Raw genomic sequence first — 49445 nt, 5'->3', positions numbered from 1 at the left:
CGCAGGTAGAGCGTTTCGTAATTTTTTCGTATTTTGATCGGCAAATTACGAAACGAGGTCAAAACTACGAAACGAGCGCGCTACAGACGTGTCACAGGTCATAAAAAGGCGCGCCCCTTGCGTGTCACCGTGACGCAGCATCCCGGCCGTGTCACATAGCTACAACCCCTGCAGCGTGCCCTCAATGAGGACGGTCTATGTCGTAGACATGTGCCCGTAATGTGTGTCTGTGTCTCTCCCTTAAAAGGTTTGGGTCGAAATGCCGCAAAATTACGAAACATCCCCGAAATGTGACGTGTCTGTGCAGGCCACAGCGTTATCGCGTGTTTCGTAATTTGGTTTTCCGATTTTCGTAGTTCTACGAAACCGCAGGTAGAGCGTTTCGTAATTTTTTCGTATTTTGATCGGCAAATTACGAAACGAGGTCAAAACTACGAAACGAGCACACTATAGACGTGTCACAGGTCACAAAAAGGCGCGCCCCTTGCGTGTCACCATGCCGCCACACAACAGCTGCCCCACCACAACACCCCAGCCGTGCCACGTGGCGTGTAGAAACGTGCTCGGTTCGATTCGTAAAGATTAGGTCGCAGGCTATTGTGCGCGACGCATAAGTTCCGTACGATGGCCCCCAGACCGTATGTGGCGTTTTAATTCGTTTTTGGTTTAGCCAGCCGCATACGGGGGATAACCCCGAGGATAATTCATAAAGAGACAGCCTCTCGACCGTGATAGGCGCGGTTCCTCCGACGAGATAGACCGGTCGGCAACGGCATTGCCAACCACAAAAGCGGTCAGGTAGGGAGTAAGCGCTCCCGTAAAGCGATGGGACGGCAGACCACCGTTCTAGCGAGTTGAGCACGGCACTCCAAGCCGCCTGAATAGCAAGCCGGTAAAGCACCCCGCTCCGGGACAGATCAATCTGCCCAGGAGCGTTTTTCTATGTCCGAAAAGGACACGACTACCGCCGTCGCGCCACGCTTTTACACGCTGCAGGAACTCGCCGATCTCGGCGTCGGCTCCGAGTCCACGTTGCGAAAAGCTATTAAAGAGGGCCGTCTTTCATTCCACCGTTTCGGCACCGCCTATCGGATTCGCCAAGACGATCTCGACGCCTACCTCGCGGCCGCACGCCGCCCTGCCCCGCAGCTATTCGACGGCTTCGTCGATGCCGTCGTGAATGCAGCGCCCCAACTGACAGATGAGCAGCGCCAGCAGCTCGTCACGGTGCTGGGCGGTGTGAAGCACTAATGCGGACAAACCCGCCTACGACGAGATCCCGCCGCTTAGCTCAGCTAGTCAGGCTGGGTCTTGAACTGAGTGCGAGGGCTGATGGGTGATGGCCGTGCTACTACACACGCGCGCTCCACCGTCGTGCCCCGAGTCCAAATAAACAGTTCGTTCAACCAAGGAGAACAAACCATGTCTTTCAGAGACGATTACGCAGCAGCGCTGCGCGATGAGCAGCAAGCAAAAGATACCGTGAACGAGGCGCGCCGTGCACACAAAGCGACAAAGGAGCGCCTTGCGCAGTTGCGCAAGTATGCCGAAGAGTTCGAGGTGAATCTCGACGGTGACAAGTCCGCCAGCACCGAAGGGGACGGTGACAAGTCCGCCAGCACCGAAGGGGACAGCGATACACCTGAGAACGGTGACGGCGACACGCCTGAGAGCACCGAGGGCAGTAAGCCGAAGCGGCATCTAGAAGTTGTACCCGACTAACCCTTTAGCCGTACACGCAATCACCTCATGTGTGTACGGCCACGCGGCGTGACGACGTACAGCCGTCACGTTTGATGTCGCCACACACCCCGCTCGCAAGGGCGGGGTTTTCGCGTGTGTGCGGGTGGCTGCGGCACCGCTACACGTGACACTGTCACGATGCTTGCGCCGGTATCGGCGACGGGGCATATACACGTCTGCCCCGTCGCCTGGATCATCCGCCACATGGCTGGCGGTATGTCGCGCTGCTGTTATGCGCGGTTCTGGCCGGCATAGTCTTGTGTGGACTTGAAATATGCCGAAGACGGGGCCGTGGGTGCAGCAAAGACAGCAGCGTGGACAGGACGAATTTCAGCAGCAGTCATGCTGCTGAAGGTGTGACCGCGACGGCAGATGGTATGCGGCGGACGCCGCATTATGGACGCGTCGTGAGATACGCCAATATCCATCTCGGCAGGCTTGCCGTGATGGAGCGTTTCGTGATGACCCAAACACGACACATCGATGCTGGCATATCCGAATACATATCGACGGGATATATCGGATTGCCAGCAGTGTCGTGATGCAGAGCATGGGTCATCACACAAGGTGCAGCGTCAGCTGCACTATTGGGCATCTTGACCGGAGCGCAAGCGGAGGGCAAGACAGCACCAGCCAGACCGAGCGAGCGAGGTCTGAGACTGGGGCTGTAGGGGGCGGCGCGCCAGCGCCGGGCACCGGGTTATGCGAGCGCCAGCGAGTAGTAATACCCGGTGCAGTGCCTCGGCTATGCCGAGCGCCGGAGCGCAGCGGAGGCGTCGCACCCCCTTATGCCCTTTTCCCCCTTCTACCCCTATAACGACAAACATATAGGGGTTTTGACACAGAAGGGGGCTGCGACCTGCGTGTTTCGGGTTGTAACGTGGTCTTCGACCCTTACCCGAAACGGCCCGTTGATGCGCGAAGCGCACATGGTGCCTACGCAAAACCTGCAGGTCGCCACGCTGTGCGCACCACATACGGCGTCAGTCGTTGTATGTCGGTCTTAAAGTAAGGGCCGATGACGGGTGGAAACGCCGCTTGCGGCGTCTTCCCGCGTCATCGCGCACGCCGTGTGCAACGTGAGCTTGCGAACGTGCCACGGCGTCGAACCGAACGGCAAGACCGACATCGTTTACGTGGTGCGCACAGCCACACCCTGCACTCTGGCACCGCCGCCAGGCGGTTATTGCAGGGTGTTCCAAATCCCGCAGCGAGCCATCCGCCGCAAGGCGGTGTTGATGCTGCTGCGGGTGATAACAACACGGGTCGAATAACACACTCCATATCGGCCCGTGCCATAAGCACAGTATCTGTGCAGACGCATCACGTTCGCGGCGGCCATATGCGCGCAAGCGCATGTAACGAGCACCGCCAGCGACGTGTGTTTCGCAGCGCGTCGCGCTGCAGCAGATCCAGCGGCAGCTGTTGATGCAAATGTGTAGCGCCGCGACTCGATTGGTTCATCTTTGTGGGCCACGGCTGTACGGCCCTGTGGCGGCCGTAGACGCCTCGGATGGACGGAGTGCGCGTGCAGAAGAACAGTTTCAAGACGTCGCTGTTCGTCGTGTATCTGCCGAAGTCGATGTGCAAGGAGATCCCCGACTACTACACCAGTGAGGTGGACGGGCGCGAAGTGAAACGTCCGCGCTATGTCGCCCGCGACTACGAGGAAGCAAAGCAGTACCTCGAAGAGTCAATGCGCTGGCTTGCAGAAAACTTCATCCCCGGCGGTATCGACGCAGTCGCTGGCGGTGATATGAACTTTGACGAATCAACGCCACACATCCAGTTCCAGGCGGATACGTTCTCACCGAAGCCCGAAGATCCCGACAAGCTCCGTTGCCGCCCCGGCATCGCGTACAACACTGACACCTCAGTGCGGTACACATCCGGCCCGAAGAAGGGCAAGCAGATCTCGGGTAACCAGAAGTTCATCGACGCGCAACGGGGCCTGCGCGAACACATGCACTCGCTCGGCTATCCGGTGGAACTAGAAGTCTCCGAACGTCATGACGAGTCACTCAACCTCGACCGCTACACCGAGCAACAAGACCGGGAGCGCGATCTCGCCAAGCGCGAGGATGATGTGGAAGTCAAGAAGCGATCCGTGCAGCGCGACATGGACGCAATTGATCGTGACCGCGAGCAGGCTGCTAAGGAACTTGAACAGGCGCAAGAAGCCCGCGAAGCAGCCCAGCGCGTACAGGAGAATGCTGAAGCACAGGCTCGCGAGGTTGCCGAGCGTGTGCTCAAGGAAGCACGCGAGAAGGCCGAGCAAGAAGCCGAAGAGATCCGCAGCGAAGCACGCAAGGATGCTGAGCAGGAGTTGGGCCTGGCCGAAGCGCAAGCAGACGAGCTGCTCGAACGAGCCGAAGAGACTGCGCGGGCCAAGGCGGGCGATATTACAGCCGCAGCTCGCAGCGAAGCAGAGACGATCACTCGCAAGACCGACGAGGCCCGTAAGCAGGCTGAGCGCGACGCCGAGACGATCCGCAGCAAAGCACGAGATGAGGCCACGAGCATCCGCGACGAGGCCACACGCGACGCTGCAGTAACGCGCAAGGATGCCCGCGATGAGGCTGATCAGATCCGCCGCAACGCGCACACGGACGCCGAAGATGAAGCCGCCATCATCATCGAAGAAGCGGTGAAGTCAGGACAACAGTTGGAGCACTTGGATAAGAAGTTCCTGGTGCAAGAACTGCATCGCAGCCCAGAGTTGCTTGAGCGTTACACGCTGTTCAGGCAGTCGCAGACCTCAGGCAAGAAGGGCGGGGCGCAGCAGCGTGCACGCGAGCGCATCGAGAAGCGCCGCCAGCAGCAACAGCAGCGTGATCGTGATGGCGGTATGGAGTTGTAGCACTGCTCTCCCCTGCCCTGTACGGCCTTCTGCGGGCCTAACAGGGGGCCGTCGGCGTCGTAGGTCATTGGCGGCGGGTAAACGGCTGATATTCAGCGAAAATCGAAGAAATCTCGGCTAGGCGGGGCCGGTGTCACTACGTTGCGCAGTGAATTGGCCTGTTGAGTGGCGGAGATAGTGCGCAGCACGTCGGTGTGTACGACGGGGCATGTGCTGCGCAGAAGAGATGTCCGTAGAAGGGCCGACAGAATGTCGTTGTCATTCTGTTGCGTAGTAAAGGTGTCAATAGGATGACAAACCACTTCACTGCCCAATTCACATGTCATTAAAGTGACAGGGCATTTGATTGCGCAGTAAACGTGTCGATGAAATGGGTGCCCAATACACAGTGCAACCTACGTGTTAATGAAATGTCACAGACACTACATAGTGCAGTGAGTTGCGCAGCAGAAACGCCAGTAAAAGCACCGCACCACTGCACCGTAAAACTGCACAAGTGATTCGCAGCAAATTGGCGTGTGAAATGGTTGAAAAAATAACCCCGCAGGTTTCCCTGCGGGGTTTCGTAGTTAGAACGGTACTTCTTCGCCCTCAGCGCCAGCCAGGGCGGCGGTCGCCGCCTCGCCTCCGCGACGGGCAGCGCGAGCAGCGGACTCCTTCTTGGAATCGATCAGCTGCACCGTGTCGATGCGCGCCACCAGCGGGTACTGCTTCACACCGTCCTTGTCGGTGTAGACGTCGGTCTTGAGCGAGTAGCTCACCGCAACGCGATCGCCGGAGCCGATGCAGCCGAACACACCGGGGTTCGCGGCGTCCTGGACGTAGCCGGTCAGCTCCACGATCTCGCTTTCCACCTTGCCGGTGGACTTGTTCTTGAAGGTGTTGCGCGCATAGACGCTGAGCTTCACCGTCGCGCCGCCGTTTGCGTGCTCGAACAGCTTGGGTGCGCGAGCTGCGTTGCCGACGATGGTGCCGTTGTTGAAGGGGTTGGACATGATGGTTCTCCTTACGTGAGTGGGTGTGATTTGCCGTGCAATTTGGGTACTTAAGCAGCGGCTTTGCCGCTGCGGGGGTTGAGCTGTCGTTACAGCACTGCCCAGGGCAGCGGTGTGCCTGCCGCCTCTAGGTCGCGCAGTTCTTGTGCTGCGCCCGGATCGGCGTCCTCGCCGTCGATGCCGTCGGCAAGCTGGTAGAGCAGTTCCAGGTCGGTGTGGGTGATGTCGCGCATCAGGTGCCTCCTTGTTCGGATGGATGGTCAATCCGTCTGTTGGAGACAGCTCTGCTGTCTAGGGGGTTCTCCCCCGCCCCGCTAGGTGTGCATCTCTGCAGGCCACGGCCCCGCGAGAAAAAGAAACCCCGTTGCATCGCTGCAACGGGGTGTGTGGTGTTACTCGGTGAACAAGATCGTGCGGGTCTTCTCAGCGCCCTCGCGGACGAGTTCGACCATCCGCTCGCCCTGGCCAATGTCGGTCAGCTTGGCCACCAGAGACGGGAAATTCTCGTCTGGTCCGATCTCGGTGGCTCGCTGCGCAGCCACGCCAGCTAGTCCCGGCTGGCCTGTGGCGTGAGCGAGCACGGCAACAGTGGCGGTGAGCTGCGCCCGCATCCCCGGCCAGCTGGTCGGGACAGCGCGCATAACCTGCTCTATGAACGCAAGGCCAGCCTGCGGCTCATCGAGCAGCGCTGCGAGCAGCGTGTCTCGCAAGCGCGGCGTGGTGAAGCATTTCAGCGCAGACCGAACAGCACGAGTGCTCGGCTGGGTGATCCCTGCCGCCGCCTGCTCGTATTCACGCTGCAGCACGTCCGCGAACATGGGCGGGATATACGCCAGCGCGTCTTCGATGATGTCGGTGTGCTCGGCAGCGTCGATGCCGTGATCGGTGCTGTTCAACCGTGCTTCGATGTCGTCTTTGCTCGGCTCCGGCAGCTCTCCGGTGTGCTCTAGCATCTGCTGAAGCGCCGCCGATGCGGCGACCTCGCCGACAACGCCGTGGCGTGGCTCGTCGATGAACGGATGCTGGTACACCGACCACCAGGCAGCCCCGGTGACGATCTCGGGCACTTGCACCACCCCGAGCAGCGGCGGTAGGTGCACTGCCCCGCTGGTGAGGTACGTGGCCGTCTCGTCGAAGACCGGCTGTGCAATGTCATCGCTGATCATGTACGCGATAACAGCGTCGAGTTCGAGGTGGTGGACCCACGCTGCGAACCGCTCGCGGCTCTCGGTGAGCTTCTCCACGGCCTCGTCCAGGTCGAACCGTGCGACCGGGCCGAGGCGGACGGTGTCGACGCCCTCGTCGTCGACGAAGAACGCGAGGATCAGCGAGTTGTTCGGGTAAAACCCGAGGATGCCGGGGAGGTTCGCGAGGATCTCGCCGTGGGATGCAAGCGTGTGGGAATGAGTGGACATGGCAGTGCTCCTTTACACGAATACGGGGTGTACGTGGTCAATCCCGAATTCGGCCCGGCCCTGCCGGTCGCAGGCGTATCCCAGCAGTGCAGTGCCTATGTGCGCTGGGCGTCGCTAGCGCAGCCTGATGCTTGGCTTACCGGGTGCGAGCGCTAGCGGCGCAGCCTGTGCTTAAGCGTCGGTGTCAATGCGCTTGAGAGCGCGATAGATTGTTGGCCGCGAGACGTTGAATGTCCTGGCTACTGCGCTGACAGACTTGCCGCCCTCGATAAGCTCCTTGGCGATCTGCGCCTGCTCCTTATCGAGCTTCGGCTTGGGGCCGGCGACCCTGCCCTGTGCGCGGGCGTGCGCCACGCCTTCACGGGTGCGCTGGACAAGCAGGTCACGCTCCCACTCGGCAAGACTCGCCATGACGTTGATAACCACCTTGTCGGTGGGCTTCGACGTGTCCAGCGCTGGCTCCAACACCTTGACGTTGATGTCACGCTCCGCCAGGTCGGCGATGGTGTTCACGGTGTCAGCGAGGCTGCGGCCGAGCCTGTCGAGGCGTGTGACGACGAGGGTGTCGTCGGGGCGCATATACGCCAGCGCGTCATCGAGGCCGGGCCGCTGCCAGTTGGTGCCGGAGATGGTGTCTGAGTAGATGTGGTTCGGGTCGCAGCCAGAGCCTGAACGCTCAGATGACTTCGAGCCTGACTTCTAGCCTGGAACCGCTGGTAGAAGTAGCTGTATCTGAGGCAATGTCGAAAGAGTCCGAAAGCCTGCACAAGGCAGCAGAAGCATCTAAGAAGGCTCGCAGCGCCCTGCTCCAGGAGAAGGAGTCCAACGAAAAGCTGCTGGAGAAGATACGTGCAGAGCGCAAAAAGTACAACGACGACATGGAAAAGTCGAACACGAACTTTATTAAGGCCTGCATGTCTGCCTCGTAGATTGCAGCCAGTGTTCTCTTCGTTGCTATCGCACTCGTTGCTGTCGGAGCCTTGGGGAACGGGCTGCTAAGTATGCTCGGCATACCCGACGGCGTGTCTGCCTTGTGGGGTCACGTCCAGGAGGCCAACGGCATCGGCCCAACACTGGGCTGGTTGGCGTTAACACTTATCGTCATAGCGGTTCTTATAGCGCTTATGACCTGGATGTTGTCCCAGGCTGCGCCGGGTATTGCTCACTTAGTCGAGGAATACCGTCGCAATCACCCGAGGAAAGAAACGAACCACTAACTAGAACACGTGCACCGTAAAAAGTAAAAATCCCCACAACACAGCGTAGCGGTTAACCGCTACGCTTCTTTTATGCTCTTCCTATGCCCCAACTTTGCAACAGCACCAATAAACTGGCGCCCCGGTTATAAGTTGGGGCGCCAAGTCGATGTGCTCGAGTCGGGGGATGTTAGTGGCCGGTGCCAAGCCGGCCAGACAGGCGGTTCAGCCGGTCCTGACTGGGACCGTCGAGCCCGATAATGGACACGGTTTTGCCTCTGTCCTGGAACTTCTGCGTAATCGCGTCAAAGGTCGCGACCGTGGAGGCATCCCAGATCTCCGCCTCAGTGAGATCAATAGTGATATGACGGGCAGAATCGGTGTAATCAAAGCGATAAACCAGGTCATTGCTTGATGCCCAAAACAACTGGCCATGCACCCGGTAGGTACGAGTATCAATCTCTCCATCGCCGTCGCCGTCGATCTCGGAGACCTTTTCAATGGAAGCGATATGTGCCATCCGACGGGCGAACATGATCATCGCGGTGACCACACCCAACACCACACCAATGGCCAGGTTGCTGGTGGCTAGGGTGGCAATAATCGTCACGGCCATAACAATGGTCTCAGAGACCGGCATGAGTTTAAGGGTGCGTGGATGCACCGAGTGCCAGTCGATGGTGCCGACCGAGACCATGATCATGATTGCCACCAGCGCAGCCATCGGGATCATGCCAACGATGTCGCCCAGTGCCAGGACCAGGACCAGCAGGAACACACCGGCTAACAGGGTGGATAGGCGGGTACGTGCCCCGGATTCGCGGACGTTGATCATGGTTTGACCGATCATCGCGCAGCCACCCATGCCGCCGAAGAAACCGGAGGCAATATTAGCCACCCCCTGTCCCCAGGATTCACGAGTTTTATCGGAATGAGTGTCGGTGATGTCATCGACGAGCTTGGCGGTCATCAACGATTCCATGAGACCGACCACGGCCATGGCCAGGGCATAAGGCGCGATGATCTGCAGGGTCTCCAACGTCCACGGCACGTTCGGAATAAACAGGGACGGTAAGGTTTCCGGCATCTTGCCCATGTCCGAGACCGTCGGGACAGTCAAACCGGCGGCAATGACCAAACCGGTGAGCACGATAATCGTGACCAGCGGGGCGGGGATCACACTGGTGAGCTTCGGGAAGAAAATCATGATCACCACACCCAAGCCGACGAGTGGGTAGACTATCCAAGGCACATCAATGAGGTGTTCGAGTTGGGCGGTGAAAATCATAATGCCCAGTGCATTGACGAAACCCAGCATCACCGATCGGGGGATAAAACGCTGAAGTTTCGCCACACCGAGGGCGCCGAGCACGATTTGTAGGACACCGCCCAACAGGACGGTGGCGATGAAATAATCCATCCCGTAACCACGCGCCACAGGAGCAATGACTAGGGCAATAGCCCCGGTGGCGCCGGTGATCATTGCCGGGCGGCCACCGGTAAAGGCGATCGCAATGGCCATGACTACCGAGGAAAACAGACCCATGGCTGGGTCAACACCGGCAAGGATGGAAAAGGCAATGGCCTCAGGGATCAGCGCCAGGGATACCGCCAGTCCGGCCAGAATCTCTATACGGATACGGGCGGGGGAAGAAAATGCGTAACGGAAGGATGCGATGATCCCGGTAGGGGCATCAGCGCCGTCTGGACTCAGGAGGGGGCGGGGGGCCGCCGTGCTAGTTTCAGTCATAGATGTCCAATCTTTGAGGGGATAGGTAACTGGGCGAACGCCCGAAAGGAATCCAACCCTCTAGTAACTTTAGGTTTGGTGATGGTGGTCATGGTAGCGGGAGTTTTACTCAACCGCCAACCCAGGCACAGGAACCCGTGGGCAACATCACCGTGAAGGAGAACAGGCAATGCAAAACAGTAATTTCAAGATCGGCGAGGTCGTTGACCAGACGGGGTTGTCGATTCCCACCTTGCGTTATTATGACAACGTTGGCCTGATTACCCCATCGGGGCGTAGCCCTGGTGGGTTCAGGCTTTATAGTGAGGCTGATGTACGTCGTGTTTTGCTGGTGCGACGGATGAAACCGCTGGGGTTTACTCTGGATCAGATGCGGGAATTCCTGGAAGCTGCGGAGATTCTTCATAGTTCAGATGGCGGGCAGGACAGTGATACCGCACAGCAGGCACGGAGTAATGCCAAGGCCACCCTTGCCGACATTCGTGAGGAGACGCGCACCCGCTACGAAAAGCTACGCAAGCAAATTGCCTACGCTGAGGAATTCCTCGATCTGGTCAACACCCTGGCACCCTAAACTGCCCCCATCCTTCGCAGGGAGAAAAAGACCATCGTATTGAATGCGCTCTGTCGAATCGCGTTCCAGATGAAGTGGACGAACGCCCGCGGCCTCTCCGGAGTGGATGGCGATAGTACAGAGGACTTCTGAAATCCGTGCAGACGACTCCTCAAAACGACACAGTCATCCAAGGTCACAAAATCGAAAATTGTCACTTAACCCCATCACTTCCAAACCGGCTTAAGTGACAAAATGCCATCGCTAAAGTCCCGATTTGAGTCCCAGGACGTGCGCCTTAAGAGAAATAACTAAAGCCCCTACCAGTGTTTCTCCTGGTAGGGGCTTGGAAGTTGGTAGCGGGGGCAGGATTCGAACCTACGACCTCTGGGGTAACAAGAGCCGTGTCATACTTTCCCCGAACGCCACGGTTGAGCAGTGTCACCCCCGATACACGAAGGCAGATCTCCCCCGAACTGCCGGCTCCGTGGCGTTCCTTCGTAGGAGCGTCGCGCGTCGCAGCACATGCGCGCGATTGTTGACGTGTCACACACTGCAACCTAGTTCCACACGATCTGGACTGATTCGGGGTTAAAGGTCTTGCTTCCGCGCACGCCACGGCGCAGGCGCACCTGGCACAGGGTGTTGATGACACGGCGCTGCACGGCAAGCTCTGCGTTGTCGAAGGCGTCCACGGGCGAGGCGTAGCCGGTTGTGTCGAGCAGCGCCGATGCGCCAGCAAGGCGGGCACGGCGCGTTTCGAGTTTCTCGATCTGCGGCTCATAACGGTTTCGCGCGCGCTTGAGGTCACGGGCCTCGATAAGCTCCTCGTCGTAGTCAGCCTGGACGCGGGCGAGCTTTGCGCGAAGCTCAGCGAGTTCGTCGTCGATGGCGTCGACCTCGTCGTCATCCGCAGTCGGCAACAGGTCTGCTAGGTCGTCACGACCAAGGCGGGCGCGGATCACGGCGAGCACAAAATCATCGACGCTATGCGTGCGCACTAAGCCACAGGCGGCGCAGCGGTAGCGGTCGGCATGCGTGCGCACGGGATTGCCACACTCGTCGCAGACATACAGACCCGAGCCAAGATGGCGGCGAGTATTACGCCGCTCCTTGTTGGTCAGCCGGTCGGGATCATCGAGCACGTTCTGCACGCGCCACCACAGATCGGGTGTGACGATCGGCTCCCACTGCCCTTTCACCGGCTCGCCGGTATCGGGGTCGCGGACGATATGCGTGACACGGCGGTATTTGTTCTTCACGCCTTTGCGCTTGGCCTTCTTATAAGTGGAGTAACCCGCATACACGGGGTTGCGCAGGATCGAGTGCAACGACGTGTAGGCCCACGGCTGCGCGTCGGGAACCGGCTTTTCTTCCTGGCCTTCAGCGCGGCGTCGAGCGTTGCGCTCTGTGACCACGGTGTACATATGGCGCGGCGTGGTCGGGATATCCGGCAAGCCCGGTTGATCGACCCCAGATAAGGCGCGCGCAATGTCGCGCATGGAGTTGCCCCTCTCGACAGCGCGGAACATACCGAGCACGGCGGCGGCTTCGGATGGAATGATCTCGCCGGTGGAGGTGTAGCCGATAGGGCGCACACCGCCGGAGTACCAGCGGCCCTGCTCGGCGCGTTGCTGTTGCGCACGAGACTGGCGCATGCTCTTTCGCTCGATCTCGCCGCGTGCCACGGCTGCTTTGATGCGCGCGTACATTCTGCCGCCGTCGGTGGCAAGGTCAGCATCACCGTTCGCAGTGACGAGTTTCAGCCCCTGCTCCTCTGCCCTGTCGATCCACTCTTCGAGCTGCCAGGGCTGCCGTGTGAGGCGGTCGAGGTCCCAGCAAATGATCGCGTCGATCTCGCCGCGCTCAAAGGACGCCACCATCGCGTCGTAGTCGGGGCGGTCCACGTCCTTCTTCGACGCGGAGATCGACTGATCGACGTAGGTATGCACGACGTCCCAGCCGCGTTGCTCGGCAAGGGCTTCGCAGTCCTGGCGCTGCCGGTCGATGGCGAGGCCGTCCATGGCAGCATCGAGCGAGATACGGAGGTAAATAGCAGCACGTGTTGTCATGCCGCTAACACTAGCGCGCCTCAGGTTACATTGAAACGAAACTCCACCACGTCACCGTCCTGCATGACGTAGTCTTTGCCTTCCATACGCACCCGCCCGTGAGCGCGCGCCTCCGCCATCGAGCCCAGTTCAACCAGCTCGTCGTAGCTAACGACCTCGGCTTTAATGAAACCTTTCTGGAAGTCGGTGTGGATGACGCCGGCAGCTTCGGGGGCGGTATCTCCCTGGTGAATCGTCCATGCCCGTGATTCCTTGTCACCAGCGGTGAGGAATGTTTGCAGTCCGAGGGTGCTAAATCCCACGCGCGCCAGCTGATCCAAGCCAGATTCTGCTTGCCCTGACTCTTCGAGCATTTCGCGGGCGTCATCCTCGTCAAGTTCAATGAGTTCGGACTCGAATTGGGCGTCCAGGAAAATGGCGTCAGCGGGTGCGACGAGGGCGCGCAGTTCATCCTGCTTGGCGCGATCTGCCATCCCCTCGGAATCCATATTGAAGACATAGATGAACGGTTTCGCCGTCATCAGCTGGAACGATTTAAGGGCATCCTGGTCGAGCGCTGCTCCCTCGGGCCCGGATAGTACGGTGCCTTGTTCAAGAAGTTCGAGGGCGGCTTTCGCCGTCGCCAGAACTGCCGGATCTGTTTTCTTACCCTTGACCTCTTTGTCGAGGCGAGGGATTTGCTTTTCAAGGGTCTGAATATCAGCAAGGATCAGTTCTGTTGAGATGGTCTCAATGTCACTGGCCGGATCAACTTTGCCTTCGACGTGGACAACGTCGGGGTCGTCGAATGCGCGTGTGACCTGGCAGATTGCGTCTGCCTCGCGAATGTTGGCAAGAAACTGGTTGCCCAGGCCTTCGCCTTCAGAGGCGCCACGCACGATGCCCGCAATATCAACGAATGAGACGGTGGCGTGAATGATCTTTTCTGAGTTGAACATTTTTGCTAGAACGTCCAGACGAGGATCAGGCAGCGGTACCACTCCCACGTTTGGTTCGATCGTGGCGAAGGGGTAGTTCGCTGCGAGCGCTGATGCGCGCGTCAGGGCGTTAAAGAGGGTCGACTTGCCGACGTTGGGCAGTCCCGCAATTCCAATAGTCAAAGACACGTGCCCTATTGTAGGCATTCCTGTGCGCGTATGCGGAAAGCCGTGTCCTGCGCCTCATTCATGTGTGTGCCGAGTGGTCGCGTGCAAGCGACCACTCGGCACACACCAGAAAATTCGCGCAGATATCTTGTGGTGAGTCAGCAGCGTCTCGCGCCTTCGTTGCACCGGGCGTCACCGTCAATGCGTGTGGTTCGCACCTGACTGCCGCGGTGCGTGCGGGCGCGCATCGATCAGCCCCGACTTCTTGAGCTCCATACGCAAATTACGCGGCAATGCAAACGTTGTCGTCTCGGTTTCGGTGCGCACTTGCTCAACGTGCGTCAAACCGCGTTCTTTCAGCCACGCGATGACGTCTCGCACCAACACTTCCGGCACGGACGCACCCGATGTGACACCAACCGTCTGAGCACCTTCAAACCATTCTTCGCGCAGCTCACTTGCTCGGTCAACACGATGAGCCGAACCGGCACCGGCATCCAGCGCAACTTCCAGCAGCCGCACAGAATTCGACGAATTCGCCGATCCCACCACGATCATGACATCAACGTCAGGCGCAATCGACTTCACTGCAACTTGCCGGTTTTGCGTCGCATAGCAAATATCGTCACTGGGAGGATCCGTCAGCTCCGGGAATCGTTCACGCAGCCGGTCAACCGTCTGCCGCGTCTCGTCAACAGAGAGCGTGGTCTGCGAAATCCATACCACGCGCGAGGGGTCACGCACCGTCACCGAGTCAACCTCGTCAGGCGATCCAACGACCTGAATATGGTCGGGAGCCTCACCAAACGTCCCCTCGACTTCCTCGTGCCCCTGATGGCCCACCAGGATAATGTCATAGTCTTCGCGCGCAAAACGCACCGCTTCGCGATGCACTTTCGTCACGAGCGGGCACGTCGCATCGATAGTGGCGAGGTGACGCTCCTGCGCTGCGGCCACCACCTGCGGTGACACTCCGTGCGCGGAAAACACGACCCGAGCTCCCTCGGGAACTTCGTCGACTTCCTGCACGAAAATCGCGCCGCGCTCAGACAGAGTTTCCACCACGTATTTATTGTGAACGATCTCTTTGCGCACGTAGATAGGCGGCCCGTACAGTTCGAGCGCTTTCTCCACGACGTCGACCGCTCTGTCCACGCCCGCACAGTACCCACGCGGCGCAGCGACGAGCACGCGCCCGCCTTCAGGCGTCTGGTCCTGGCCTGATCCGGCCCCACCATCATCTTGCGGCGGCCGTGGGAACGAGGGCGACGGAAGCGACACGGGAGATGCGCGATGCGCAGCGGCGTCCTGATTCATACGTCCAATCTAACGTCTATGACACCTATTGACATCCTCAGCGTAATGAATCCCACGTCACGGCAGCGCTCCACCGTCCGCATCGTCGTGTGATGTGACATCCTTGGATCGTGTCATTTTCACAGTCTCCGCATATGCCAGATGGCCGCCAGCCCGGAAGCGGCCGGCCACCCTCGTCAATGAACGCGGGCCAGCCCGGTGCGCGCACGCTCGCCCCCAAGGCAGCGATGACGACGAGGGAGAACCCATGGCCTCTGCGACTGCTTACTGAGAACATCAAGACCTATGTCGAAAAGATGTCGACACTGTGGGTTGAAGGCCAGATCGTCGAATACAAGCCGCGACCTGGCACTCGTATGGCGTTTTTCGTGCTGCGTGACGTGCAAGCGGATACATCCATGACTGTGACCGCGTTCCCTTCGGTACTGGACCGCACCGGCCCGGGCTTTGAAGAAGGGGCGCGCGTGGTGATTCGTGCGACTCCTGTGTTTTGGGAGAAGCGCGGGACGCTCAATCTGCGGGCTGAGGAGATCCATCTGCAGGGACTGGGCGATTTGCTCGCGCAGATTGAGATGCTGCGCCGCAAGCTTTCGGCCGAGGGCCTGTTTGCTCCCGAACGCAAAGTCCCGCTGCCGTTCGCCCCGAAGGTGATTGGTTTGGTGTGTGGCCGCAACGCCAAGGCAAAAGATGACGTCGTGGTCAACGCGAGCGCGCGCTGGCCTGCGATCGGCTTTGAGATTCGCGAAGTTGCTGTTCAGGGCGTGCACGCGGTGCGGGAGGTGTGCGCGGCGATGACTGAGCTGGACGGGCTGAGCCATGTTGATGTCATCGTAGTGGCCCGTGGTGGCGGCTCGGTCGAGGACCTTTTGCCGTTTTCTGATGAGACGATGGTGCGTACTGCGGCAACGATTCGTAAACCGCTTGTTTCAGCCATTGGGCACGAGGCCGACGCTCCTCTGCTGGATCTGGTTGCTGATTTTCGTGCGTCCACGCCGACGGATGCGGCCCGCCGTGTCGTGCCGGATTTGGCGCAGGAGACTGCTGGGCTGACTCAGGCCGCCTCGCGCATGCGTTCTGCGGTTGCGCGCGTGGTGGGCAGGGAGCGCGAGCGTCTCTCGTTGGTCACGTCGCGTCCAGTGATGGTCGAGCCAAGGGCGATTGTCGAGCGCCACGTGCAGGTTGTGGACGGTTTGCGCGGCCGTCTGTCAGTGGCGCTGTCGCGAATGCTGTCCCGCGAGCAAACGGGGTTGGCTCGAGCGATCGGCACGTTGAGGGCTCTGTCCCCTCAGGCAACGTTGGATCGCGGGTATGCCCTGTTGCGCACGCCGGGTGGAGATCTGATTCGCTCCACTGATCAGATAGCGAAAGGCGATTTACTTGAGGGCGTCTTAGCGTCGGGCCGACTGGTCGCTCAAGTGTTCGGCTTCACTCCTGCTACCTCGGATACCTCCGCATCAGAAGATGATCCCCTCGCCAACTAATGCGCAAAGCTTTGTTCATTGTGCCGAGTGGTCGCGTGCACGCGACCACTCGGCACACACAAGAAAACTGGGAAGGAAAAGTTTATGAGCCAGAATGGCACCTCACCTGTGGAGAACCGGCCGGATGCCTCCACTATGGGATACGAGCAGGCACGCGATGAACTCGTTGAGATCGTCGGTGTTCTTGAATCAGGCAAGGCTCCCCTCGAAGCAACCCTTCAGCTGTGGGAGCGAGGTGAAGCTCTCGCCACGCGCTGCCGCACGATCCTGGACCAGGCTCAATCCCGCCTTGAACAGGCAGACGCCTCAGACCAGCCACACGACGATGCGAGCGGCTCATCTGAACAAGCAGACGGCGCTCTCAGGTAGGCGACCACTCGCGGTCACGTCGCCTCTAGCACCGCCCGAGCGCACACCGTCCCTAGCACCACTCGGGCGCACGCCGCCCCTGGCGCCACATGACCGCACTCCGCCCCGTTCTCCTCGACCATGGAGTCTGCAGGCGTTGCCAATTTCCGCTGCATACCCACATTCGATAGGCTAAGCACAGAACGCACTCGTGCGCTCTTCCCCACCAGTTCGGGCGCACCCGCACAGAAGCGTGTACGTCACCAGTCAGGAAGTTTCAATGGATATCTTGTCTGCCCCGCATATCCTCGCCATCGGCGAGTCCCTCGTGGATATTCTGCACCGCCCCGACCGCCCCGATGATGTTGTGGAGACACCCGGCGGCTCTCCCGCAAACACGGCGATGACACTGGGTCGCCTGGGTCGTCCGATTGTGCTGGAAACGTGGCTGGGCCGCGATGAACGAGGGCGGACAGTGGCTGAACACTTCCGCGACTCCCACGTCTATATTCCACCGGAATCTTTCGGCGCAACACGCACAACGACGGCGACCGCCACATTGAATGAGCGAGGTGCCGCGACCTACACCTTCGATATTGAGTGGGCTCCGCGCACGCCTATCCCTGTTTCTCCCAATGCCCGCATCGTGCATGCCGGGTCGATTTCCGCTGTTATTCAGCCAGGTGGTCCCGCCATTCTTGACGCGCTGCACCGCGCACACGATCAGGCCATCGTCACCTACGACCCGAATATCCGCCCCGACATTATGGGCTCACCGGAAGAATCGATCGACACGATCCTCGACTTCGTGCGTGCAGCTGACATCGTGAAGGTCTCAGATGAAGACATCGCATGGCTGACGAATGATGCACCACTGGACGAGGTCGTGTCTGATTGGCTCGGACTTGGCCCGTCGCTTGTCATCGTCACCCGCGGAAGCAAGGGTGCCATGGCTCGTTCAGTGAGTGGCATGCAGTGCGCGGCCACCCCTGCTGATATCCCAGTGGTTGATACTGTCGGCGCGGGTGATTCGTTCACCGGCGGTATCATTGACGCGCTGTGGGGTCTTGGCCTCGTAGGGGCTGACGCGCGCGAAGCGTTGCGGACCCTTGACGAGGCGACCGCAATGAAGATTTTGACGCGAGCCTCACGAATTTCAGATATCACTGTTTCGCGTGCCGGCGCCAACCCACCGTGGCTGTCGGAGCTGAGCGAATCGGAGCTGAACGACTAGCTCGCCTGCGCGCAATCAGCGCCCCATACGCCGTTCACGTTGCGCATAGGAGCGTAGCGCGCGCAGAAAATCGACGCGTCGGAAGTCAGGCCAGTACGCCTCACAGAAGTACAACTCGGTGTGAACACTCTGCCAGATCATAAAGCCGGATAGCCGCTGCTCACCCGAGGTGCGAATCACAAGGTCCGGATCAGGCTGCCCCTTGGTGTACAGATGATTCGTGATGTCTTCGTCAGTGAGCGAATCAGCAACTTCTTCCAGCGTGCGCCCCTGCGCAGCCGCATCTCGCAGCAAAGAGCGCACCGCATCAGCAATCTCATGACGCCCGCCGTAGCCAACCGCGATGTTGACGCTCAGGCCATCCATATCTTTCGTTGCGTCCTGGGCGCTGCGCAACTCGTCGGCAAGATCCTCGCTGAGCAGTGACAAATCACCGACAACACCGATTTTCCAGCGACGCTGAGCGGCCAAGGCGCGCACGGCCTGTCCAATAATGTCAAAAAGCTCGTCGATCTCATGCTGATCGCGCTCCAGATTGTCGGTAGAGAGCATCCATAGCGTGACGATCTCAACTCCGACCTCTTCGGCCCACTCCAAAAATTCTGCAATTTTCCCGGCACCGGCGCGGTGACCGTGAGACGCTGTGGTTCCAATGGAACGCGCCCAGCGGCGGTTTCCATCCAAGATGACCCCGACGTGACGGGGAATCGACCCATGAGCGATTTCAGAGCGTACTCGCCGTTCATACAGGTCGTAGAGCAAATTCCATTGCGCCATCGGGACCTCCCATATGTTCTTGCACCAACTGTATACCTCACGCCTCGAACTCAGAGGGCGAAGGATTGCCCCGTGGATTTCGCCTGTGGAGATTGTGGCGGTCCCGCTACCTAACTTACGGTATCGTAGGGAAGAGGGCGGGGTGGTCATCACGGCCCCATCACAGCGCCACCGCGGCGCCCCGCGGCCCCCACCAACGCGTCACTGTCCCTGCGAGAATGCGAGTTCGGTAAGGAGAGATGTCAGACATGAAGATTGCATCTATTCACCCCACCCAGTGGGTTCCAGAACAGCTCATTAGCGTCAAGCCGCACTTTCGCGGATGGCTCCATCTGGTCGCCACTCCCCTGTCACTGGCCGCCTCGATCGTTCTCGTGTGCCTGGCACCTACCACAGCGACTACATGGGCCTCGGCTGTCTACCTTGCCGCATCGCTCATCCTGTTCGGCATCTCGGCGCTTTACCACCGTTTCTACTGGGCTCCCAAATGGGAGACGCTATGGCGCAGACTCGACCATTCAAACATTTTCCTGCTGATCGCCGGCACCTACACACCGCTGGCTGTCGCCCTCCTGTCCCCGCATGATCAGGTTGTTCTGCTCTCGATCGTGTGGACAGGTGCCATCGCAGGCATTCTCATTAACCTGTTGTGGCCGGCAGCGCCCCGCTGGCTGGCAACGCTGCTGTACGTTGTGTTGGGCTGGACCGCCATATGGTATCTGCCTGCTCTGTGGTCTGGTGGTGGCCCCGCCGTCGTGTGGCTCGTCATTGCAGGTGGTTTGCTGTATACACTGGGTGCCCTCGTCTATGCGACGAAATGGCCGAATCCCTCGTCCAAGTGGTTTGGGTTCCATGAGATCTTCCACTCGTTCACGATCCTGGCGTGGGCGTGTCAATGCGTCGCCGTGTACATCGCGGTCCTGACTGCTTAAGCGTGTGCCACCAGCGGCGTTGGTTGTTTTGTCGTCATTGACGAGGGTGACCCATGCGCCGTTTCGTCCGGAGATGAAAACGAGACTTTCGCCGCTTTGAATATGGCTTTAGTCGCTCTTATTGTTACACTGACCCCAGTTCATCGTTTTGTCGCTCCGGCACCACACCACGGTGCCGGACTTTTTCATTGAAAGGAAGGAACCATGGCGGACACTCAGTGGCTGACACGAGCCCAATATGATGCCCTCAAGGCAGAGCTGACTGAGAGAATCGAGCAGCGTCGCCCGGAGATCGCCAAACTGATCGATGCGGCTCGCCAGGAAGGCGATTTGAGGGAGAACGGCGGCTACCATGCTGCCCGAAATGAGCAGTCCATGAACGAGACACGAATCCTCGCACTTCAGGAGATGCTCGAGCATGCGGAGGTGGGAGAAACTCCCGCCAACGATGGCGTGGTGGAGCCTGGAATGGTCGTCACTGCAACGGTGGCTGGCCGTGAGCAGAAGTTCCTGCTCGGCTCACGCGATGCCGGCGGCGATCTGGGTATCCAGGTGTTCTCCGCTCGCGCACCGCTGGGTGCAGCGGTGATGGGACATAAGCCTGGCGACAAGCTGACCTATGAGGCGCCCAACGGTAAGACCATCGAGGTTGAAATTCTCGAGTGTGTGCCTTACGGACAAGAAGGATAATTACTCTCCAGACGGGTGCTCCCCGAAAGAGCGGCTGACTGTGTTCAACCGTCTCTTTCGGGGAGTTTGCTATATGAAGGGCCCACGCGCATGCACCTGCCAGCCTACGAGTGAACGTTTAATTAGAGTTTTGGCTCACCGCGTCGATGCCGGCTCAGCGTGATCGCCGAGCGCATCAACGCTTGCTCTCGAGGCGTCAGCTCACCGCGTTGAGGAGGATGAGCCTGCTGGGTCGCCCTCGTCGCTGGATGATCCACCCCGGGCTGCAGCAATTTCGTTGCTGTCACCCTGCGCTCGATCATCGTCAGCGTGAGAATCATGAGCGTCAGCGTGGCTGCCGCTATGGGAAGTATCCTCGTCTGAATCTGACGTGACGGCTTCGTTCTTGTTGTCCTTGATGCCGTCACCGTCTTCGTCATCATCAGAGGCATAGGACTGCGCGACCATCTCATCCAACATTCCTGGCGGGCCTCCAGGTCTGTTCTCCTGATCGCGAAGGGCGGGTATGGGGTCATATCCGTGCAGGTAAAGGAACGTTGAGTTCAGGAATGCTGCGATCGGCACGCCGAAAAGAGCGCCGGGAATGCCGGCGACCGCGCCGGCACCTGCCACAACCAGCAGGACGGCGACTGGGTGCAGGGATACTGCAGAGGACATGAGCCAGGGCTGCAGAATATTACCTTCGATCTGCTGGACGGCGAGGATGATCAGCAGCATGAACAGTGCGCGCGCCACGCCCTGATCCACCAATGCAACGAGGACGGCAATGGTTCCAGACACCAGGGCGCCAACGATCGGGATGAACGAGCCGAAAAAGACAAGCACGGTGATGGGGATCGCCATCGGCACGCCCAGTGCCCACGCACCGATACCGATACCGATTGCATCAATTGCGGCAACTTTGATCTGCGTGCGCACGTATGCCGACAGGGTGACCCATCCGCGGATCGCTGATTCGTGGACCGGGCGGCGCGCTGGCGCCGGGAACAGGCGTACCACCCATAGCCAGATCCGCCTGCCTTCGCGCATGAAGAAGAACAGGCAGAACAACATAATGAGGGATCCGGTCAGAACTGACGCAAGAGAGCTCGTCAGGCTCAGTGCGCCTGTTGCGAGGGCCGAGGAGTGTGCGCTCAAGAACTGGGTGACTTCTGTGCGGATTGTCTCGATGCCCTGTTCAATGGTGGCCGTCTCAAGTCCGAACGGGCCGTTAGAGACCCATTCGACCGCTTTATCGAGACCTTGGGAGGCTTTGGAGACTAGGGATGGGACCTGCCGGATGAGTTGTCCGGCGGCTCCAGCGATGATTGTCACGACGACGAGGAGGGCGACGACCAATCCGGTGGCAGCTGCGGCTGTCTGCGGAAGGCGAACCTTGACGTGCAGGAAACGCACCAGCGGCTCCAGCAGGACTGTCAGAAGGACGGCAATCGCAACCGGAAAGACAATCAGGGACAGTTGGACCGCTCCCCACGCCACGACGGCAACGGCAGCGATAATGATCAGGAGGCGCCACGACCATGCTGCAGCCACACGCACAGACCATGTCACGCCCTCATTTGCGTCACGAGACCGAGGCGAGACAGCAGGCTCGTGGAAGCTCACGACTTCGTCGTGGTCGCGAGACGATGAATGGGAGCGGCGTCGTGGCCATTTGCCCATCCAGTTATTCAGCCGTTCCGTATACGGCGTGTCGTGGCTTTGCGCCATGGTGATCCTCACTTTCAGTGGAGCGTCAACAGTCAACCTGCATCTGGCTGGCGCAGTTCGCGTCGCGGGCTCGCGCGCCCGACCTCGTCAATAATGCACGGTGTCTCTGATCTGAGGCGGCACGTGCCAGCTCGAGACAGTTCTCATCGTGGGATGTGTGCGAGGAGAGCTTGAGGCACAGGTTAAATGTCGCACGATAGTCTACGTGACATTCATGCTCTCAGCGCAATTAAGGGGAAGCGGGTGGGCATTTGCGTACGGCAATGAGACAATATCGGCACCAAGAGAAAGCGAGCCACAATGTTTGAGTTCCACGACGCCATCAATGTGCATGATGATCCGAACCGTCACGTTGTCCTGGGAACTCCGCTGGATATGGAACCTGGAGAGGGCCAGGAGCTGATCTATTTCGCTGCTGGCTGCTACTGGGGAGTCGAAAAGATTTTCTGGGAAACACCGGGGGTTGTGGCCACTGCCGTCGGCTTCATGGGCGGGCATGCTGATCATCCAACTTACAGGCAGGTGTGTGCCGGCGGAACCGGGCATCTCGAGACTGTGCGCGTCGTGTATGACACGTCGAAGATTTCCACCGGCCAGATCATTGCCACGTTTTTTGAAATTCACGATCCCACGCAGGGTGATCGACAGGGCGGCGATATTGGCCATCAGTACCATTCGGCGATCTGGACGACCACTGATGAGCAGTACGACCTTGCCGTGCGCACGCGCGAGGCCTACCACGACGCAATCAGTGAGCATGGCTTCGGAGCCATTACCACCCATATTGCGACGGCGGCCGATGGCGGGCAGTTCTGGTTCGCAGAGGATTCCCACCAGGGCTATCTGTTTAAGAACCCTGATGGTTATCAGTGCCATTCACGCACGGGCTATGCGTGCCCCGTTCTGAAGTCCCGTTCCTGAAGCTGGCGCTGCTGCTCGGGTCGCTCTGATCTCAGCCGAGGTCTCAGTCTTTTAAATCAAAAGGGTCCTTGCGGATGTGTCCGCAAGGACCCAGTGAATTGAGACGTATCGATGATGCCTCAAGGTGGTGCTAGTGCACTCCCAGAATGTCAGTCACGAAGACCAGGGTGTCTCCACCTTGGATACCTGCCTGCGGTACCCCGTGGTCGCCGTACCCGTATTCTGCCGGAATTGACAGCAAGACGCGTGAGCCAACACGCTGTCCCACCAGGCCATCATCCCAGCCGCGGATCACCATTCCCACACCGATCTGGAAGCTCAGTGCCTGGCCTCGGTCATAGGAGTTGTCAAAAACCTGTCCGTTCCACACCTGGCCCAGGTAATGGCACTGAATCGTGTCGCCCGGCTCCACTTCCTGGCCATCACCCGCGCGCAGCACTTCAATCAGCAGCTCATCGGAGGGCTGTGCATCTGTGAATGCGACAGTCGGCTTGCGTCCAAACTCGCCTTCGACGTGAACGTTTTCCATAGTGCGTTGTCCTTACTGTGACGTGTAATGATGAAAGCGAGTCTACTCGCGGAAGTATGACAGGAGGCGCAGAATCTCCAGATACATCCACACGAGAGTCACCATCAGCCCGAATGCGCATGTCCAGGCAAACTTTGAAGGAGCCCCCTGCTCGACGGCCACCTTGGCCACCTCGAAATCACCAATCAGGCAAATCGCGCCGATGAAGACGCAGAAGACACCGATGAAGACCCCCAGCGGGATTCCCATAACCGTGATGGAGCGCAGTGACGAGTCGAGCACGCCGGTGATGTTGAGCAGGAACGACACGATCGAGAAGGTGATGATGCCGAACAGAGAAATCATGGCAAACCTGGCCATCTTCGATGAGTAGCGAACTTTGCCAGACGCATACAGAGCCAGTGTGACGCCAAAAACGCTCAGAGTACCCACAACCGCCTGAAGGACGATCCCGGGATACACGATTTCCATGACTGATGACACGCCGCCCAGCGCGAGGCCTTCAGCAGCTGCGTACACCATCGTCAGTCCCGGCTTCGGTGAACGTGAGAACGAAATAATCAAAGCCAGCACGAATCCGACGGCCAGGCCGCCAAACATCAAACCAAGCCCCATCGACGGGTTGGCACGCGTGACAGCCCATGCTCCGGCAGCTGCGACAAGCAGAATCCCAAAAAGGATTCCGGTCTTGACGATGACATCGTCGATTGTCAGTCGGCCACGATCCACCGCATCAGCAGACGGCTGGTTGTAACGCTGCTCAAATTCCTCAAACTGGTCCGCCTGCTGAGGGTAACGAGGGTACCCCTGCTGCGTTGCAGTGCCGGCCGAAGCGCCAGCGCCAGCCTGATGGGCGTAAGGATCAGCGTACTGCTGCGACTGGTAATTGGTATATCCGCTGTTGCCGGGGGCATACCCTGGCATTCCTGGATAGCCAGCTGGAGTGGTCTGCGCCGAGCGCGTCTCGTCTTTCACCAGCTTCTTCAATACGGGGTTGGACATTGTGCCTCCTTCTGGCCAGCGCGCCCCGGGAACAGGCGTTGCCGGAAACAGACTGACCCACTACTACCTGTCTTAAGGTTTTCACGTTTGCGGCCCGACCGCTAGCCCATCGGTGTCTTTCTTATTGAGCCGACAGCGAGATCTGGCGATCCCTTTCGGCGCATCGCTCGCCCTTCACCGATTCAAGGTCAGCTCTCCACAGGAGAATTTCCGAGTCAGAATTCGCATGGGACTCCCTCGTCAATGAACCTGCCGCGTCCGGCAAAGACCCGGCGAGCATCATTTCTGCCGCTTGCGTGCCCGACTCCGTACCCCCAGTCAGACACGAACCGGATTCTTGCCTAGCTCAGAGTTTGCGCCTTTTCGTTGATATAGAGCAGAAAAGTAGTGTTTGCATTAAATGCCCATAGTGCCTGTATTATGCTTGTTTTTAGGTGTTTCGGGGAACGTTCGGGGAACGTTCGGGGAACGAAACGCACTCAAAGGAGCCATCACCATGCCACGCAACACGCCCCAACAACAGCGACCTTTTGGCAAGATCAAGCGCCTACCGTCCGGGAATTACAGGGCGGATTATCCAGACCCACGCAGAAACGGGAAGCGAATAGCCGCCCCGGCCACGTTCTCACGCAAGGAAGACGCACAAGTATGGCTATCAGGTGAGAAGCAATCTATTGACCGGGGAACGTGGAAAAGCCCTGAACAGGTGGAGCGTGAACGCATCGAAGCAGAACGCAAAGCCAAGTATGAGAACGTGACCTTTGGCGAGTACTACGGCACGTTCCTCAGTGGCGTTAGATGGGCGACGTCTACGGCTCGCCCACGAAAGCAACGCGCTAAAAACTACATCTTGCCATTTTGGGAGAATATCCCGATCAGGCAGATTGACAAGTACATGATTGACCAGTGGGTGACCGAGGTTGTCGCACCATTGGGCTACGGGCAGCGCGAGGAAGTATGGCGCTTGTTTAAGCAGATATTGAGAGCAGCGGAAGATTCCGACGTGATCGATGTGGTGCCGAAGGTCAGCAGACACTCGAAGGATCTTATACGCCCACAGGTCAATGAGCCGCCCGCCCGTCGCAACCGCGCTTTATCGCGTGAGGAAGTACAGAACGTGATAGCCGAAGCGTCGCACGACATTAGACCCGCCCTAGTTCTCATGGCTGTTACCGGCATGAGGCCGGGCGAGGTTAGGGGCTTGAAGCCCAGGGCGATTGACTTCAAGAACAATCTTGTGCGCATCGAGCACACAGTGAGGATGGAAGGCGAGGCGCAGCATGGCGAGGACAGCGCTAAGACGCGCTCCAGTCTTCGCACCATTCCGATTGATCCACGCATCACAGCGATGTTGAAACAGCACATTAGTAGCCATATGACCGGGATAGATTCCTACCTGTTCCAGTCACCCAAAGAAAAAGGGCGAGCAGTCTCACTGAAATGTTTTCAAAAGACCGTGAAGGCTACACAGGTACGACACGGCTATGAGCGGATGGCACCCTACTGTTTGCGCCATACGTTCGAGACGCAAGCACAGCTAACCAGTGGTGCCATCATGATGGATGTTGAAGCCATGATGGGGCACGAGGTCAGGAATGATCCGAACATGCAGCGCCGCTATTCTCACGCAAGCTTGGAGCGCCAGCGCCTTGTAGCCACCTACATGGCTGATTGGGTGCTGAATCCACCGGCAAGCAAGGAAGAAACGAGAACCGACATCGTGGGCTAGCGGCCACCACATAGCAGAAATCTAGGACTATAGTCCCAATCGGGCCTTTCTTAGGAAACATACAAAGCCGTCAATTTGTTGACGCATTTGTCAATTGTTTGCCAAGCGTAGAAAAGAAGATTACTTCATTCCGATACATAACAACACATAACAACTAGAACCAGCTATTTGCCGATTGCCCAAAACGTCTACATAACGTTGAAAACAACACGCCCTAAAAAACGTGTCTGTTAGTTGCACCCGCGCGTTTCTTGTGCTGCACTGAATTACGTCAATGTAACTCATGCACTGACAAAAGAAAGCGGGTCACCCGCTCACGATGGCTAGCGCGCCAACGCTAACCGAGCGGGCGACCCCACACCACAACCCACCACCAAGGAAGGTTAGGTATATCCATAATGACACGAAGGTGTAGCACTTGCGCAACACCCCGCGGCGAACTTCTCACAATTAGGCAAGCCGCCCAACTCATCGGGGTTCACCCCGCAACCGTTAGGCGCATGGTCACACGCGGGGAAATCAAAGCCATCAAGGTACCCGGCAAGCACAGGATTACTCGCATCCCCCGCGCATCACTCAACGACGCTTTCACACCCGCGAGCGCGGGAGGTGCCAAGTGAGTGCACCAATGAACAACCCGGCAACCCGGCAAGCGTGTAGGGACGAGCACAGGCACTACCGCGCTTACATGAAGGTCAGCGACTTCACGGCCTTCACGGGCATTGCACCGAACACGGTCTACAAGTGGGTCAAGCAGGGGCGGATTAAAACCGTTGAGTTCGGCTCGCGTATCTTGATCCCGGCTGACGAGATGGAGCGCCTATTAACCGAAGGCGTGCCCACACCCAACCCGTACAGGGACGGTGACGCGGCATGACATCCCAAGCAACCCCACAGGCAAGACGGTGGAAAAAGACGCGGCCAGCGGACGAAGACATCATGACTACTCTCGAAGTGTGCGAGATGCTGAACTTGGATCAGGAAAATCTCGCATTTTGGTGTCGTAACAATAACGTGAGTGGCTACATTCTTGGAGCGCGAACAATCTTCGACCGGCAAGACCTGTTAGACACTATCGAACCGTGTTCGTCCCCCTTGCAGACAGGCAGGCGGGTCATCATGCAGTCGGGATGTTTTAACACGTTCGACGAGCTTCACAAGAAACTTGACCTGTTAGAGGGGCGGCGACCGCGGTGACGAACATGTGTGAAATCGCAGTGGCTTACGCGCAAGCCGGGTGGCCTGTTCACCCGTGCCGTGAGGTCAACAATCGTGTGAACCCGAAGACCGGGGAACTCGAGGGCGGCAAGAGCCCCTACTTATGGCAAGTGAAAGGGAAAGGCGGGCACCTACTTGCAACAACAGACCCCGCGCAGATCGCTAAGTGGTGGGACAAGTGGCCTTACGCGCTGATAGGCGTGGCGCTACCCGAAAACGTGCTAGTGATCGACCTTGACACGGACGACGCGCGAGAACGGTTAGAAGAGCACACGGGCACGCTCCCAGGCACGCTGACAGCGCGCACAGGCCGCGAGGGTGGCGGAACGCACCTGTACTACGTTGCCAAGACAAGCGACCTTATACAGAGCGTCGGCATCATCCCAGACGTTGACCTACGACTACACCCCAAGGGGTACGTGATAGCACCCCCAAGCGTCCATCCGGACACGGGCACGCCCTACACGTGGGTCAACCCAGGAACGCCTATAGCCATGCTCCCAGAGCACGCACAGGCAGCACTGTACGGGCTACAGCACAAGCCCCGAAAGCCACGAAGCCGCGTCCCACGACCCGAACCGATCACCAGCAGCCAGTTACACGCGTTGAACGACAAGCGCGCTCGCGGCATCGTGAAAACCATGCAAGACGCTCCAATTGGAGAGCGCAACACAATACTAAATTGGGCGGCCTACACCTTATGCACCATCGGCAAGAGCGACACTCTTCCCGAACTGGAACAGGCGGCAGCGCTCACAGGGCTAGACGAACGCGAGATTGAAAGCACGATCCGAAGTGCAAAAGCTGGAGCCAACAAGAACGGGGGCGCGCAATGAGCACGTTCATCCCCGAACTTCCCACAAGCGAGCAGATCACACAGATAAAAACCATGCTTGCCCTACCTGTCTTATGGGCGAAAGAGAAGGGCTCTATCTATGTTGACCCCAAACTAGCAACCATCCGCAACGGGCACTGGCTAGACGCTCAAGAGTTCCCACCCTTACAGTGGATGGTTCCCGGATTGATCCCCGAAGGCATGGGGCTTCTAGTGGGAGCACCCAAGCTAGGCAAGTCATGGCTAGCCCTCTCAATCTGCCTACAGGTAGCAGCGGGCGGCGTTGTCCTCGAAGCGTGCATAGTCGAGCCCCGTCCCGTCCTCTACCTCGCGATGGAAGACGGCAACAGGCGACTACAAGACAGGGCACGCAAACTATTGGGCGGGGCACCACTGCCCCAACAATTCGAGTTCGCAATCTACATTGAGCACACAGCCAACGATGTCATAGGCGCATGGCTCGAACAGCACCCACACGGCCTAGTCGTATGCGACACGCTCCAAAAAGTCAGACCCAAACGCAAGAACGATAAAGACGTGTACGGCGAAGACTACGACGCAGTGGGAGACCTCAAACAGCTAGTAGATGTTCACCCCGGTTCAGGACTACTCGCAGTCCACCACACGAACAAGGCGCGCGGCGGTGACTTCATGGACGCAACCAGCGGAAGCAACGGCATCAACGGGGCAGCAGACTACACAGCACTACTGACCCGCGCTAGGAACCAAGGCGACGGCCTATTACAGCTCACAGGCCGCGATGTGATCGAAGCCGAATACGCGTTGAAGTTCAACGAAGGCCGCTGGATGGCAGTAGGCCACGATCTTGGCATAGCAGCAGACGCAGCAAAAGCAGACAGGGACAGGGGGCAGTTAGGTGACGAAAGTATGAAGATACTGGACTACGTTCGCACCGAGCGGCCAGAAGGAGCCACCCGCAAACAGGTGGCGGAAGCCTTAGGGATTGAGCCATCGAAAGCGGGTACCTACCTTAAACGCCTGTTTGATAGCGGCAAGCTTTCAAAAGCAGGCAGAGGCCTATACATACCTGTTACAAGTGTTACAAGTGTTACAACTGGCATAAGTGACACGACTGTTACAAGCATTGATACACCTGTAACAGAAGAACAGAAAATAACACAAATAACACATGTAACAGGTACCTGTAACAAGGGGGGTGTGATAAACACACAACCCGAAGACCACTAGAAACCTCTTCAAGCCCGCGAGCGCACACGTCCTACCTGTGGACTAAAAGCCTTACCGGCGCTCGCGGGCACACCCCCCCGCTAAAGGGGGGTCGCTACTACTAACCCCCCTCTTAGTGGTGCCCCATGGGACAGGCCAACCCGGCACCAGCACTTCCACGGCGGCACGGCAAGACCCACAACCCTAAGCAGTACTTAGCCCCAGCGCGCGCACTTCTACGGGGGGTCGTGAAACGCTACCCCCTCTACGCTTCAGGGAGAGACGCAGGACTGCCAGCAAGGAATCCGCCATGAGCGCGTTTTCAGTGGTGCGAACACCCCTTACCCGCGGGGGGAAACACGACACGGCTCCTAACCGAACCCACAACAAAACCGAACACCCAGCGAAACCGGCAACGCTGAACCCACCCACGCGCATACCCTGAAAGCGCGTGAGAACCACTCACAGGCACGCTAGCGAGCGTGCTGGGGTATGCCCCTCACCCCCGGCCGCTTCGCTCCCCAAGGGCGTATAGCGAAATATCTCCCTGAAAGTTTTTACCCAAGACCCGGGGCAACGGGGTCGTGAAACGCTACCCCACATTTGAGAGCTAATACCGTAGCTAGTACCGATGCTTCCCAGGGCGGCCAGCAGGGGGGAACGAAACGGAACCCTCCTTTTTTGTGGAACGCACAGCCAACGCAACGACGAAAAGTCACACTTAGGGGGACTACCCCCACCACAGCAGGGCGCGCCCCCTCACGTGCAGGGCTGATATCTCCCTACAGTGTTCTTGCGTAACACGCGCCTGTAACAAGCGCTACGGCGGGATGTGAACCAAGAAAAAAAGGGAAATCCCTTTTACCGTCTCCACCATGCGTGTCTAGTAAAAGACTTTCGTCTTTTAAATCGGCATGACCACCCCGCCCCGCGTCAGGCGACATTCGACAGATCAGTCGAATCTGAAACCCCATCGCCTACACCACAGGCGACACATAGCCACCACCTACCGGCATGTAATCAGGAAATCCTGAATAGCGCATGTGGAGCTTAGCTAGTGGGTCGAACGAAGATATTGGCAGATCCGCCAATAGCAAGCGAATTTAAACTATTTAAATTTCCCGATTCAGGGAAATCTGCCCACGCCTTACAGGTAAGCGCACCGCGCTGGAGCATCGCTATTACCACTTGTGTTAATAACGGATCCGTTAATAGCAAGCAAGGAGAGGTGGGAACCCCGCTATTGGCAAATGTGCCAATAACGCGAGCAGAACAGAGCTAGAGGCGCTTCACGAGTGAGCGCACAACATCGCTATTACCGGATCCGGTAAAAAACCGGGACGCGGGAGAACCGACACGGGACAGTTAGTAACACAGGTGTTACTACTAGAAGTCTCACACACCCCGCCTATTAATCACTCTCACAGGTCTTAAACCCCATTCACCTTTGAGTTGCCACGCTTGCTAAGACAGGGCGGTAGGCAGAAGAAAAGCGGCGGGGGTCAGGTGCCGGGGTGTTGCCGACACGACGAAGTAGAGGCCGCGAGCGCCCACGCGCTATTTAGTACGAGCTTTTTTCGGGGAACGTTCAGGGAACGCGAGAGGGTAGCCGGAAGCACACAAGGCCATTATTCGTTGATATAGCGCCACTTTGCTCAAGCTGATCTGTACCCCCAGTCAGATTCGAACTGACAACACATCGATTTTAAGTCGATTGCCTCTGCCAATTGGGCCATGGGGGCATGCCAACCTCACAAGCCTGGCTCATGGCTCGTGACGGCAGCGTGCCTAGTTTACACGCACTTCCGGCCGTCATCCCACACGAGCCGCGCCCACGCCTCGACAACGCATTACCCACACATTGCCTGTGCCTTATGATCGAAGGTAGCCACATCTCCATCACAGCGGTTCCTCGTCGCGAAGGAAGGTTCGATACGAATGACTCTCGGCTCGTCTGAAGAAACTACCTCCACCGGTGGAGCCACACGCGAAAAGCGCGACATGCCTCGAATCCCGTATCGCAGTGATGGGATTGTGCATCGCTCACGTCATAACTTCCCTGGTGCGCGCCTCCAACAACGCCCACCGATCCTGGTATCAGCTCTGCCGCGCAAACGAGTTTATGCATCCTCGTCGAACGCGAGTGTGGGGCACCGTATTCGCAATGCATTCCAAGCCATTCCGCGATTCCTCGCTGACGAGACGCGAACCGGTTTGCTGCTCATTGTCGTTGCACTCATCGCTCTCTTCCTGGCAAATTCCCCCTGGGAACCGATCTACAGCGCTATTTCGCACTATGAATTTGGCCCTGAATCGCTCGGACTGCATCTGTCAGTGCACGAATGGGCGGCCGACGGGCTACTGACCATCTTCTTCTTCGTTGTCGGCCTGGAGTTGAAGTCAGATTTTGTGACCGGACCGCTGCGTGACATCCGGGAAGCGGCACTGCCCATGTTGGCGGCCGCTTTCGGCATGGTCGGACCTGCCACCATCTATGTGCTGATCCAAACCATCACTGGTTCCGATCACTTCCACGGGTGGGCCGTGCCAACTGCAACTGATATTGCCTTCGCGGTGGCACTCCTGGGGATCTTTGGACGAGGCCTCCCACCTGCCGCGAGAACCTTCCTGCTGACTTTGGCAGTTGTCGACGATCTGCTGGCCATCATCGTCATTGCAGTGTTTTACTCATCTGGCCTGAACTGGCTGGCGCTGGGCGGAGCACTGCTGACGATCGTGGTCTTTGGTTTCCTGGTGCAGCGCCAGATCACCAAGTGGTGGCTGCTCATACCTTTGGCTGTGCTGGCGTGGGCACTCATGCTGAACTCCGGCGTTCACGCGACGATCGCAGGTGTCTGCCTGGGCATGGTTGTGCCTGCCAAACGCATCAGGAACCGCCAGCTCACTCACGAGTTTGATGAGAAGCTCAGTCCGTGGTCAGCGGGCCTGGCTCTTCCCGTTTTCGCATTCTTCGCCGCTGGCGTACCCGTCATGGGTGGCGAGGGTGGCCTGAGCGCAGCGCTAACCGACCCAATCACTATTTCCGTCGCAGTCGCACTGCCGCTGGGCAAGCTGATCGGCATCTGGGGGTCGGTCGCTATTCTGACGCGCTACACCCGCCTGCGCTTGGGCAACGGAGTGGACCTGCCCGACATTGCCGCGATCGGCCTGCTGGCCGGCATCGGATTCACGGTCGCGATGCTGGTAGCCGGGCTTGCGTTCCCGGGCGAAACCGAAGTGTTCCATGCTCGCTTCGGCGTGATTCTCGGTACATTTGCTGCCGCGTTGTTGGGGGCTATTGCCCTGCACCAGCGTACAAGCGTGCGCGCCCGTGGAGCGCACGCGTCAAATCAGCGCTGAACGTCCGAGCACGGCGATCCGACGCTGAGCGATCGCGACACAGACCCAGACTTGGTCAGCACTGCGCGGTTTACGCCGCCGGCGCACTAAACACCTGCTGAGCGTCTACTCCTTCACCTGAGACAAGGCGATCCCGTCCAAAATGTCGTGCTCGGACGTCACCCAGCGATCGATTGTGCCGAGTGGTCGCGTACACGCGACCACTCGCGCACAAATGCGGGACCAGATCAGTGCGCCGCCGGCGATCACGTCTTCGCGTCCTTTCGGCATGAACCCCAGAGCAGCCTTGACCTTGACAGGCTGATCGATCATGAAGCGGATGGCGCGTTCCCCCTCGTCCATCGTGAACACGGCACCGTGGATGCGTTCAGGCATGTAGCGATCCAAGCCCAGCGCCTGCGCGGCAATAGTCGTCACCGTGCCGGCGACGCCCACCAATGTTCCCACTGCGCCAAAATCAATGACCGAGGCAGCACGATCCAGCTGCTCGTCGATCCACCGTGCGGCTTGAGCTTCAGCCTGCGGATCAATCCCCTGCTCAGAGTCACAGTGCGCGAAGAAACGTTCCGTCACTCGCACAGACCCCATGTTGAGCGAGATCGCCTGTTCGACGCCTGTTGAGCCGATGACCAGCTCAGTGGAGCCACCACCAATGTCCACCACCAGTGTCGGACGCCTCGCCTGAGAATCCAACGCGCTCATCGCTCCAGCAAAGGACAAAGCGGCCTCTTCCTCGCCGGGCACCACTTCAGGCTCCACGTTGAGCAGTTCACGCACCCCGTCGACAAAAACATCGCGGTTCTGCGCATCTCGGCTAGCCGAAGTCGCCACAAAACGCACGGAATCCACATTGTGACGCTTAATAAGCTCCGCGTATTCTTGCACCACTTCCAGCGTGCGTTCAATTGCGTCGGGGTCGAGACGCCCTGTCTTATCAACGTTGTAGCCCAGACGAACGATCCGCATCAGGCGCGTGATGTCCCGCATCCGCACAGATCCCGTATCGTCTCGCTCAACGTCTGCGATCAGGAGCCTGATTGAGTTGGTCCCGCAGTCGATGGCTGCCACACGCCGAGGGTGGCGCAGCTGTTCTGGTTCAGTCATAGTCACGGCGCTCATTGTGTCACGTTTGAAGGCGGTGTGGATGTCTCGCTGCAGGCCATCGTATTGTCGCGACTCGTCTAGCACATGCAGCGGTCAGACTGCCACAGATTGCGCTCGGCAAGGATTTCGAGTGCTTTGTCGCCCACCGGGTTGCCTCCGGGGCCTGCGACGAGGGAGTGCGCGACAAGCGCGTGCAGACATTTCACGCGAGTTGGCATGCCACCGGCAGATACGCCGTCGATCTCCGGCACTTCACCCAGCGTCCAACGAAAAGCGATATAGGAGTTGTGAGCATCGCGGTAGTGCCTGGCAGCGTCCTCGTCAATCCTGATCCACTCATTGAGGTCTTCCATCACATGCTCTGCTTCCAGCGTGGAGCATCCACGCACGATCGGTGGGCACGTAAGGTAGAAAGTCGTCGGGAAAGGCGTACCGTCATCCAGGCGCGGGCGAGTCACGACAACGGTGGGCCGTCCGCACACACATCTGGCGCCGATAGAATCCACTCCACGCGGCAAGCGTCCGAGCTGCTCGCGCACCACTTCCAGGTCCTTTTCGGTGGCCGGCGACAGCTCCGGCAACTGCCTTGCGTCAGTGTCGCTGCCGTGGATGTTCATTTCTCGTCTCCTGATTGACTGAAGTTCAGTGGAGTCTGGTCTTTGGCGTCGTGGGTTGCTTCTTCAGGGTTGTCCGCATCGATGACCGATTGGGCAAGAATCTGAATCCACGGCTTATCCGGGCCTCGTTTGTCGTTTTCCTGCGAGGAGGCATCCTCGTATCCTGGCCCTGGGTCCTTGACCGTGTACTGGGTTTCTCCCGGCTGGACATATCCGAGGCGTGAGCGGGCCTGCGATGCCACGTACGTCGGGTCCTTCCATAAGTCGAGCTGTTCGTGAAGCTCGGCGTTGCGTTCCCTGGCCTGTTCGACACGCACCTGCATATCTTTCAGGTCCTGGCTCTGCCTGAACCATTGGTACGCGGAGGGAATGAGTAGGACAGCAAGCAGCGCAGCCATGATGCTGATTGCGAGGAATCGGACCGAAATTGTCAGTCCGCCGAAAGAGATGCTGCGCGACGAAGCGTCACTGCGTGCTGTCTTTGCGCCCCGTCCGCCACTACGTTCCTTCGTCTTCGTCGCCGCGTCCGGTTGACGGTTCCGGCGAAAACGTGATGCGACAGATGCTGAGCGTGAAGAGTCCGAGCCTCCTGTTTTCAGGCGGGGTCCCGCCAAGCCGATGCGGCGCAGGCGATCCGAATGGAAGCGGCCCTTCGGCGAATCCTGACTCGCTTCGGCGCCCAACTCACGCGATGCATCTGCCCTGTCGTTTACTGCGCCGAGAGAGGGCCGAGTAGATATCTGGCTGTCGCTATGTGAATCCGTTTGATCTCCATGGGATCGCCGGATTGGGCGAGAGCGACGCTGCTGGCTGGCTGGCGTCGACGAGGGGCGTGACGCACCAGAAGTGCGTCGACGAGGCGCGTGAGGGCGCCTCGGATCATGATGCGACGAATCAGCCATGTTCTCATCGTGCCTTAAAACACTTCGAGCCGGGCGATCCGCTTGCGGCATGTCACAGTCGTTCTGGTCATATTCCCGTGAAACAGCTGTGCGCCGAGTGGTCGCATGCAAGCGACCACTCGGCGCACATTAAAAAAATAAGCCGTCAGGGCTTCAGTGTTCTCAGGCCTTGAAGCGTGGGAACGACGATGCACCTGCGTACACGGCTGCTTCAGCAAGCTCTTCTTCAATGCGCAGCAGCTGGTTGTACTTGGCGACACGCTCTGAACGTGCCGGAGCACCGGTCTTGATCTGACCGGAGTTGGTGGCAACAGCAAGATCCGCGATCGTCGTATCCTCGGTCTCGCCGGAGCGGTGCGAGGTCATCGTGCGGTATCCGTTGCGGTGTGCTTCCTCAACGGCATCCAGCGTCTCGGTCAGGGAGCCGATCTGGTTGACCTTGACCAGCAATGCGTTAGCCACGTTCATCTCGATGCCCTTGCGCAGGCGATCGGGGTTGGTGACGAATAGGTCGTCGCCCACCAGCTGAACACGGTCACCGATCTGAGCGGTCAGTGACTTCCATGCGTCCCATTCGTCTTCTGACAACGGGTCTTCGATGGAGACCAGCGGGTAGTCAGAGATGAGCTTCTCGTAGTAGGACACCATGTAGTCAGTGGAGCGGCCTTCACCCTCGAACTGGTACATGCCATCAGCGAAGAACTCGGTGGAGGCAACATCCAGTGCCAGTGCCACGTCTGCGCCCGGCTTGTAACCGGCCTTTTCGATGGCTTCCACGATCAGGTCGAGTGCTGCCGAGTTGGACTCAAGGTTGGGGGCGAAGCCGCCCTCGTCCCCCAGGCCGGTGGACAGGCCACGACTCTTGATGACGCCCTTGAGGGTGTGGTAGACCTCTGCACCCCAGCGCAGTGCTTCACGGAAGGTCGGAGCGCCGATTGGGGCAATCATGAATTCCTGAATATCCACGTTGGTGTCTGCGTGAGAGCCGCCGTTGAGGATGTTCATCATCGGGACAGGCAGAACGTGTGCGTTCGGGCCGCCCAGGTAACGGTACAGGGGCAGTCCGGCAGACTCTGCGGCAGCCTTGGCCACTGCGAGCGACACACCCAGGATGGCGTTTGCGCCCAGCTTGCCCTTGTTGTCGGTTCCGTCGAGGTCCAGCATGGCCTCGTCGATGACGCGCTGGTCGGTTGCGTCCTCATCGATCAGCTCAGCGCCGATCACCTCGGTCACTGCATCGACAGCGTCCTGTACGCCCTTGCCCATGTAACGATCCTTGTCGCCATCGCGACGTTCGACCGCCTCGAAGGCACCGGTTGATGCACCGGAGGGAACGGATGCGCGGGAAACGGTGCCGTCCTCCAACAGAACCTCGACCTCTACGGTCGGGTTGCCTCGAGAGTCGAGGATTTCGCGTGCCCCGATTGTCTCAATCCTTGCCACGTCATTCTCCTTCGTGATTGTGTGCGTGGAGCTGTCGCGTCTCACAGTAGTACGCAACGGTTGTAAAACACACCCCTGATGCTCGAAAAACGTGCTCGTGACCTTCACGTGTACGTGTTGACCTGCACTTGAGCGACATTGGTCCCTCATTCGGCGTGAGCCGCGCAGCGTGCATCGAGGTATGTCTCACGTTTTAAATTTTAGTGGGTATGGCCGCTTTGGCTGTCTGTGTCAGTCGATGCATCCCCGTCGCTCTTCGGCGCCTTGACATCTGCGGGTGTCACGATGTCGGCAAGCGTGCTGGCCTGCTTTGTGTTCGCCTGGGCGGTGTAGTACCGCGGGTTAATGTCGATTTTTTCCTTCGTGTAGTACTGTTCCAGTTCCTGCTGGATCGTCTGGAGATCATTGCCGTCGACCTGCAGCTGCTGCAGGACCATCTCTCCTCTGAAGACGTCGAGGACGCTGGCGGGTACATTTTCCGGGGCTTCAAGACCACGAGATGCAGCTACTTGCTTCATGAGGTCAAGAACCTGGTCGTCAGTAAACGTCACGTCTTTGTCGTGTCCCATGCGATTCTGGAAATAGCTGGACGTCAGGAGCCTGAGTGCATCCACGCGACTGACTCGCTGTGCCACAACATCGGGAAGTGCAGTGGCAACTTCCGTGACGGTTTCTTCGCTGATGTTGTGGTCTCCGATTCGCGCCGCCGCGCCTGGGTGAGCTGAACATCCCGTAATGACGAGCGCCAGCCCGGCAAGAGTTGCAACGAAGCCAGCTATTCCCCGTTTTTGTGCCACCGAGATCCTCCTTAGGTCTTGTGCGTGTCTATTCTACGTCACGTTGACCGATGTGCCGCACCAGGGGGTGAGAAGTCCCGCTCCCCTCGCTCATGAACGAGGACGACTCACCCAGGTACTTGCGCCGAGTGGTCGCATGCACGCGACCACTCGGCGTTTCAAGGTGTCGGGCTTCTATGTTCACGGGGAGTGATCACCGGTCTTTAACGCCGGGGGCGCCGCCTTCTGATGAGGCGGCGAAAGGCACGATGATCGTGTCAACGACATTCAGCGTCCACTCGATGAGGGCGCTGTCTGCCAAGGGGTGCCCACCGATGTGGGCGGTCATTGGGATGGGAACCAGGATCTGACGCACCGCAGTCTTAATGACTGCGCCAGGGTGCAGCCGCTTCAGGCGCATCATCTGTGAATCAGCAAGTTCGACGGGTGCGAACTTGATGTACCGTCCCTGAGTGGCGACCTCTTCGACACCGACCTGGCGCAGGCGCTCACGCAGTCGCGCAATGTCGAACAGCAAATCCACCTGAGGAGGAATTGAGCCGTATCGGTCGGCCAGCTCATCGCGCACATCGCTTTCCTGTTCAGGCGTGCTCACGCCTGCAATCCTGGCGTATACCTCGAGCCGCAGGCGCTCGCTCGTCACATATTCGGCAGGAATATGCGCATCCACGGCCAGATCCACTCGCACGTCCACCTGTTCGGCGGGGCGCTCCCCTTTAAATGTTGCCACTGCGTCAGCCACCATACGCACGTACAGATCGAACCCCACGCCCTCGATATGACCTGATTGCGCGCCACCCAGCAGGTTGCCGGCACCGCGGATTTCGAGGTCTTTTTGCGCAACGTGCAGCCCGGCGCCCAGATCCGTGAACTGGGCGATTGTCCGCAACCGTTCATGGGCCGTTTCGGTAAGAGTGCGGTCAGCTGGGTAAAAGAAGTAAGCGTAAGCGCGTTCGCGCCCTCGTCCCACTCGGCCACGCAGCTGGTGCAGCTGTGACAGACCGAACGCGTCAGCCCTGTCCACAATCAGGGTGTTTGCATTGGAAATATCCAGGCCGGTTTCCACGATTGTCGTGCACACCAGCACGTCGAAGTCGTGGTTCCAGAAATCAACGATGACGCGTTCAAGTTCGTGTTCGGACAGTTTGCCGTGAGCGACACGGATGCGCGCTTCGGGTACCAGTTCGCTGAGGTGAGCAGCCACCGTGTTGATGGATTCGACACGGTTATGGACGTAGAACACCTGCCCGTCACGCAGCAGCTCGCGCCGGACTGCAGCGATAACCTGCGCATCCGTGTATGCGCCCACAAATGTCAGAACCGGCTGACGCTCTTCTGGCGGTGTCTGCAGGATCGACATTTCACGGATACCGGAAATCGCCATTTCCAGTGTTCGAGGGATAGGTGTTGCCGACATGGACAGCACGTCCACATCAGTGCGCAGCGCTTTGAGTGTCTCCTTATGCTCGACACCGAAACGCTGCTCCTCGTCAATGACGACTAGACCCAGATCCTTGAAGCGGACCGTGCCCGTCAGCAGGGCGTGTGTGCCGATCACCAGGTCAATACCACCGGACGCAAGTGCCTCCTTGACCTCTTCAGCTTCTTTCGGCGTGGAAAAACGTGACAGTGTCCCAATTGTGACGGGGAAACCGGCATAGCGAGCGCTGAAGGTGTCATAGTGCTGCTGGACCAGCAAGGTGGTGGGAACCAGCACAGCAACCTGCTTGCCGTCCTGGATGGCTTTGAACGCCGCGCGCACAGCGATCTCGGTTTTGCCGTATCCCACGTCTCCTGTCAGGAGCCGGTCCATCGGCATGGACTTTTCCATATCAGCTTTGACTTCATCGATTGTCACGAGCTGATCAGGGGTTTCCACATATGGGAACGCATCTTCAAGTTCGCGCTGCCAAGGGGTGTCAGCGCTGAACGCGTGCCCTTTTGTTGCCTGGCGCGCGGCGTACAGGCGGATCAGCTCAGCGGCGATTTCCTTGACGGCTTTACGAGCTTTGGCTTTGGTCTTCGCCCAGTCAGCCCCACCCATCCGGGTCAGTGTCGGCTGATCCGATCCCGTGTATTTGGAGACCTGATCCAGCGAGTTCGTCGGCACGAACAGACGGTCCCCAGGTTGTCCCCTGCGCGAGGGAGCGTACTCAATGACAAGGTAGTCGCGCGTGACGGCGGACGCTCCCCTGCCCACAGTGCGTGAGACCAGTTCGAGGAAGCGTCCGATCCCGTGCTGTTCGTGAACAACCAGGTCGCCGGCGTGCAGTGTCAGCGGATCGACGCCCTTCCTGCGCCGCGACGGCATCTTCCTCATATCGCGAGTGGCCGCTCCCACGCGACCAGTCAGGTCCTGTTCAGTAAGGACTGCCAGGTGCTGATCGGCCATTACAAACCCGGCGCCGGCTTGCGCGGTCGTCACGTGCACGACACTTTCTTCAGGCGCGCGCGTCAACTCCTCTACCACTCGCGCCGGCACGTGCGCATCGTTCAGTATCGAGGCGATTCGTCGCCCGGGCCCAGGGCCTTGAGTGGTCACCACCATGTTCCACCCGGCGTGTGACAGCTCAGCTAAATCGGCGCACGCTCGATCAAAGTCACCGCGATATGGGCGTACTTCTCGAGCACCGACTGCCATCAGTGTCGGTGAGACCACCACGGCGTGCGCCTCGTGGGCCTGCAAAGCACCCGGCTCGTCGTCCGTATCCACACCTCGGTCATCCTCGACAGCGATCAGCGCATCGGCCAGTTCTGCCGGCGCCAGTGAGGAGACCTCCCACCGCGCGAGTCCGGAAGCCTGCCACACTTCGTCCAGGTCACGGAACGAAGCGTCGCGCGCTTCCAGTGGGACAGTGCCGCCATCGGCCGCTGCGGTCCATGCTGCCTGAAGGAATTCCTCGGTGGTTGACACAAGGTCGGCTGCGCGGGCACGCACCCGCTCCGGCTCATCCATGATGAGCACGCTGCTCTCGGGAGCGATGTCAAGGACGGTGTCCATGCGCTCCACCAAAGCAGGGGCCAGAGACTCCAGGCCTGCGCTGTAGATCCCTTCACTGGCCAGTTCCAGAATCTGCGCCGCGCCCGGCAGGGTGTCAGCAGCATGGCGTGCCTTTTCACGGACCTCGTCGGTTAGCAAGAGTTCTCGACACGCCACCGCCCACAGGCCGTCGGTAGCTGCGCCGAGGGTGCGCTGGTCAGCCATGGAGAACCAGCGAATCTCGTCAACCTCATCGCCCCACAGTTCGACGCGTAAAGGGTGTGCTTCCTGAGGTGGGAAAACGTCGAGGATGCCGCCTCGGACGCTGACCTGTCCGCGTGCCTCCACCATATCCACGCGTTCGTATCCCAGTTGTGTCAGACGGTCAACCATGCTGGGCAGATCCACCATGTCCCCTACTTTGACGCGCACCGGCTCCAGGTCGGCCAGCCCGTGGATGACAGGCTGGAGGAATGCGCGGACCGGCATGACAACAATGGACAGTGGCGCGGTCGCCGGGTCGGTTGGATCCGGGTGTGTCAGCCGGCGCAAGATGGCGATACGTTGGGCCATCGTGTCCACCTGGGGTGACAGTCGCTCATGCGGCAGGGTTTCCCACGAGGGGAACATGCCCACATTCGGCACCCATGCAGACAATGCGTCAGTCAGCCTTTCGGCTTCTCGTCCCGATGCCGTGATGATGATCAGAGGTCCAACGGCGGACGGGTCCGCCTCGTCAATGAGCCTTTCGCGCGATGCGAGGGCGTACATGCCGGGTCGAATGCCTTGCGGGGCGACGATGGTGCCGCTCAGGGACCGTGACAGTGAAGTGGCGAATTGTTGAACTGCCTGGTCGGCTCCGATCAGGTCCATCAAGCCGTTCAATTTCATGACATCTTCCTCATGTTTCACTGGGATAGGTACATGTGGCGAGGGCGCTCAGTGGGCGGGCGGAATCACTGCGATGGCGCAAACACAAAGGATTTTACTGCGGCGAGCTATGCGAATGCAGGCGCTGTTGGGCCTCCGGGAAACCGTTTAGTGCCACGTCTTCAATCACGTCAGCGGCCTTTTCCACTGTCACGTCCCACTCAGTGCGGTCGCGCGCTGAAAGCTGTGCCAAAACGTAGTCTGCTGGGTCCTGCCTGCCCGGAGGCCTGCCGATTCCGACACGCAACCGGTGGTAAGCCCGCGTCCCCAGACACTGACTGAGCGATTTCAGGCCATTGTGGCCGCCTTCTCCCCCATCAAATTTCAGGCGCAGGTCGTGTTCGGGCAGGTCGAGGTCATCGTGAATGACGAGGATACGGTCGGGCGCTATGTGTGCGAAGCGAGCCAACGCACTGATCGAGCGACCCGACGTATTCATGTATGAATCGGATGTGGCCACGAGAACTTGCGGTCCTGGCGCACCCCCTGGTCTGATGCCCAGGCGGATACTCGCCATGTGCGTCCCGCTCTTGTGTGCGGTCAGGGTCGCACTGCATCGTTCCGCCAGAGCATCGATCACCATGTGACCGACATTGTGACGGGTGCGCGAATACTGGGCGCCGGGATTTCCCAGCCCCACAATCAGCCATGGGGTTTCATCACTCATAGATCTGATTGTGCCATTGTGGGAGTTTTCAGCTGCCACGGCTGGTCGAATGTCACATCTGTCGACGATTCGCCACCACAAGGGCCGCCGCGGTGTTTCAGCCACTGATCGAGGTATTGACGACCCCTGTGACGCGCCACGTTACTCAGCGACTTTTCCTGCAGGTTCTTCAGGCGTAGCGATCAGGAACTGCGGCGCTTCGAAGCCGTGCTCAGCAAAGGCATCAGCGACAGCCCGGGCCACGTCTCGCGCAGCAGACTCATCGACGAGGGCGATCGCCGAGCCGCCGAAACCGCCACCTGTCATGCGTGCGCCATGTGCTCCACTGGCTCGCGCCGCATCGACGGCCACATCCAGTTCCGGACAGGTCACCTCATAGTCATCACGCAGCGAGTCATGGGACGCGTCCAAGAGCGCGGCGCAGCGATCCAGCCGCTCCCCGACCAGCGAGCCGGAAGCCAGCTCATCAATGAACGTGCGTGTGCGATCAATCTCCGTCAGAACGTGACGCACGCGAGCGCGCATCACCTCGTCAGGCAGCTGATCCAATGCCGCTTGTTCATCGTCGATGTCGGCCAGCAGATCGACACCGAGGATGCCTGCGGCGTCTTCGCAGGCCTGTCGGCGCTGGGCGTATTCGCCGGTTACATGCGAATGCTCGGCGCGCGTGTCGATCACCAGGAGTGCCAGGCGGTCGTGAGCCAGGTCAAATGGGATCGACCGCACGGACATATCGCGGCAGTCAAGCTCCAGTGCGTGTCCCTTCGTGCAGCGCATCGATGCAGACTGATCCAGCCCACCTGTATTGGCGCCCGCAATGTCGTTTTCAGCGCGCCGTGCGGCATCCACCAAGAGTGCGCGGCCCGCATCATCATCGTCACCACCGAGCAGGTTGAGGTCTTCCATGTCGTTGATCGCCACGGCCATCGCGCATTCCAAAGCGGCAGAAGACGACAGTCCTGCACCCAGAGGCACACAGGAATGCAGCGCCGCATCGAAGCCGCGCAGCGGCCCAAAGCCGGCCTGCTCCAGGGCCCATGCCACGCCCACAAGGTACGCAGCCCAGCCGGATACTTCGCCGTCAGTCCCGCGTCGGTCAACGGTGTCGAGGTCGAACTCGTCGATATGGTCGCGCGTCTGCGGAGACACGAGGCGTACGTGGCGGTCAGATCGCGGTGTGGCAGCGATAAATGCACGGTGTGGCAGCGCGATCGGCAGACAGATGCCACCGTTGTAATCCACGTGCTCACCGATGATGTTGACACGGCCAGGTGCGTGCCACACGCCATCCGCATCTGCGTTGAATGTTTCGCGGAACAGGGTGCGCGCGGCGAGGGCCCCCTCGTCAAATGTCAAGGGGTCGTTGAACGTGAGGTCCTCTGTCTTGGCTGAGCCGCCCTCGTGCATGGAGTCAGCCTGCTCGGGTGTGTGTGGGGTGGTCATATCACCACACCTCCTTGAAACGGTCAGCGATCTTTTCGGGAGACGTGTCGGAAATCCACGCACCCATACCTGATTCCGAACCAGCCAGGTACTTCAGTTTGCCCGGCGCGCGCAGGAATGAGAAGAACTCCAGGTGCAGGCGCAGTTCGTCGCCTTCAGGTCCGATTGGCGCCTGATGCCAGGCCGCGATGTACGGCAGCTCGATGGCCGAACCGTCCGGGTTGACGAAGAAGCGATTACCTGCCTGTAGCAAATGCAGGTAGAGGTCAGCCAGTTCTTCACGTTCTTCCTCGGTCAGATGCGCAATGTCGCGTACGTGGCGACGTGGGACGAGGTGAGCTTCGACGGGCCAGCGCGCGGCTCCGGGTGTGAACAGCACCCAGTGTTCGCTTTGATCGAGGATACGGCGCGCACTGCGCAGCTCGGTGTCCACGATATCGTCGAACAGGTTGCGACCAGTCGCTTCGCGGTGGGCCTGAGCCTGAGTCAGCATTTGGCGGGTGCGGGGCGTCAGATAGGGGTAGGCGTAGATCTGGCCGTGTGGGTGCGAGAGTGTGACGCCAATTTCCTTGCCGTGGTTTTCAAAGCAGAAAACCTGTTTGATGCCGGGCATTGCTGACAGTTCGCGGGTACGGTCCGCCCACGCTTCGATCACGGTGCGCATGCGCTCATGGGAGACGGTGGCCAGTGAGTCTTCAAGGTTCGGGGTGAAGCAAATGACTTCGCATCGTCCCGCGGCTGGTGCCCTGCGGTACAGGTCATCACCGTCGAGACCGTTCACGGGGATCACACCGGCAGCTGCGGCGATTTCCTGCGCCTGTTCTGGGGTTGCCATGAGGGAGGGGAAGCGGTTTTCGAAGACGACGACGTCGTAGTCTGTGTCGGGTATCTCCCCGTCGGAGTATTCGGCGCCCGGTCGTGCCGGCGCCAGTGGGTTCGCGTCTGCTGGCGGAAGGAATGTGCGGTTCATGCGGTGGGTCGCCATCGGGATCCAGTCCCCGGTCAGCGGGTCTTTGCGCATCTGAGGTCCGGTCACGGGATGAACGGTCCCGTCCTCCCCTTCAATCGGTGCGAAACGATCCGGCAAGGGCCGCGGGTCATCGAGGCGACGAGTGCGCTGTCCTGATACATATTCGGGGGAATCGTCGAAATAAAAGAGGTCTCGCCCATCGGCAAGTTTGGTGGCAGTTTTGCGCACCTGAGCACTCATCGCTGTGTGTCCTTCCACGTTGTCAACGAAGTTCTTGAGAGACGTTCATTTCTCGGTGTCCCGTCCGTGTCCCCACAGGCAGGCCACGTCATAAGTTTACGTTGCCATAGAGGTTTGTCACCACCACGGGGACGGCTCGTGACCTAGGTCATGGCATCTACCTGCGTTGCGACCTTCACCTCACAGCCGCACCGCCTTCACCTCACAGCCGCGCCATCCCATGTACTCTTAAAAGGTCAGTCGCGCAGCGGCACCCCGGCCGCTTCGCCACGCAGCTACCTCATTGCAGAAATGGCGGTGATCCATGTTCCTGCCTCCGCGCCTTGACGGCCAGGAATGGATGGGAGCAGTCATCGCCATTCCGGAGCCTTGGGTCAGCGAACTGACAGAGTTGCGTCTCGGGCTGGGTGACGTCAACGGCTCTCGTGTCCCCGCCCACATCACCGTCATGCCGCCGATTGCCGTGCCGGTGGAAGATCGCACCCGAATCATTCGCCACCTCCGCTCCGTCGCGCAACGCCGCCAGCCGTTCCGCATCACCATTAAAGGTACTGACACGTTCCGCCCTCTGTCCCAGGTGGCGTTCCTGACTGTGACGCAAGGCATGGATGAGTGCCGCAGCCTTGCAGACGATGTGCGCACCGGCCCACTTGACTACACCCTTCGATTCCCCTACCACCCTCACGTCACACTGGCTCAGGATGTTGATGACCCAGCCATTGACCTGGCTCTCGACGTCGCCGCAGATTTCGAGGCCTCTTGGATGGTTCCAGGATTTCGCCTGGACCGCGTGGACCCCACTGGCATGTATTCCTCGCTCGCCCTTTTCGATTTCGAAACGAAGTAGGAACGCGGATGCGGCAGCCTCCCTCGTCAATTTTCGTGATCGACGAGGGGAGACGGCCGTCCCCTGTTGAGCAAATTCTGCCTATGCATAGCGAGCGCGCGCCGCGTCAACACCGTAGATTATGAATATGACGGCAAGCACGAACGATACTCAACACGATTTGTCGGCTACCAACGTGGGATCCACCGTTGCGCCGCCGAGCCCGCGCTCAGTACCCGGAACGTTCACGGGCACCGTGCGCGAATCGGATCTGACCTATCGTGATGAGCCATCTCCGAATGCTCCCGGTTATCATTCAGCCGAACTGGCCGGCACATATTCCGACGAAACCAAGCGCGCCTCGCATCTGCGCGGCCCGGGATTGCGCGAGACCCTCGCTACTCCGGGTCTGGTCGACAAGATCAAGGCACTGATTCAGTGGTGGAACCGGACGCGCCTGGCGCGAGCATTGGCGCGATACAGTAAGCGTTCCGGTGGCTTGATGTCAGGCGGTATGGCGCTGACAACGCTCCTGTCGCTGTCCGCAGCACTGGTCGTCGGCTGGACCATCTTCATGGCGGTGCTGGGCAATAACGCGGAGCTCAAAGAGGCTGTCATCAACGGTGTCAACAATGCGATGCCGGGCGTCATAGATGACGGCACGAACGGCGGACTGGTCAACCCCGACAGTCTGCAGGTCTCCACCGCAATGTCAATCACGTCGATCGTTGCCTTCGTCGGCTTGGTGTGGTCCGCTCTGTCGGTTGTGGGGTCGCTGGGCATGGCGATTCGTTCGATGTTTGGGCTGGTGAGTGCCCCGGTTCCCATCTACAAGTCGATGCCGCGTAACCTGGTCGGCGCTCTCTGCCTGGGCGTGGGAGTGCTGGTGAGCGCCGTTTCCTCCGTAGCTCTGCGAGTGTTTGGCGATTGGATTTTCTCGACTCTGGGAATCGACGCCGGTTTCGGTAAAATTGCATTGAACATTGCGAGCCTGCTGGTCGGTTTTGCGGTTGATTTCGGCGTGTTCATTGTTCTGATTCGAATCGTGGCGCTCGTTCATCCACCTCGACGCGACCTCATGTGGGGTGCCGCATTGGCTGCCCTCGCCGCCGGGGTGCTGCGCTTCTTGGGAACGTCCGCTGTTGGCGCCGTGTCGGGCGCAGTGTTGACCACTGCGACGACGCTGGTCACGCTCATTTTGTGGATTAACCTGCAGATGCGTGTCATTTTGCAGATCAGTGCGTGGGTTGCGAATCCGCCTGCAATCCCGCCGACCGATAAGTCCTCTCTGATTCACTTCAATGAGACGCCGAACTATGTCACGCTGGGTGTCCCTCGTACTTTGGAGTGGCCACACCACGCTGTGACCGGAGAGGTCGAACCGACCCCCGATCCCCCCAAGCTTTCCGATGCTCCGCTGGCCATTGACGCCTCATACCACCCCTCATTCAGCGAGGGCGAATTGGCGGCTCTAGCCAGCATGTCGCCGGAAGAAATTTCTGAACACCGTAAGGAGAAGCAGGCTCGTATGAACTTCCATCAGGCAATGAAACGTGGAGAGAATCTGGCTGACGAACGTGAAGCTCGCGGTGAAAAAACTCCGTGGAACGTCGAGGACGCCAAGCGCGAAAAAGAGGAGAAGCGTCGTCAGGCCGATGCGCGCGAACAAGTTGACGCACTGAAAGATGACGCCACTAAGCGTCACGAAGATGAGAATCGGCGTGATGCTTTGGCTCTGGGCGAACGGCTGCTCCAGGAGCGCGAGGCTGCCGGCACTGCTCCTGACAATGCTGAGAGCACGTCAAGCAAGGATTCCGCTCAGAACACCGACATGTCAGGTACGTCCGAGGTTATCGACCGCGCCGACAAGTAGCAGTAGTTTCAAGCCCCGCGCGGGGATGTCCACTCTCCTCGTGCCTTGTGTCGTCGTGGGTGAGGACTGGCCCTCGTGTCACCGTGCGTGGAGGGTAGGTGTCCTCCCCCTCTTGTAACGTCTTTCGCGAAGGCATGAGTGCCTCGCTTTTTGTCTCGAGTGCGAGGTGAGAGATGCGCCTTTCCTCTTTTCGTCCCCGAGGTTCGATTTGGCGTGGCGGTAGGTTCGTTGTGAGGCTGTGGGTGCTACGCGCCGTTGGGTGGGTGGGCTTGTGACCTGCAGGAATGGTTGGCCAGTGGGGTCAGTGCGGGTCCTTTGGGCTGTGGGTGTGTGTCGAGTTCGAACCTGGGGGAACATGCCCGGGGCCTCGTGTGATCGTCGCTCGCGTGATTGTCGAGGGGAGACAAGGCCCGCGGCTTGCGGGGTGAGTGAACCTTGTGTCTCATTGCGGGGCCTGAGGGGTCTTCCGCGCGGGGTGCAAGCGTGGGTGGTTCTTTCCCACATTTTGGGAATTCTTCTTCCCGCATGCTTGTCCTCTTCTCTCCTCCCCGTCTGTCGATCTGAAGAGGGTTCTGCTGCTAACCGCTTACATGGGCGAGGCGTTTGCACTGGTCACGAGTTACCTCACGGGAGGTAGAGCCGTGATGAATCCAGTGAGAGGCTTCCAGATCGACAGGTGGGTGCAGAAAGAGTTTGATCCACAATTATGAATTGGGGCTGTACGGGCAGCAGTGCTGTTCCGTAGTGTGGTGCACATGACACGACGATCACGATGCGCCGCGAGCACTAGGCTGCTGGTTCCAGTATTGGCTGGCTTGCTCACTCTGGCTGCATGCAGCCAGGCACAAGACGGGCAAAGCAACAACATTGAAGCCTCTGCCAATCAAAGCGGGTCAGGCGATGCAGCCCACAGCATACCCATGTCCGGTGAGTACCCGATTTTACCCAACGGGAAGCTGGGCAGGCCCGTGGACTGGGTGGAACCACACGAACCACAACTACCCAGCGCTGCCACCAACATGGACGCGTTCGGGGCACGCTACTTCGCCGAGTACTACCTCAACCTCCTCGCATACTCCATCAACACCGGCAACACCACCACCCTCAAAAAAGTCAGCAGCCCAGAATGCACCCTATGTAACAGTTTTATCGAAAACATATCTTCTCTCTATGAAATGGATGAATGGGCTGAGGGAATCAAATACGCCATCCAGTCAACGAGCGACCCTATTTCTCACCCGGAGAATCAAAACCTCTATTTCCTTACCGCAGATGTCATGACTGCCGCGTACGTCGAGTATCGAAACGACGAAATCACTGAATTCGATGAGAATCCGCTCACCATGGAATTTGAGATCAAGATAGAGGGATCGTCGTTCGTGATGAATAGCTTCCATGCTAAATCAAAGGAAGAAGTAGAGGATTCCCGACCATGAAAAGGAGATTCACCTCCGCGCTCTTTAGCGTGGCCTTCGTTCTTAGCCCAGTATCTTCTCCCGAATCCGATTCTCCGCCAGATTTCGAAACGCTCGTGACAAGTGAATCGTACGGAGAAATTAGTTATCGTTTTTCAGTTGAAGAAACGTCACTTGTGCCAGGAATCGACTATCCCGCAATGGATGACGGAGCGCCTGCCGGTGTGGTTGAGGTTGTTGAGGGGCCGGTTGGTGGGTTTCGTGTACCGGGCTGGCAGGTGCGCTGCAAGATCGGCAC

At 59.0% G+C, this 49445-nt stretch carries 43 protein-coding genes and 1 tRNA gene; 22 read left to right on the top strand and 22 right to left on the bottom strand.

Features of this window, described 5'->3' with window-relative positions; translation table 11 throughout:
* Positions 1-942 precede the first annotated feature (942 nt).
* The 4 genes from AC1EJZ_RS10465 (at position 943) to AC1EJZ_RS10450 (ending at position 4603) form a co-directional block, all read left to right on the top strand.
* Positions 943-1251 (top strand): helix-turn-helix domain-containing protein, encoded by a 309-nt coding sequence (locus AC1EJZ_RS10465; protein WP_024058948.1) that lies wholly within the window; start codon positions 943-945, stop codon positions 1249-1251.
* 171 nt (positions 1252-1422) lie between these two features.
* Positions 1423-1722: a hypothetical protein gene (locus AC1EJZ_RS10460; protein WP_024058949.1), complete on the top strand. Its 300-nt coding sequence runs from the start codon at positions 1423-1425 to the stop codon at positions 1720-1722.
* A gap of 335 nt (positions 1723-2057) precedes the next feature.
* Positions 2058-2285 carry a hypothetical protein gene (locus AC1EJZ_RS10455; protein ID WP_480294856.1) on the top strand — a complete coding sequence of 76 codons (228 nt, stop codon included), beginning with the start codon at positions 2058-2060 and terminating at the stop codon, positions 2283-2285.
* Between the two features lie 971 nt (positions 2286-3256).
* Positions 3257-4603: an ATP synthase F0 subunit B gene (locus AC1EJZ_RS10450; RefSeq protein WP_040693938.1), complete on the top strand. Its 1347-nt coding sequence runs from the start codon at positions 3257-3259 to the stop codon at positions 4601-4603.
* A 569-nt stretch (positions 4604-5172) separates the two neighbouring features.
* On the opposite strand, the gene AC1EJZ_RS10445 is transcribed toward AC1EJZ_RS10450, so the two are convergent.
* The 4 genes from AC1EJZ_RS10445 to AC1EJZ_RS10430 all read right to left on the bottom strand — a co-directional run bounded on the left by AC1EJZ_RS10445 (position 5173) and on the right by AC1EJZ_RS10430 (position 7658).
* On the bottom strand, positions 5173-5598 hold the full coding sequence (locus AC1EJZ_RS10445; RefSeq protein ID WP_016456430.1) for a single-stranded DNA-binding protein: 426 nt from the start codon (positions 5596-5598) through the stop codon (positions 5173-5175).
* Between the two features lie 89 nt (positions 5599-5687).
* Complete coding sequence (locus tag AC1EJZ_RS10440; RefSeq protein WP_016456431.1) at positions 5688-5831, bottom strand: hypothetical protein; 144 nt, start codon at positions 5829-5831, stop codon at positions 5688-5690.
* A gap of 159 nt (positions 5832-5990) precedes the next feature.
* Positions 5991-7013, bottom strand: coding sequence for a DUF4192 domain-containing protein (locus AC1EJZ_RS10435; RefSeq protein WP_480294853.1), 1023 nt, complete (start codon positions 7011-7013; stop codon positions 5991-5993).
* 171 nt (positions 7014-7184) lie between these two features.
* Positions 7185-7658: a recombinase family protein gene (locus AC1EJZ_RS10430; RefSeq protein WP_480294857.1), complete on the bottom strand. Its 474-nt coding sequence runs from the start codon at positions 7656-7658 to the stop codon at positions 7185-7187.
* A gap of 95 nt (positions 7659-7753) precedes the next feature.
* On the opposite strand from AC1EJZ_RS10430, the gene AC1EJZ_RS10425 reads away from it, so the two are divergent.
* A complete protein-coding gene (locus AC1EJZ_RS10425; RefSeq protein WP_480294851.1) occupies positions 7754-7942 on the top strand; it encodes a hypothetical protein in 189 nt (62 codons plus the stop codon).
* A 457-nt stretch (positions 7943-8399) separates the two neighbouring features.
* On the opposite strand, the gene AC1EJZ_RS10420 is transcribed toward AC1EJZ_RS10425, so the two are convergent.
* Positions 8400-9959, bottom strand: a complete 1560-nt coding sequence (locus AC1EJZ_RS10420; RefSeq protein ID WP_034664651.1) for a SulP family inorganic anion transporter — start codon at positions 9957-9959, stop codon at positions 8400-8402.
* Between the two features lie 169 nt (positions 9960-10128).
* Between AC1EJZ_RS10420 and AC1EJZ_RS10415 the strand changes: the two genes are divergently transcribed.
* A complete protein-coding gene (locus AC1EJZ_RS10415) occupies positions 10129-10533 on the top strand; it encodes a MerR family transcriptional regulator (protein WP_005293770.1) in 405 nt (134 codons plus the stop codon).
* A 539-nt stretch (positions 10534-11072) separates the two neighbouring features.
* Here the strand turns inward: AC1EJZ_RS10415 and AC1EJZ_RS10410 are convergent.
* From AC1EJZ_RS10410 to AC1EJZ_RS10400, 3 genes are all read right to left on the bottom strand, one after another.
* Complete coding sequence (locus AC1EJZ_RS10410; protein ID WP_058237073.1) at positions 11073-12584, bottom strand: recombinase family protein; 1512 nt, start codon at positions 12582-12584, stop codon at positions 11073-11075.
* 20 nt (positions 12585-12604) lie between these two features.
* A complete protein-coding gene (ychF, locus tag AC1EJZ_RS10405) occupies positions 12605-13690 on the bottom strand; it encodes a redox-regulated ATPase YchF (RefSeq protein WP_480289430.1) in 1086 nt (361 codons plus the stop codon).
* A gap of 177 nt (positions 13691-13867) precedes the next feature.
* On the bottom strand, positions 13868-14986 hold the full coding sequence (locus AC1EJZ_RS10400; RefSeq protein WP_082628558.1) for a 4-hydroxy-3-methylbut-2-enyl diphosphate reductase: 1119 nt from the start codon (positions 14984-14986) through the stop codon (positions 13868-13870).
* A 179-nt stretch (positions 14987-15165) separates the two neighbouring features.
* Between AC1EJZ_RS10400 and xseA the strand changes: the two genes are divergently transcribed.
* The 3 genes from xseA to AC1EJZ_RS10385 all read left to right on the top strand — a co-directional run bounded on the left by xseA (position 15166) and on the right by AC1EJZ_RS10385 (position 18049).
* Positions 15166-16467 (top strand): exodeoxyribonuclease VII large subunit, encoded by a 1302-nt coding sequence (xseA, locus tag AC1EJZ_RS10395; protein WP_092648736.1) that lies wholly within the window; start codon positions 15166-15168, stop codon positions 16465-16467.
* An 84-nt stretch (positions 16468-16551) separates the two neighbouring features.
* Positions 16552-16836, top strand: coding sequence for an exodeoxyribonuclease VII small subunit (locus AC1EJZ_RS10390; protein WP_070725725.1), 285 nt, complete (start codon positions 16552-16554; stop codon positions 16834-16836).
* A 259-nt stretch (positions 16837-17095) separates the two neighbouring features.
* Positions 17096-18049 (top strand): PfkB family carbohydrate kinase, encoded by a 954-nt coding sequence (locus tag AC1EJZ_RS10385; protein WP_480294848.1) that lies wholly within the window; start codon positions 17096-17098, stop codon positions 18047-18049.
* Positions 18050-18064: 15 nt separating this feature from the next.
* On the opposite strand, the gene AC1EJZ_RS10380 is transcribed toward AC1EJZ_RS10385, so the two are convergent.
* On the bottom strand, positions 18065-18826 hold the full coding sequence (locus tag AC1EJZ_RS10380; RefSeq protein ID WP_058237078.1) for an isoprenyl transferase: 762 nt from the start codon (positions 18824-18826) through the stop codon (positions 18065-18067).
* A gap of 248 nt (positions 18827-19074) precedes the next feature.
* Between AC1EJZ_RS10380 and trhA the strand changes: the two genes are divergently transcribed.
* Entirely contained in the window at positions 19075-19758 is a 684-nt protein-coding gene (trhA, locus tag AC1EJZ_RS10375) for a PAQR family membrane homeostasis protein TrhA (protein ID WP_058237842.1), read from the top strand.
* Positions 19759-19962: 204 nt separating this feature from the next.
* Complete coding sequence (gene greA, locus AC1EJZ_RS10370) at positions 19963-20448, top strand: transcription elongation factor GreA (RefSeq protein ID WP_058237079.1); 486 nt, start codon at positions 19963-19965, stop codon at positions 20446-20448.
* A gap of 201 nt (positions 20449-20649) precedes the next feature.
* Here greA and AC1EJZ_RS10365 read toward each other — a convergent pair whose 3' ends face one another.
* Positions 20650-22158: an AI-2E family transporter gene (locus AC1EJZ_RS10365; RefSeq protein WP_480294845.1), complete on the bottom strand. Its 1509-nt coding sequence runs from the start codon at positions 22156-22158 to the stop codon at positions 20650-20652.
* Positions 22159-22458: 300 nt separating this feature from the next.
* On the opposite strand from AC1EJZ_RS10365, the gene msrA reads away from it, so the two are divergent.
* Positions 22459-23079 carry a peptide-methionine (S)-S-oxide reductase MsrA gene (gene msrA / locus AC1EJZ_RS10360; RefSeq protein WP_480294843.1) on the top strand — a complete coding sequence of 207 codons (621 nt, stop codon included), beginning with the start codon at positions 22459-22461 and terminating at the stop codon, positions 23077-23079.
* Positions 23080-23209: 130 nt separating this feature from the next.
* On the opposite strand, the gene AC1EJZ_RS10355 is transcribed toward msrA, so the two are convergent.
* On the bottom strand, positions 23210-23608 hold the full coding sequence (locus tag AC1EJZ_RS10355) for an FKBP-type peptidyl-prolyl cis-trans isomerase (protein ID WP_058237082.1): 399 nt from the start codon (positions 23606-23608) through the stop codon (positions 23210-23212).
* A 42-nt stretch (positions 23609-23650) separates the two neighbouring features.
* Positions 23651-24610 carry a Bax inhibitor-1/YccA family protein gene (locus AC1EJZ_RS10350; RefSeq protein WP_092648739.1) on the bottom strand — a complete coding sequence of 320 codons (960 nt, stop codon included), beginning with the start codon at positions 24608-24610 and terminating at the stop codon, positions 23651-23653.
* Positions 24611-25106: 496 nt separating this feature from the next.
* Between AC1EJZ_RS10350 and AC1EJZ_RS10345 the strand changes: the two genes are divergently transcribed.
* The 5 genes from AC1EJZ_RS10345 to AC1EJZ_RS10325 all read left to right on the top strand — a co-directional run bounded on the left by AC1EJZ_RS10345 (position 25107) and on the right by AC1EJZ_RS10325 (position 29601).
* Positions 25107-26339: a tyrosine-type recombinase/integrase gene (locus AC1EJZ_RS10345; protein ID WP_480294841.1), complete on the top strand. Its 1233-nt coding sequence runs from the start codon at positions 25107-25109 to the stop codon at positions 26337-26339.
* Between the two features lie 398 nt (positions 26340-26737).
* Complete coding sequence (locus AC1EJZ_RS10340; RefSeq protein ID WP_480294839.1) at positions 26738-26959, top strand: helix-turn-helix domain-containing protein; 222 nt, start codon at positions 26738-26740, stop codon at positions 26957-26959.
* Positions 26956-27216, top strand: a complete 261-nt coding sequence (locus tag AC1EJZ_RS10335; protein ID WP_480294838.1) for a helix-turn-helix domain-containing protein — start codon at positions 26956-26958, stop codon at positions 27214-27216. Before AC1EJZ_RS10340 ends, AC1EJZ_RS10335 begins: the two co-directional genes overlap by 4 nt.
* Before the next feature lie 325 nt (positions 27217-27541).
* On the top strand, positions 27542-28393 hold the full coding sequence (locus tag AC1EJZ_RS10330; RefSeq protein ID WP_480294835.1) for a bifunctional DNA primase/polymerase: 852 nt from the start codon (positions 27542-27544) through the stop codon (positions 28391-28393).
* Positions 28390-29601 carry an AAA family ATPase gene (locus tag AC1EJZ_RS10325; RefSeq protein WP_480294833.1) on the top strand — a complete coding sequence of 404 codons (1212 nt, stop codon included), beginning with the start codon at positions 28390-28392 and terminating at the stop codon, positions 29599-29601. The genes AC1EJZ_RS10330 and AC1EJZ_RS10325 overlap by 4 nt, the downstream gene beginning before the upstream one ends.
* Positions 29602-31248: 1647 nt before the next feature.
* On the opposite strand, the gene AC1EJZ_RS10320 is transcribed toward AC1EJZ_RS10325, so the two are convergent.
* Positions 31249-31322, bottom strand: a tRNA-Leu gene (locus AC1EJZ_RS10320).
* A gap of 196 nt (positions 31323-31518) precedes the next feature.
* Between AC1EJZ_RS10320 and nhaA the strand changes: the two genes are divergently transcribed.
* Entirely contained in the window at positions 31519-32940 is a 1422-nt protein-coding gene (gene nhaA / locus AC1EJZ_RS10315; protein ID WP_480294831.1) for a Na+/H+ antiporter NhaA, read from the top strand.
* Between the two features lie 105 nt (positions 32941-33045).
* Here nhaA and AC1EJZ_RS10310 read toward each other — a convergent pair whose 3' ends face one another.
* From AC1EJZ_RS10310 to galT, 9 genes are all read right to left on the bottom strand, one after another.
* Positions 33046-34044, bottom strand: a complete 999-nt coding sequence (locus AC1EJZ_RS10310; protein ID WP_285016286.1) for a Ppx/GppA phosphatase family protein — start codon at positions 34042-34044, stop codon at positions 33046-33048.
* A 77-nt stretch (positions 34045-34121) separates the two neighbouring features.
* Complete coding sequence (locus tag AC1EJZ_RS10305) at positions 34122-34661, bottom strand: DUF501 domain-containing protein (protein ID WP_480294829.1); 540 nt, start codon at positions 34659-34661, stop codon at positions 34122-34124.
* The gene (locus AC1EJZ_RS10300) at positions 34658-35563 is read right to left on the bottom strand and encodes an FtsB family cell division protein (protein ID WP_285016276.1); all 906 of its coding nucleotides are present in this window, start codon (positions 35561-35563) and stop codon (positions 34658-34660) included. The genes AC1EJZ_RS10305 and AC1EJZ_RS10300 overlap by 4 nt, the downstream gene beginning before the upstream one ends.
* Before the next feature lie 162 nt (positions 35564-35725).
* The gene (gene eno, locus AC1EJZ_RS10295; protein WP_058237087.1) at positions 35726-37006 is read right to left on the bottom strand and encodes a phosphopyruvate hydratase; all 1281 of its coding nucleotides are present in this window, start codon (positions 37004-37006) and stop codon (positions 35726-35728) included.
* A 200-nt stretch (positions 37007-37206) separates the two neighbouring features.
* Positions 37207-37803 carry a hypothetical protein gene (locus tag AC1EJZ_RS10290; RefSeq protein ID WP_058237088.1) on the bottom strand — a complete coding sequence of 199 codons (597 nt, stop codon included), beginning with the start codon at positions 37801-37803 and terminating at the stop codon, positions 37207-37209.
* A gap of 193 nt (positions 37804-37996) precedes the next feature.
* Complete coding sequence (gene mfd / locus AC1EJZ_RS10285; RefSeq protein WP_480294827.1) at positions 37997-41674, bottom strand: transcription-repair coupling factor; 3678 nt, start codon at positions 41672-41674, stop codon at positions 37997-37999.
* A gap of 94 nt (positions 41675-41768) precedes the next feature.
* Positions 41769-42380 carry an aminoacyl-tRNA hydrolase gene (pth, locus tag AC1EJZ_RS10280; protein ID WP_070725740.1) on the bottom strand — a complete coding sequence of 204 codons (612 nt, stop codon included), beginning with the start codon at positions 42378-42380 and terminating at the stop codon, positions 41769-41771.
* A 141-nt stretch (positions 42381-42521) separates the two neighbouring features.
* Positions 42522-43823 (bottom strand): galactokinase, encoded by a 1302-nt coding sequence (galK, locus tag AC1EJZ_RS10275; RefSeq protein ID WP_413772594.1) that lies wholly within the window; start codon positions 43821-43823, stop codon positions 42522-42524.
* A gap of 1 nt (position 43824) precedes the next feature.
* Entirely contained in the window at positions 43825-45033 is a 1209-nt protein-coding gene (gene galT / locus AC1EJZ_RS10270; protein ID WP_480294825.1) for a galactose-1-phosphate uridylyltransferase, read from the bottom strand.
* 304 nt (positions 45034-45337) lie between these two features.
* Here galT and AC1EJZ_RS10265 point away from each other — a divergent pair, with 304 nt between their 5' ends.
* From AC1EJZ_RS10265 to AC1EJZ_RS10250, 4 genes are all read left to right on the top strand, one after another.
* Positions 45338-45880, top strand: a complete 543-nt coding sequence (locus AC1EJZ_RS10265) for a 2'-5' RNA ligase family protein (RefSeq protein ID WP_070725743.1) — start codon at positions 45338-45340, stop codon at positions 45878-45880.
* Positions 45881-46007: 127 nt separating this feature from the next.
* Entirely contained in the window at positions 46008-47732 is a 1725-nt protein-coding gene (locus AC1EJZ_RS10260; protein WP_193599968.1) for a YihY/virulence factor BrkB family protein, read from the top strand.
* A 755-nt stretch (positions 47733-48487) separates the two neighbouring features.
* Complete coding sequence (locus AC1EJZ_RS10255; protein WP_480294823.1) at positions 48488-49168, top strand: DUF6318 family protein; 681 nt, start codon at positions 48488-48490, stop codon at positions 49166-49168.
* Positions 49165-49445: hypothetical protein (locus AC1EJZ_RS10250; protein WP_480294822.1), on the top strand; the 281-nt coding region annotated here is incomplete at its 3' end. The genes AC1EJZ_RS10255 and AC1EJZ_RS10250, both read left to right, overlap by 4 nt.

The sequence above is a fragment of the Pauljensenia sp. C0170B5 genome, assembly GCF_056590195.1.
The sequence above is the reverse complement of the archived record's forward strand: the minus strand, read 5'-3'. Positions and strand labels throughout refer to the sequence as shown.

Coding starts and splice junctions, on each gene's coding strand:
- AC1EJZ_RS10465 (WP_024058948.1), top strand. CDS start 943: ATGTCCGAAAAGGACACGACTACCGCCGTCGCGCCACGCTTTTACACG.
- AC1EJZ_RS10460 (WP_024058949.1), top strand. CDS start 1,423: ATGTCTTTCAGAGACGATTACGCAGCAGCGCTGCGCGATGAGCAGCAA.
- AC1EJZ_RS10450 (WP_040693938.1), top strand. CDS start 3,257: ATGGACGGAGTGCGCGTGCAGAAGAACAGTTTCAAGACGTCGCTGTTC.
- AC1EJZ_RS10445 (WP_016456430.1), bottom strand. CDS start 5,598: ATGTCCAACCCCTTCAACAACGGCACCATCGTCGGCAACGCAGCTCGC.
- AC1EJZ_RS10440 (WP_016456431.1), bottom strand. CDS start 5,831: ATGCGCGACATCACCCACACCGACCTGGAACTGCTCTACCAGCTTGCC.
- AC1EJZ_RS10435 (WP_480294853.1), bottom strand. CDS start 7,013: ATGTCCACTCATTCCCACACGCTTGCATCCCACGGCGAGATCCTCGCG.
- AC1EJZ_RS10425 (WP_480294851.1), top strand. CDS start 7,754: ATGTCGAAAGAGTCCGAAAGCCTGCACAAGGCAGCAGAAGCATCTAAG.
- AC1EJZ_RS10420 (WP_034664651.1), bottom strand. CDS start 9,959: ATGACTGAAACTAGCACGGCGGCCCCCCGCCCCCTCCTGAGTCCAGAC.
- AC1EJZ_RS10415 (WP_005293770.1), top strand. CDS start 10,129: ATGCAAAACAGTAATTTCAAGATCGGCGAGGTCGTTGACCAGACGGGG.
- AC1EJZ_RS10410 (WP_058237073.1), bottom strand. CDS start 12,584: ATGACAACACGTGCTGCTATTTACCTCCGTATCTCGCTCGATGCTGCC.
- AC1EJZ_RS10400 (WP_082628558.1), bottom strand. CDS start 14,986: ATGAATCAGGACGCCGCTGCGCATCGCGCATCTCCCGTGTCGCTTCCG.
- xseA (WP_092648736.1), top strand. CDS start 15,166: ATGAACGCGGGCCAGCCCGGTGCGCGCACGCTCGCCCCCAAGGCAGCG.
- AC1EJZ_RS10390 (WP_070725725.1), top strand. CDS start 16,552: ATGAGCCAGAATGGCACCTCACCTGTGGAGAACCGGCCGGATGCCTCC.
- AC1EJZ_RS10385 (WP_480294848.1), top strand. CDS start 17,096: ATGGATATCTTGTCTGCCCCGCATATCCTCGCCATCGGCGAGTCCCTC.
- AC1EJZ_RS10380 (WP_058237078.1), bottom strand. CDS start 18,826: ATGGCGCAATGGAATTTGCTCTACGACCTGTATGAACGGCGAGTACGC.
- trhA (WP_058237842.1), top strand. CDS start 19,075: ATGAAGATTGCATCTATTCACCCCACCCAGTGGGTTCCAGAACAGCTC.
- greA (WP_058237079.1), top strand. CDS start 19,963: ATGGCGGACACTCAGTGGCTGACACGAGCCCAATATGATGCCCTCAAG.
- AC1EJZ_RS10365 (WP_480294845.1), bottom strand. CDS start 22,158: ATGGCGCAAAGCCACGACACGCCGTATACGGAACGGCTGAATAACTGG.
- msrA (WP_480294843.1), top strand. CDS start 22,459: ATGTTTGAGTTCCACGACGCCATCAATGTGCATGATGATCCGAACCGT.
- AC1EJZ_RS10355 (WP_058237082.1), bottom strand. CDS start 23,608: ATGGAAAACGTTCACGTCGAAGGCGAGTTTGGACGCAAGCCGACTGTC.
- AC1EJZ_RS10350 (WP_092648739.1), bottom strand. CDS start 24,610: ATGTCCAACCCCGTATTGAAGAAGCTGGTGAAAGACGAGACGCGCTCG.
- AC1EJZ_RS10345 (WP_480294841.1), top strand. CDS start 25,107: ATGCCACGCAACACGCCCCAACAACAGCGACCTTTTGGCAAGATCAAG.
- AC1EJZ_RS10340 (WP_480294839.1), top strand. CDS start 26,738: ATGACACGAAGGTGTAGCACTTGCGCAACACCCCGCGGCGAACTTCTC.
- AC1EJZ_RS10330 (WP_480294835.1), top strand. CDS start 27,542: ATGTGTGAAATCGCAGTGGCTTACGCGCAAGCCGGGTGGCCTGTTCAC.
- AC1EJZ_RS10325 (WP_480294833.1), top strand. CDS start 28,390: ATGAGCACGTTCATCCCCGAACTTCCCACAAGCGAGCAGATCACACAG.
- nhaA (WP_480294831.1), top strand. CDS start 31,519: ATGACTCTCGGCTCGTCTGAAGAAACTACCTCCACCGGTGGAGCCACA.
- AC1EJZ_RS10310 (WP_285016286.1), bottom strand. CDS start 34,044: ATGACTGAACCAGAACAGCTGCGCCACCCTCGGCGTGTGGCAGCCATC.
- AC1EJZ_RS10305 (WP_480294829.1), bottom strand. CDS start 34,661: ATGAACATCCACGGCAGCGACACTGACGCAAGGCAGTTGCCGGAGCTG.
- AC1EJZ_RS10300 (WP_285016276.1), bottom strand. CDS start 35,563: ATGGCTGATTCGTCGCATCATGATCCGAGGCGCCCTCACGCGCCTCGT.
- mfd (WP_480294827.1), bottom strand. CDS start 41,674: ATGAAATTGAACGGCTTGATGGACCTGATCGGAGCCGACCAGGCAGTT.
- pth (WP_070725740.1), bottom strand. CDS start 42,380: ATGAGTGATGAAACCCCATGGCTGATTGTGGGGCTGGGAAATCCCGGC.
- galK (WP_413772594.1), bottom strand. CDS start 43,823: ATGACCACCCCACACACACCCGAGCAGGCTGACTCCATGCACGAGGGC.
- galT (WP_480294825.1), bottom strand. CDS start 45,033: ATGAGTGCTCAGGTGCGCAAAACTGCCACCAAACTTGCCGATGGGCGA.
- AC1EJZ_RS10265 (WP_070725743.1), top strand. CDS start 45,338: ATGTTCCTGCCTCCGCGCCTTGACGGCCAGGAATGGATGGGAGCAGTC.
- AC1EJZ_RS10260 (WP_193599968.1), top strand. CDS start 46,008: ATGACGGCAAGCACGAACGATACTCAACACGATTTGTCGGCTACCAAC.
- AC1EJZ_RS10255 (WP_480294823.1), top strand. CDS start 48,488: ATGACACGACGATCACGATGCGCCGCGAGCACTAGGCTGCTGGTTCCA.